Below are 50,870 nucleotides of genomic sequence, written 5' to 3'. Positions count from 1 at the left end.
CCGCCCGCGGCGCCGGCGCCGGGGAGATCGGCCCCGGGAACATCGACGCGGGGGAGAGCGGCGCCGGGGAGATCGGCCCCGCCGTTCCCGCCGGCGAGCAGCCGCGCCCACCGGGTGAGCCCGGCTTCCAGCGCCGCGACCTCGCCCGGGCCCGCACCCTTCTGCGGGCCGTAGACCGCGGCGGCGCCGTGCGGACCCAGGAGCGGGTTGTCGACGTCGCAGGCCAGCACGAGCTCGACCGACCGGAGCCGCGGGTCCAGCCCGGTCAGGTCGACGCGCGCGGCCCGGGCCAGTGCGCCGCCGCCGTCGGCCACCGGGGCGCCGGCGACGTCGAGGAACCGGGCGCCGAGGGCGGCGAGCAGGCCCGCCCCGCCGTCCGTGCAGGCGCTGCCGCCGATGCCGAGGACGACGGTCCGGGCGCCGGCGTCCAGCGCGGCCGCGACCAGCTCGCCGGTCCCGCGGCTGCTCGCGCCCGACGGGTCCGGCCCGTCCGGGAGCAGGGCGAGGCCCGAAGCCGCGGCCAGCTCGACGACCGCGACCCCGTCCCGCACCGCGATGGCGGAGTCCACCGGCTTTCCGGTCGGTCCGGACACGGTGACCGGGACGCGGGCGAACCCGGCGGCGAGGGCGGCCGCCAGGGTGCCCTCGCCGCCGTCGGCGACCGGCAGCTCGCGGGCCTCGCGGCCGGCCGCGCGGAGACCGGCGGCCAGGTGGGCCGCGGCCTCCGCCGCCGTGAGCGAGCCCTTGAACTTGTCCGGCGCGACCAGCACGAACCCGCTCACGGGAGCGGGATGGTCGCCGTCGGGGCGTGCTCGCGGGTGGTGGCGAGCTCCTCGAACTCGGTGATCGCGTCGAGGTCCTGCCCCATCGCGATGTTCGTGACCCGCTCCAGCACGACCTCGACGACCACCGGCACGCGGTGCAGCCGGGCCAGCTCCTGCGCGCGGGCGAACGCGCCGGGAAGGTCGGCCGGGTCCGTCACGCGGATCGCGTTGCAGCCCAGGCCCTCCGCGACCTTGACGTGGTCGACGCCGTACTTGTCCAGCTCCGGCGAGTGGATGTTGTCGAAGCCGAGCTGCACGCAGTAGTCCATGTCGAACCCGCGCTGCGCCTGTCGGATCAGCCCGAGGTAGGAGTTGTTCACGACGACGTGCACGTACGGCAGGCCGAACTGCGCGCCGACCGCCAGCTCCTCGATCATGAACTGGAAGTCGTAGTCGCCCGAGAGCGCGACCACCGGGGCGTCCGGGTCCGCGACCCGCACGCCGAGCGCCGCCGGGACGGTCCACCCGAGCGGCCCCGCCTGCCCGCAGTTGATCCAGTGCCGCGGCCGCTGGACGTGCAGGAACTGTGCACCCGCGATCTGACTGAGCCCGATCGTGCTGACGTAGCGGGTGTCCGGGCCGAACGCCTTGTTCATCTCCTCGTACACCCGGTGCGGCTTGATCGGGATGTCGTCGAAGTGGGTGCGGCGCTGGAGGGTCCCCTTGCGCTCCACGCACTCCCGCACCCACTCGGCGCGGCCGGGCAGCGTCCGCTCCCGGGCGGCCTCGAGCATCCGGCGCAGGAACGCGCCGGCGTCGGACACCACGCCGTAGTCCGGGGCGAAGACCCGCCCGATCTGGGTGGGCTCGACGTCGACGTGCACGAAGCGCCGCCCGCGCCGATACACCTCCAGCCCGCCGGTGTGCCGGTTGGCCCACCGGTTCCCGATGCCCAGCACGAGGTCCGAGGCGAGCAGGGTCGCGTTGCCGTAGCGGTGCGAGGTCTGCAGCCCGGCCATGCCGGCCATCAGCGGATGGTCGTCCGGGATCGCACCCCAGCCCATCAGCGTGGGGATGACCGGGACGTCGAGCAGCTCGGCCAGCTCGACGAGCTCGGCGCAGGCGTCGGCGTTGACGATCCCGCCGCCGGCCACGATCACCGGCCGTTCGGCGGCCGCGAGCAGGTCCAGGACCTTGTCCGCCTGCGCGCGCGTCGCCTCCGGCTTGTGCACCGGCAGCGGGGCGTAGGTGTCCGGGTCGAACTCGATCTCGCCCTGCTGCACGTCGATCGGCAGGTCCAGCAGCACCGGCCCGGGCCGCCCGGAGCGCATGAGGTGGAAGGCCTGTGCCAGGGCGCCGGGCACCTGGGCGGGCTCGCGGACGGTCATCGCCAGCTTGGTGACGGGCGCGGCGACGGCGGCGATGTCGACGGCCTGGAAGTCCTCCTTGTGCAGCTTCGCGACCGGTGCCTGCCCGGTGATCGCGAGGATCGGGATCGAGTCGGCCATCGCCGAGTACAGTCCCGTGATCATGTCGGTGCCCGCGGGACCGGAGGTGCCCACGCAGACACCGATGTTGCCGGCCTTCGCCCGGGTGTAGCCCTCGGCCATGTGCGAGGCGCCCTCGACGTGCCGCGCGAGGACGTGGGTGAGCGTCCCGTCCTTGCGCACGGCGTCGTAGAACGGGTTGATCGCGGCACCGGGCAGGCCGAACAGGTGCGAGACGCCCTCCGCCCGCAGGATCGCGACGGCGGCGTCGACGGCACGCATCCTCATCGGGTCCTCCCGGAGAGCTGCTCGACCTGCAGCAGCAGCGCGCTGTGGTCGAGCCCGCCGTGCCCCTGAGCCCGCAGCGACCCGACGAGCTGGGCGAGGTGCGCGCCGAGCGGGATCGCGACGCCAGCCTCCCGCGCCGAGGCGGTGACGATGCCGAGGTCCTTGTGGTGCAGGTCGATCCGGAAGCCGGGCGCGAACGTGCGGGCGCGCATCGTGGCGCCCTTCCGCTCGAGCACCGTGCTGCCGGCGAGGCCGCCGCCGAGCACCGCGAGCGCGGACTCGGTGTCGACCCCGTGCGCCTCCAGGAACACGAGCGCCTCGGCGACGAGCTGGATGTTCCCCGCGACGATCAGCTGGTTCGCGGCCTTCACCGTCTGCCCCGCACCCGACGGGCCGACGTGCACCACCGTCCTCCCGACGACGTCGAGGAACGGGCGGGCCGCGGCCACGTCGTCGGGCTCCCCACCGACCATGATCGACAGGGTGCCCTCGACCGCGGCGGGCTCGCCGCCGCTGACCGGTGCGTCGACCGGGCGGATGCCGCGCTCGCGCTCGGCGTCGGCGATCCGGCGGGCGACGTCCGGGCGGATCGTGGAGCAGTCGAGGTGCAGGGTGCCCGGCTTGGCGTGCGCGAGGATGCCCTCCTCGCCGAACACGAGGCCCTCGACGTCCGGGCTGTCGGGGACCATCGTGATCACGACGTCGGCCTCGCGGACCGCGTCGGCGGTGTCGGTGGCGGCGCGCCCGCCGCGTTCGACGAGGACGTCGACGGCCAGCCGGGACAGGTTGTGGCCGACGACGTCGTGCCCGGCCCGCACGAGGTGCGCGGCCATGGGGCCGCCCATGATGCCGAGGCCGATGAAGGCGATCGTGGTCCTCTGGGCGGTCTTCTGCGTGTTCTGCGTCGTCTGCCGTGTCGTCTGCCGTGTCGTCTGCTGTGTCGTCTTGCGGGGCGCGGTCATGCGTCTTCCTCTCCGAGCCACGCGAAGTCCGGTCGCGTGGGGACGTACTCGAGCGCGGTCCGGCCGCGGTAGCCGGCGGTGTGCAGCGCGGTGAGCAGGTGGGCGAAGTCCAGCTCGCCGGTACCGGGCTCGTGGCGGCCCGGTGCGTCGGCCAGCTGGACGTGGGCGATGCGGTCGGCGTGGCGGGCGATCACGGCGTCGAGGTCCTCGCCGTTGACCGCGAGGTGATAGAGATCGGCGAGCAGGCCGAGGTTGGGCGCGCCGACCCGGTCGAGGACCTCGACGGCCTGCGCGGCGGTGCGGATCGGGTAGCGGTCCGCCCCGCTCAGCGGCTCGACCACCACGGTCGCGCCGATCCGCTCGGCCTCCTTCGCGGCGTGCGCGAGGTTCTGGTCGGCGAGCTCGTCCTGCCCGGAGCTGCCGTCGATCCGGTTGCCGTACAGGGCGTTGAAGATCCGGGTGCCGAGCCGCTCGCCCAGCCCGACGGCCACGGCGACGGAGTCGCGGAACTCCTGCTCCCGGCCGGGCCAGGAGGCGAGCCCGCGGTCGCCGGCGGGCATGTCGCCGGCCGCGACGTTGAGCCCGACGAGCTGCACGCCGGCCTCCTCGACCGCCCGGGCGAAGCGGTCCACCTCGGCGTCCGAGGGCGCGGCGGTGGGGAAGGGCCACCAGAACTCGACGGCGTCGAACCCCGCCTCGGCGGCGGCCCGCGGCCGCTCGAGCAGGGGCAGGTGGGTGAGCACGATCGAACAGTTGAGGGCATGACGAAACGTCACGAGAATTCCTCCGGGACGTTCGCACTATGGAACCATAATGCGATTTCGAGGGTGGTTTGAGCGCGTCAGGGAACCACAATGCGCTCCGGAGCCGGTCTGGAAGCGTTATGGAACCATAACGCGATTCGAGGGCAGGCTCAGAAGCGTCATGGAACCATGATGCGAGTCGAGGACGGGTCCGGAAGCGTTATGGAGCCACGACGCCTTCTACTGCGCGGAATCCCAGCGGGCCCGCAGGTCGGCGCGGCCGCGCTCGGTGGGGGTCCCCCACAGCCGTACTCGCGAGAGGCCGCCGTCCGGGAAGATGTCGAGCCGTACCTCCGTGACGGCCGGCCGGTCGACGAGCACGAACCGGTGCCGGGTGTCGGGCTGCAGCGGGGTGTCCAGCAGGTCCTGCCAGGCGCCCTCCCCGCTGCGGCCGCGCAGGACGGCCGAGCCGGGCGCGTTGTGGAGGAAGTACGAGGTGTCGATCTCGGCCAGGGCGATCCGGCCCTCGGTGCCCAGGCCGATCTCGACCCAGTCGTGGCCGGCGTCGCGGCGCCGGGCGGTCTCCCAGCCCTCGCCCATCGAACGGGCGGGCCCGGGCAGCAGCAGGTTGTGCGGACTGCTGTAGAAGCGGTTGGACACGTCGCGCACGTGCCCGCCGTTCTCGATCGCGGCAAGGTCCACGGTGCCGAGCACGTCGAGCAGCGCCGGCTCCGGCAGGGCCTCGCCGTGCACGCGCAGCCGGGCCACACCGCCGTCGGGCACGATCCGCAGCCGCACGTGGGTCACGCGGCGGTCGCAGCGGACCTCGAAGGCGTTCTCCGAGTCCCCCTTCAGCGGCGAGAGCGGCACGAGCTCGAACCAGGTGCTCCCGTCGGCGGAGCCGTCCACCGCGCCCTCCGGCGGGTAGTTGCCGGTGAACCAGGTCGTGTCGATCACGACCCGCCGCACGACTCCGGGCGCGCCGAGCCGGACCACGGCCTCGTCGTGCCCGGGCGATCGGCGCCGGCGGGTCTCCCAGCCGTCGTAGACCTTGCCGCGGTGCCCGAAGGTGCTCGGGTCGAAGGTCGGTGGGCCGGGGACGATCAGGTTCTCCTTGGCGGCGAAGGACTCGTCGGTCGCGGACACCACGCTGCCGCCGAGCGTGCGCAGCGCGAGGTCGGGGTGCATCAGGCGTCTCCTCTGCCGATCAGCCGGCCCCGGGGCGGGCCGGGCCGGTCGTGGTCCACCCGCTCGCCGCGCAACCAGGTGCCGCGGACCACGCCGTGCAGGGTGCGCCCGGCGTACGGGGTGGTGGGGTGGCGGTGAGCGAGCGGGCCCACCGTGAACGTCTCGTCGGGGGCGACCACCGCGAGGTCGGCCGCGGCGCCCGGGGCGATGCGGCCCTTGTGGCGCAGGCCGACCAGGTCGGCCGGTGCCGTCGCCATCCGCGTGACGACGTCGGCGAGCGACCAGCCGCGCCGGCGCGCCTCGGTCCACACCACCGCCAGCCCGATCTGCAGCGACGCGATGCCGCCCCAGGCCGACCCGAAGTCGCCGGTGCCCTTGAGCTCGGGCGTGGCGGGCGAGTGGTCGCTGACCACCAGGTCGATCACCCCGTCGGCCAGCCCCTGCCACAGGGCGTCGCGGTTGGCCTCCTCGCGCACGGGCGGGCAGCACTTGAACCGGGTGTCGCCGTCGGGCACCTCCTCGGCGGTGAGCGCGAGGTAGTGCGGGCAGGTCTCCACGGTGACCCGCACGCCGTCCGCGCGGGCCTCGGCCAGCAGCGGCAGCGCGTCCGCCGAGGACAGGTGCACCACGTGCACCCGGGCGCCGGTCTCGCGGGCCGCGCGGAGCAGTCCGGCGATCGCCGAGTCCTCCGCGGCGCGGGGCCGGGAGGCGAGGAAGTCCCGGTAGCGGCGGCCGTGGGCCTCGCCGACCAGGGCACCGTCCTCGGCGTGGGCGAGCAGCAGGCCGTCGAACACGGCCAGCTCCCGCATCGCCCCCCGCGGGTCCGGCAGCGCCGGGAACTCGGGGACGCCGCTGTCGAGCAGGAAGCACTTCACCCCGAACACGCCGGCCTCGTGCAGCGCCCGCAGCTCCGGCTCGTTGCCCGGGATCGCGCCGCCCCAGAACCCCACGTCGACGACGCACTGCCCGTCGGCCGCCTTGCGCTTGACCTCCAGCGCCGGCACGTCGACGGTCGGGGGCAGGGCGTTGAGGGGCATGTCGACCAGCGTCGTGACGCCGCCTGCCGCGGCCGCCCGGGTGGCGGAGGCGAATCCTTCCCACTCGGTCCGGCCGGGCTCGTTGACGTGCACGTGGGTGTCGACCAGGCCGGGGACCAGGACCTCGTCCGCGGCGAGCCGGACCTCGGGGGCGTCGACCGGAGCGTCCGGGGGGAGGATGGCCTCGATCCGGCCGTCGTCGACCAGGACGGCGGCGGGCCGCTCGGCCCCGTCGACGACCGCGCGGGGCGCGCGGAAGACCGTCCTCACGACCGCCCCCGGTAGGCCCGCCAGCTCGCCAGCTCCGAGATGTCGGTGCGGGGCGCCGGATGCCCGGCGCGCAGCACCATCGCGAGCGACCCGGAGCCGTCGGCCAGCTCGACCACGCCGAGCTCCAGCCCGTCGGGTTCGCCGGGCAGCAGCACCTCGCGGAGCTGCGCGTACGTCATCTCGTAGACCTCGCCCTCGACGGCGGCGCTCCCGCCCTCCTCGAGGGCCGGGTACCGGCCGTCGACCGCGTGGAAGCGGTAGCGCGGCGCGGTCCGGGTGCGGGCGACCAACGTCGCGTCGCCCACGAGGTGGTGGTCGGCGCCGCCGGACATGGCGGTGCCGTTGAGGAACATGCGGGGCATTGCGCACCTCCGGTGCCCGTGGGCGGCGAGTGGTGCCGGAGCACCCCTCGCCGCGCACGGCTGTGCTAGAGGGTGATGTGCTCCGGGCGGATGGGGACGCGGCGCAGGGCCCTGCCGGTCGCGGCCCGCACGGCCGCCGCCACGGCGGGGCCGGACGAGATCGTGGGCGGCTCGCCCACCCCGCGGACGCCGTAGGGCGCGTGCGGGTCGGCGTACTCCAGCACCTTCACCTGCATCGGCGGCATGTCCAGGATGGTGGGGATCAGGTAGTCGGTGAACGACGGGTTCTTCACGTACCCGTCCGTCACCACGACCTCCTCCATCAGCGCCAGGCCCATGCCCTGCGCGCTGCCGCCCTGGATCTGCCCGACGACGGCATCGGGGTTGAGCGCCCGCCCGACGTCCTGCGCGGTGTCCAGCGCGACCACCTTGACCAGCCCGAGCTCGGTGTCGACGTCGACCACGGCGCGGTGCGCGGAGAAGGCGTACTGGACGTGCGCGTTGCCCTGCCCGGTCTCCGGGTCGATCGGGAAGGTCGGCCGGTGCCGCCACTCGACGGTCTCCTCGACCGGCTCGTCGAGCACCTCGACCAGGCCGGCGACGACCTCGCCGGACCCCGCGACGATCTTGTCGCCCTCGAGCCGGAGGTCGCCGCGCCGCAACGACTCCGCGGCCCGCCGCAGCACCGAGGCGCGCACCGCCTCGCAGGCCGCCTTGACGGCCCCGCCGGTGACGTAGGTCTGGCGGGAGGCCGAGGTCGAGCCGCCGGAGCCGACCGAGGTGTCCTTGGGGTGCACCACGACCTGCTCCACACCCAGCTCGGTGCGGCAGATCTGCTGCTCGATCGTGATCAGGCCCTGCCCGACCTCGGCCGCCGCGGTGTGCACCGTGGCGACGGGCTCACCGGCGACCACCTCGAGCCGCACGCGGGCGGTCGAGTAGTCGTCGAACCCCTCGGAGAACCCGACGTTCTTGTAGGTCACCGCGTACCCGACCCCGCGCACGACCCCCTCGCCGTGCGTGGTGTTCGAGACCCCGCCGGGCAGCTCGCGGATGTCCGGGTCCGCCGGCCGCTCGGGCGGCAGCGGCAGGTCCCGCACCGTCCGGATCAGCTCGGCCACCGGCGCCGCGGAGTCGATCACCTGGCCGGTGATGTTGCGGTCGCCCTCGCGCATCCCGTTGCGCGCCCGGATCTCCACCCGGTCGACGCCGACGCGGTCGGCGAGCTCGTCCATCAGCGCCTCGTGGGCGAACGCGGCCTGCACGCACCCGAAGCCGCGCATCGCGCCGCAGGGCGGGTTGTTCGTGTAGACCCCCCGGGCGTCGACGTGCACGTTCGGGATGCGGTAGGGGCCCAGCCCCAGCGTGCCGCCGTTGCCGACGACCGCGCCGGTCGAGGAGGCGTAGGCGCCGCCGTCGAACAGGATGTCGGCCTTGGCGTAGATCAGCTCGCCCTCCTCGGACGCGCCGAACTCGTAGCGCAGCCAGGCCGGGTGCCGGTGGACGTGCCCGAAGAAGGACTCGTCCCGGGCGTAGCTCATCTTCACCGGCTTGCCGGTGCGCAGCGCGAGCAGGCAGGCGTGGACGTGCATCGACAGGTCCTCGCGGCCGCCGAACGCGCCGCCCACGCCGGCGAGGGTGAGCCGGACCCGCTCGGGCGGCAGGCCGAGGACGCGGCAGACCTGGCCCTGGTCCACGTGCAGCCACTGGGTGGCGACGTAGAGGTCGACGCCGCCCTCGCCGTCGGGCACCGCGAGCCCGGACTCCGGCCCGAGGAAGGCCTGGTCCTGCATGCCGACCTCGAAGTCCAGCGCCACCACGACGGGGGCGGTGGGGGCGGGGTCGCCGCGCCGGATCGTCATGGCCCGCACCAGGTTGTCCTCGCGGGAGGCGTGCACGAGCGGGGCGTCGGCGTCGAGCGCGCGGCGCGGGTCGGTGACGGCCGGCAGCACCTCGTAGTCCACGACGATCCGCTTCGCGGCCCGCCGCGCGGTCTCGGGGTGGTCCGCGGCGACCAGCGCCACGGGTTCGCCCTGGTAGCGGACCACGCCGTCGGCCAGGGCCGGGGTGTCGAGGTGCTCGAGACCCACGGCGTTCTCACCGGGCACGTCCGCCGCGGTCAGCACCGCGGACACGCCCGGGACGCGCAGCGCGTCGGTGACGTCGATCGAGCGGATCCGGGCGTGCGGGTGCGGGCTGCGCAGCGTGACGCCCCAGACCATGTCGTCGTGCCACAGGTCGGAGGAGTAGGCGAACTCGCCGGTGACCTTGAGCGTGCCGTCCGGGCGCAGCGGGGAGTCGCCCAGCCGTCCGGCGCCGGTCGTGGTGGTGCTGCGGCTCTCGGTGGAGGTCATGACGCCTTCTCCAGCAGGGTGCGGTGGACGCGGGCGCACTCGCGCGCCACGGCGTCCGTGTCGACGGTGACCACCCGGTCGTGCTCGACGACCGGGCGGCCGTTCACCAACAGCAGGTCCAGGGGTGGCGGCGAGCCGAGTACGAGCGCCGCGACGGGGTCGGCGACGTCGGCGTGGCCCAGCCCGTCGAGCCCCCAGAGGGCAAGGTCGGCGAGCTTGCCGGCCTCGATCGAGCCGATCTCGTCCTCCCGGCCCAGGACGCGGGCGCCGCCGAGCGTGGCAAGCTCCAGGGCGTCCCGGACGGTCAGCGCGGTGGGGCCGCCGACGGCGCGGGCGAACAGCACCGCGTGCCGGACCTCCTCGAGCAGGCTGCCGGCCTCGTTGCTCGCGGCGCCGTCGACGCCGAGGCCGACGCGGGCTCCCGCATCGCGCAGGTCGCGGGTGCGGGCGATGCCCGCGCCCAGCCGGGCGTTCGACGACGGGCAGTGCGCGACCCCGGTCCGGGTCGCGCCGACCCGCTTGACCGCGGCGTCGTCGAGGTGGACGGCGTGGGCGAACCACACGTCGTCGCCGGTCCACCCCAGGCCCTCGACGTACTCCAGCGGCGAGCAGCCGAACCGCTCGCGGCAGAAGTCCTCCTCGTCCAGGGTCTCGGCGAGGTGGGTGTGCAGCCGGACGCCGCGCCGCCGGGCCAGCCCGGCGGACTCGCGCATGAGGTCGCCGGTCACCGAGAAGGGCGAGCACGGGGCCAGCGCGACCTGCCGCATCGAGCCCGGCGAGGCGTCGTGCCAGCGGTCGATCGCGGCCTCCGACGCGGCCAGCACGGCGTCCCGGTCCTCGACGACGTGGTCCGGGGGCAGCCCGCCGTCCTTGCGGCCCAGGTCCATCGACCCGCGGCACGGGTGGAAGCGCAGGCCCACCTCGGCGGCCGCACGGATCTCGGCGGCGAACACGTCGCCGCCCTCGCGCGGGAAGACGTAGTGGTGGTCGGTGCTGGTGGTGCACCCGGTGAGCGCCAGCTGGGCCAGCGCGCCGGTGGCACCGGTGTGCACGGCGTGCTCGTCGATGCCCGCCCACACCGGGTAGAGCGTGGTGAGCCACTCGAAGAGCGTCGCGTCGACCGCCAGGCCACGGGTGACCCACTGGTAGAGGTGGTTGTGCGTGTTGACGAAGCCGGGCGTGAGCAGGCCGCCGCGGGCGTCGACCACCCGGTGGCCCTCGCGGTCCGGCGCGGGACCGGGCCCGACGCCGGTGATCCGGTTTCCCTCGACGACGACGTGCCCGCCGGCGATCTCCGCGCCGGTCACGGTCACGACGTGGGCGTTCTCGATGATCACCGGGCACGCTCCGCGGCGGCCGCGCGGACCGCGTCGAGGATCTTCTCGTAGCCGGTGCAGCGGCACAGGTTCCCGGCCAGCGCCTCGCGGATCTCCGGGTCGCTGGGCGTCGGGTTGCGGTCCAGCAGGTCCTTCGTCGACATCAGGAAGCCGGGGGTGCAGAACCCGCACTGCACGGCGCCCTTCTCCACGAACGCCCGCTGCACGGGGCCCAGCTCGTCCCCGTCGCGCAGCCCCTCGACCGTGGTGACCTCGCGGCCCTGCGCCTGGCCCGCGGCGACCAGGCACGAGCAGACCGGGACACCGTCCAGGTAGACCGTGCAGGAGCCGCACTCGCCCTGCTCGCAGGCGTTCTTCGAACCGGGCAGGCCGAGCCGCTCGCGCAGCGCGTAGAGCAGGCTCTCGCCCTCCCAGACGTCGTCGGCCTCGCGGCGGGTGCCGTTGACCGTCAGCTCGATCCTCATGCGGCGCTCCGGTTCTCGTCGCGGTAGGAGTCCCAGGCCCAGGTCGCGGCGCGGCGCGCCATGACCGACAGGGCGTGGAGGCGGTACGCGGCGCTGCCGCGCACGTCGTCGATGGGGGCCGCGGCGTCGCGGACGCGGCGGCCGAACTCGGTGGCGAGCCCCTCGGGCAGCGGGCCGCGGGAGTCCCACAGCCCGGCGGCCTCGAGCTCGCCGGCCAGGAACGCGGCGGCCTCGGGGGCCGGGCGCGGGGTGGGGGCGGCCGACCCGATCCCGGTGCCGACCTCGCGGCGGTCCGGGTGCAGCGCGAACCCGAAAGCGGACACCGCGATCACCATGGCGTTGCGGGTGCCGATCTTGCAGAACTGCTGCGGCCCGGCGGGCGGGGTGATCCGTACGGCGGCGATGAGCTCGTCGGGCTCCAGCACGCTGCGCTTCACACCGGTGAAGAACTCGGCGACCGGCACGATCCGGGTGCCGCGCACGGAGGCGATCTCCACCTCGGCGAACGCGGCGAGCAGCGCCGGGTGCGAGTCGCCGGCGGGCGAGGCCGCGCCGAGGTTCCCGCCGACGGTGCCGCGGTTGCGGATCTGCGGTGACCCGACGGTGCGCGCGGCCATCGCCAGGCCGGGCAGCGTGCCGCCGAGCTCGTCGATGACCCGGCTGTAGGTGACGCCGGCCCCGAGCCGGATGCGGCCCCCGTCGGGCGACCACTCCTGCAGCTCGGGTACCCGGGTGAGGTCGAGCAGGGCGGCCGGGCGCCGGTGGTCGAAGTTGAGCTCGACCATGACGTCCGTGCCGCCCGCGACGGGCAGGGCGTCGGGGTGTGCCGCCTTGGTCTCGAGGGCCTCCGCCCAGGAGGTCGGCGCCAGGAAGTCCATGGCAGGAAGTACACCGTCGGCGGCCCGCCGTCAGTAGTCGCCGCCGCGACGAACCCGTGGCGGTCCCGGGCGGCGCGGTTGTACGTTCCTCCAATGCTGCTGCGTGACCTGGTCGGACGGCCCGACCTGAAGCTGCGGCTGCTGCACGGCGACGAGGCGGCACTCGGGCGCCCGGTGCGCTGGGTCTACACCACCGACCTGCCCGATCCCGGGCGCTACCTCTCCGGCGGCGAGCTGGTGATCAGCGGGCTGGTGTGGCGGACGAGCGGGGCGGACACCGAGCGGTTCGTCGGCGCGCTGGCGCGGGCGAAGGTGGCGGCGCTGGCCGCCGGGGCGGCGGTGTTCCACGGGATCCCGGACGACGTCGTCGAGGCCTGCCGCCGGCACGACGTCCCGCTGCTCGAGGTGCCCGAGGAGATCTCGTTCGCGGCGGTGACGGAGTACGTCGTCGGCTCGGTCACCGCGGCGCGCGGCGACCGGCTCGCGGTCACGGTGGGCCGGCAACGCCAGCTGCTGGCCGCGGTGGCGAGCGGGCTGGGGCTCGACGAGCTGACCGCGCAGGTGGGGGCCGGGATCGGGTTGACCTGCCGGGTGTTCACCGCGACCGGGCGGGCGCTCGCGGCCGGCCCGGAGCCGCTGCCCCCGGCCGAGCTCGACGCCGCCGTCCGGACCTTCCTCACCGCGGACCGGCTGCCCGCGGTCACGCCGGGCCCGCCGCGGACGGTGTTCCCGGTGGGACCGTCGTCGGAGCTGCGGACGACGTCGTGGTTCGTGGCGGTCGACGGCGCGCGGCCGGACTGGGACCAGGAGACCGTCGAGGCGGTCGGCGAGCTGGTCGCGATCGCCGCGCTGGACCGGGCCCGGCGCAGCGAGGGCCTGCGGGTCGCGCGGGACATCGCCGACGACGCGATCGCGCTGGTCGCGGAGGGGGCGGGGGAACGGCCGGAGCTGCCGGTGCGGCTGCGGCAGGCCGGGCTCGACCCGTCGCTGCCGCTCGCCGTCGCCGTGGCGGGGTTCAGCGGGCCGGGGCGGGTGGAGACCGCACGCTCGGTCCTGGTCGACGCGGCCGCGCACCTCGGGCCGCCGGTCGTCGGCACCCACGAGGGGCTGGCCGTCGCCCTGGTGCCCGGGGACACGGCGGTGCTCGACGCCGCGCTGGCCCGCCTCGAACCCGGCCTCGGGGCGGAGAAGCTCGCCGTCGGGGTGAGCCGGCCCGCCGCGCTCGCCGCCCTGACCGGGGCGCTGCAGGAGGCCGTGCACGCGCGGACGCTCGCCCAGCAGCGCCCGGGTGCGGTTGCCGTGGTCACGGCGGCGGAGGTGACCTCGCACGTCGCCCTGCTCGCCGCCGTGCCCGACGACGTCCGCCGCACCTTCGCCGACCGCGTCCTCCGCCCGGTCCTGGCCTACGACGAGCGCAACGCGGCCGGCCTGCTGGAGACGCTCGAGGCGTTCCTGGACTGCTCGGGCTCGTGGAGCCGGGCCGCGGAGCGCCTGCACCTGCACGTCAACACGGTGCGCTACCGGATCGGGCGGGTGGAGGAGCTCACGGGCCGCAGCCTCGCCGACTTCCCCGACCGGGTCGACCTCTTCCTCGCCCTGCGCTCCCGCTGACGCAGTAGGGAACCTCAGTGCTCGAATCGCGCCGGCATGTTCGCGTTATGGAACCAGAGTGCGGAAATCGGGCCCGGATGCGCGCGTCCTGGTTCCCTGATGCAGGTCGGTCAGGGCAGCACGACGACGCGCTGCGGCTCGCCCAGCTTCTGGTGCAGCGTCTGGAGCGCCTTGTCCGCCTCCTCGAGCGGGAAGCGGTGGGTGATCGAGCGGCTCAGGTCGAGCCGGCCCGCGGTGATCAGGCCGAGCACCGAGCGGATGGACGCGGTGGTGAATCCGTAGCTGCCGAGCACCTGCAGCTCGCGGCGGACGAACACGCTCGGCGGCGGCAGGACGATCGATTCCGGTCCGATCCCGCAGACCACGAGACGCCCGCCCGGCCGGAGCAGCTCCGCGGCCGCCGCGATGCTGTCGGCCCGGCCGACGAACTCCGCGGCGACGTCCACCCCGGTCCCACCGGTCGCCGCCAGCACGGCCTCCGCGGCCTCGGCCCCGGGCTCGAGCACGAGATCGGCGCCGGCCTCGGCCGCCCGGGTGCGCTGCGACGCCCGCGGGTCGACGGCGATCACCGGCGAGGCCCCCTGCAACCGGGCGATCTGCACCGCGTGCAGGCCGAGCCCGCCCGCCCCGACGATCGCGACCGCCTCGCCCGCGCGGACGCGGGCGACGTCGGTCAGCGCGTGGAACGGGGTGGCGACGGCGTCGGTGACGATGGCGCCGACCTCGAACGGGATTTCGTCGGGCAGGGGCAGCAGGGCATCCGCCGGGACCGCGACGAACTCGGCGAGCCCACCGTCGCGATGCACCCCGACCAAGCTGCGGCTCGCGCAGATCGACGCGCGGCCGGCCAGGCACTGCGGGCAGGTGCCGTCGGTGAGCAGGGCGTTGACGACCACCCGTTCGCCCACGCGCGGGCCCGGCACGTCCGGCCCGGGCTCCGCGACGGTGCCCGCGATCTCGTGTCCGAGGGTGATGGGCAGCAGCCCGACCGGGCTGCCCTCGATCGCGAAGTGCACGTCCGAGCCGCAGACCCCCGCGGCCCGGACCTGGACGAGCACCTCGCCGGGCCCGGGCTCGGGCCGCGGCACGGCTTGGGGGGCCAACGGCCGATCCGCTCCGTGGAACCGCGCCGCGCGCATCGTCCCGGGCATGGGTCACCTCCGCGTCGAGCCGCCGTGGCGCGGAGATGGTCGCCCGTGGCGGAGATGAGGGCCAGTACGCAGTTCTGCCACTTGCGCCCGGCCGACCGCCTGCATCATGTGAACCATAGTGCGCGAAATCCGGGCCTGAATTCGCACTGTGGGACCATAACGCGCACGATCCGGGCCTGAATTCGCGTCATGGTTCCACGATGCCCGGTCAGTCGCGGGTGACCGTGGCCTGGATGAGGCCGTAGGGGCGGTCGGCGGCGTAGAAGACCTCGTTGTCGTTGGACAGGCCGAAGGGGGCGAGGTCGACGGCGAAGTGGTGCTTGTTGGGCGCGGAGAGGGAGATCTCGGTGATCTCCGGGTGCGACTCCAGCACCGCCTTCCCCATCTCCCACAGGGTCTGCTGCAGGGCGAGGGAGTGCACCGTGGCGAAACGCTCGAGGAGGATCCGCCGCACGTCGGCCCAGGTCTTGTCCCAGTCCACGGACCAGTCCGGGCCCGTCCCCACGTAGGTCCACTCCGCGACGAGCGAGGTGGACATGATCCGGTCGTGGGTCTCCTCGAGGGTCGTGTACGGGTCGGTGAGGAAGCCGGCGAACTCCGAACCGGTGGACTTGAGCAGCACCAGGTCCCGCAGGCCCGACACCACCCGCTCGCCCTCGGCGGAGACCTCCACGACCGTCGTCCGGATCTCCGACTCGCGGCGCACCCAGGTGTGGTCGTGCCCGCGCCCGTCGACCGGCACCCGCTCCCAGGTGTGCTCGTCGACCGCGATCCGCGCCCCCTCGACCGGCTCGACGTCGACGACGAAGTGCCGGGCCAGCGTGAGCGCGTAGTCCTCGATCTCGCGCAGGCCCTTCTGCTTGGCGTAGGCGTAGCAGGTGTTCTTCTGCGTGTCGGTCGGCAGCACCCGGGACTGGTCGCCCGCCAGGTGCGCCGCGGCGAAGTCGCCGCGCAGCGCGGTCGTCACGGTGACGTCGCGGATCTCGTGCCGCGCCGTGTCCCGGTAGATCCGCACCACGCGGTTCTCCGCCTTGCCGTAGTCGTTGGCGCCCAGCCTGATTCCCATGTCTAGCTCCCGCGGTAGGTCGAGTAGGCGAACGGGGACAGCAGCAGCGGTACGTGGTGGTGCCGCCCCGGGTCGGTCACGGTGAAGGTCACCGTGACCTCGGGGTAGAAGGCGGACCAGTCGCCGGTGGCGAAGGTCAGCGTGTGGACGCCGGCGCCGGGCTCGGTGAAGCGGCCCCGGCCGTCGGCGTCCGTGGTCAGCCGGTCCCGCTCGCGGCCGCCGGTGCGCAGCACGACGGTCATCCCGGCGGCGGGCGCGCCCGTCGTCGCGTCGAGGACGTGGGTGGAGAGACTCATGCGCCGAACACCCGCCCCAGCCGCAGCCGGTTGATCGCGGCCAGCTCGGCGAGGGCGACCCGGCGCTCGGTCGCGGGGTCGTTGCCGAGCCGGGCGCGCAGGGTGGCGAGCAGGTCCTCCGCGCTCCGACCGCTGGCGCAGACCAGGTAGACGTGCCCGAAGCGCTCCTCGTAGGCCCGGTTGCCCGCGGCCAGCGCGTCCAGGACCTGCGCCGGTGCGCCCGCCACCGCGCCCTGCTCGCGCCGGGCGGTGCCCGTGGCGGACCGGTCCCCGATCCGCGGGTGACCGGCCAGGGCTGCGTCGAGGTCCTCCTCCGCGAGTTCGCCCTCGGCCGCCGCCTGCAGGATGGTGAGGCTGCCGTAGGGGCGGCCGGCCGCCACCTCCCGCGCCCAGCGCGGCGCGGAGCAGACCTCGCGGAGCAGCTCCTCGGCGCGGGCGGCGGGCAGCGCGTCGAAGGCCCCGACGGTGAGCGGCTCGACGGCGGTCATCGGGCGCCCGTCCCGAAGGCACCGGCCCGTGCGGTGGTGATGGGGTTGGCCTCGGCGACCAGGTCCTCGAAGCGCCGGTTGGCCACCTTGGCGATCTCGATCAGCGCCGCCGCGTGCTCCTGGGCGGGGGAGTTGCCCAGCCGGCGCCGGCCCTCGCGCAGGATCGCGGCGCGGGCCGGGTGCTCGCGCACGCAGACGATCAGCGGGATCCCGAAGCGCTCGCGGTAGGCGGCGGCCAGTTCGGCGAACTCGCTGCGGTCGTCGTCGGAGAGCCGGGTCAGCCCGGCCGCGGCCTGGTCCTCGCGGGAGTCCTCGCCCTCGTCGCCGTCGGCCACGCGGTCGCCGCCGAGGTCGGGGTAGGCGGCCATCAGCGCGCGCTGCTCCTCGCGCGGCGCCGCGAACAGGGCCTCCTGGAAGGCGGTGCGCAGGGCCGTCGTGTCGGCGAACGGCTTGCGGTCGTACGCCCGGGCGACGACGTCCGTCGGGCCCTGGAACAGCCGGCCGAAGGCGGCGACGAACTCGTCCCTGCTCATCCGGTTGACCTGGTCGAGCCGGATCGTCGGGGTGCCCGGCGCGCCGGCGACGGCGGGGCCGAAGTCCTTGCCGACGTGGTGGAACACCAGGTTGAGCACGATCGCGGTGATGCTGCCGAGGGTGATCCCGGAGCCGAACACGATCTGCGCCCACGGGGGCAGGGCCCTCGCGACGTCGGGCTGCGCGGTCACGAACATCGCCAGCCCCAGGCTCGTCCCGACGATCACGACGTTGCGGTGGTCGTGGAAGTCGACGCGGGACAGCGTCTGGATGCCGACGACGGCCACGGTCGCGAACATCGCCAGGGCCGCGCCGCCCAGCACCGGGTGCGGGATGCCCGCGACGACCGCGCCGGCCTTGGGCACCAGCCCGATCAGGATCATGAACACGCCCGCGGCGGCGACGACGTACCGGCTCTTGACGCGGGTCAGCCGGACCAGTCCGACGTTCTCGGCGAAGCAGGTGTAGGGGAAGGAGTTGAGGACGCCGCCGATCGTGGTGGCCAGGCCGTCGGCCCGCAGCGCCCGGGCGATGTCCTCCCGGCCGACCCGCTTGTCCACGATCTCGCCGGTGGCGAAGACGTCGCCGGTGGTCTCGACCGCGGTGATCAGCATGACGACGATCATCGAGACGATCGCGGCGCCGGCGAACTTCGGCCAGCCGAAGTAGAAGGGCGTGGTGACGCCGAACCAGGAGGACTCCCCGACGGCGGCGAACGACGCGTCGCCCAGCAGCCAGGCCACGCCCGTGCCCAGGACCAGCCCGATCAGCACGGCCACGGTGGCGGTGAAGCCACGGAACACGCGCTGGATGACGACGATGACGGCCAGGGTGCCGAGGGCGTAGGCGAGGTTGCGGGCGCTGGTGGGATCGGGCGCGGAGCCGCCGCCGACGGCGTCCTGCGCGGCGACCGGCAGCAGGGCCAGGCCGATGATCGTGATGACCGTGCCCGTGACGACCGGCGGGAAGAACCGGATCAGATTGCTGAACCAGGGGGCGATGAGGAAGGTGAACAGGCCGGCGACGATCACGGCGCCGTAGATCACCAGCAGGCCCTCGGTCCCGCCGCCCGCCGCGAGCCCGATCGCGATCATGGGCGAGACCGCGGTGAACGTGACGCCCTGCAGCAGCGGCAGCCGCACGCCGACCTTCCAGAACCCGACGGACTGGATGATCGACGCGATGCCGCAGGTGAACAGGTCGGCGTTGATCAGGTGGATCAGCTCGCGCTCCGACAGGCCGATCGCGCCGGCCAGCAGGATCGGCACGATGACCGCGCCGGCGTAGAAGGCGAGCACGTGCTGGACGCCGTAGACGGCCAGCTTGCCGGCGGGCAGCACCTCGTCGACCGGGTGCGGCCTGCGGCCGGGGCTGCGCGGACGGGATCGGGCGGTAGCGCGCACGGGCACCTCGCAGGGGGTGTTGTGGGACGCGTCATACCTTCCGTGGCCGGTCCCGCTGCCGGCAGGCACCGGGAGCACGAACCCGGCGCGTGCCCGTGCACCGCGCTTTGTGCGATCCGACAGGGCCTAGCTGCACACCTAGCGGCGCAGGGCCCGGCGCGCCAGCCAGTTCCCGAGCAGCTGTGCGGCCTGCACGATCACGATGATGATCAGGACCGTGACGAGCGTGACGGTCCAGTCGAACTGCTGGTAGCCGTAGCTGATGGCGAAGTTGCCCAGCCCTCCGCCGCCGACGTAGCCGGCCATCGCGGACATGTCGACGACCGCCACGAAGATGAACGTGTACCCGAGGATCAGCGGGCCGAGCGCCTCGGGCACGAGGACGCTCCAGATGATCCGCAGGCGGCTGGCGCCCATCGCCCGGGCGGCCTCGACCACCCCGGGATCCACGGCGACGAGGTTCTGCTCGACGATCCGGCCGATGACGAACGTGGCCATGCCGGCCATCGGGAACAGCACGGACCGGGTGCCGATGGTCGTGCCCATCACGAGCAGCGTCAGCGGCCCGATCGCGGTGATGAAGATGATGAACGGGATCGGCCGGATGATGTTGACCAGCACGTTGAGCAGGTGGAAGACGGGCCCGTTCTGCAGCAGCCCGCCGCGGCGGGTGGTGTAGAGCGCCACGCCGAGCAGGAGCCCCAGCAGCCCGGCCACCAGCATCGTCCAGAACACCATGTAGACGGTCTGCTGGAAGGACAGCCACAGGATCGGCGCGAGCGTTCCCCAGTCGGTCATCCGGCCTCCTCGGTCGGGTCGCCGCGGTCGGCGGCCTCCTCCACCGGGGTGTGCCGGCGCAGGTCGGCGACGAGCGCGTCGACCGCGTCGTCGGGGCCGGCGAGCTCGAAGGTGATGCTGCCCAGGGGTTTGTCGGCGAGCTCGCGGATGCCGCCGTAGACGATGGTGCTGCGGACCCCGCGCTCGGTGGCGTGGGCGGTGAGGACGTCGGAGAGCGCCGAGCGGGTGCCCGGATCGGCCCGCACCCGCACGGTCACGATGCGGCCCGGGAAGTGTTCCCGCAGGCGGGCCAGGGTCTCCGCGGACGGTCGGTCCCGCAGGACGCTGTGCACGAACCGGCGGGTGGCGGGCTCCCGCGGGTCGGCGAACACGTCGTAGACCGGGCCGTGCTCGATGACCCGGCCCTGCTCCATGACCGCGACCGTGTCGCAGATCGAGCTGACCACCTCCATCTCGTGGGTGATCACCACGATGGTCGTGCCGAGCTCGGCGTTCACCCGCCGGAGCAGGGCGAGGACGTCCTGGGTCGTCTCGGGGTCCAGCGCGCTGGTGGCCTCGTCCGCGAGCAGGATCCCGGGCGAGGTCGCCAGCGCGCGGGCGATCCCGACGCGTTGTTTCTGCCCGCCGGAGAGCTGCGCCGGGAACTGGCGGGCCTTGTCCGCGATCCCGACGAACCTCAGCAGCTCGGCCACCCGGGCCTTGCGCCGCTCCCGTGACCAGCCCGCGATGCGCAGCGGGTAGCCGACGTTCCCGGCGACGGTGCGGGAGGAGAACAGGTTGAACTGCTGGAAGATCATCCCGACGTCGGCGCGCAGTGCGCGCAGCCCGCGCTCGCCGAGCGCCCCGGTCTCCCGGCCGGCCACCGTCACCGTGCCGGCGGTGGGCAGCTCGAGGGCGTTGATCATGCGCACGAGCGTGCTCTTGCCCGCTCCGGAGTAGCCGATCACGCCGGTGATCTCCCCGGCCCGGACGTCGAGGTCGACGTCGTCGACGGCCCGGACCCCGCCGCGCGGGCCGGCGAAGACCTTGGTGGCCCCGCGGAAGGAGATGACCGGCGCGGCGCCGGGTCCTGCACCGGGCCCGGTGTCGGGCCCGGTGTCGGGCCCGGTGTCGGGCTCGGCGTCGGGTGCGGCGGCCATCGGGGTCAGCCGCCCGCCTTCCGGATGGTGTCCTCGATCTGCGCCGTGGTGGCCTGCAGGTCCGCGGCGTCGTTGGTCTTGAGGACGCCGGAGGTGCCGAGGTCCTTGCGGACGGCGTCGACGACCTCGGGGTCGTGGTAGAGCTGCGCGAGCTTCAGGTAGGTCGGGTTGTCCTTGTCGGCGGACCGGGCGACGAAGGCGTTGATGTAGGGCTTGGCCGCCTCGCTGTTCGGGTCCTCGGCGAAGAGGATCTTGTCGTCGCCGAGGTTGGCCGCGGTGGCGAAGTTGTTGTTCACGACGGCCGCGTCGACGCCGGCCAGGTTCGCCGCGGTCTGGGCGGCGTCGACCGGCAGCACGGTGACCTTCGACGCCGCGGTGTCGATGTCGTTCGGGGTGGAGAGCGAGTTGCCGCCGCCCTTGAGCGAGATCAGCTTCGCCGCCTGCAGCACCAGCAGCGCCCGGGCCTGGTTGGTGGGGTCGTTGGGGATCGCGACCCGTCCGCCCTGCGGGATCTGGTCCAGCGAGGTGTGCGTGGTCGAGTACAGCGGCAGCGGGTAGACCGCGGTCGCGCCGATCGGCACGAGGGTGTCGTGGTTCTTGACGTTGTAGTTGGCCAGGTAGAGCAGGTGCTGGAACTCGTTGAGCTGCAGCTGGCCCTGGGACAGCGCCGGGTTGGGCTGGTTGTAGTCGGTGAAGTTGACCAGGTTCACCGTGATGCCCTGGGCGGCGGCCTTGGTCCTGTAGACGTTCCAGTAGTTCTCGCTGGCGTCGGCGACCCCGATCGAGACGGTCCGGCCGCCCCCGCTCCCGCCCCCGGAGTCGCCCGAGGGGGCCGAGCCCGGCGCGGAGCAGGCCGCGCCGGCCAGGGCGGCGAGCAGGAGGGCGGGCACGAGCAGGAGCAGCGCGCGCGGGGGGCGCGGAAGGCGCGGCATGGCGAACTCATCCTCTCGGGAAGCGACCGGCGGCACGGGCCGCACGGCGCGTCGCGCCCCACGGGTGCGCAGCAGGTCTCGGTGCGACGCCCACCCCAGTACCCGGCCCGTCCGGATCCACGCCTCCCGCCGCCGGTGGACCCGGCCGCCGCAGTGCCGTGGTCCGAACGCGTGATGGGGCCGGACCCGCGCACCCGGCATGCTCGGGGGCTCCGGACGGAAGGGGTGGGCGATGGCCGTGATCTCGCGGGGGTTCCACGGACGGGGGCGACGCGACGGGCGGCTGCCTCCCGGCCAGCGCGACATCGGCGACGGGTTCCCGGTGCTCACCGCGGGGCCGACACCGCACACCCCGCTCGGCGAGTGGGACTTCGTGGTGCAGGGGCAGGTCGACGGCCTGCACCGGTGGACGTGGGAGGAGTTCCGGGCCCTCCCGCACGAGCCGGTCACCGTGGACATCCACTGCGTGACCAGCTGGTCGAAGTTCGACACCCACTGGTCCGGGGTGTCGGTCGACACCCTGCTCGCGGACGTGGAGACGGCCGCGGAGTACGTCGTCGCCTTCTCCGACGGCGGCTACACCACGAACCTCCCGGTCGAGGACCTGACCGGTGGGCAGGCGTGGGTGGTCGACACCTACGAGGACGAGCCGCTCGCGCCCGAGCACGGCGGACCGGCGCGGCTGCTCGTGCCGCACCTGTACTTCTGGAAGTCGGCGAAGTGGGTACGCGGGCTGGCGCTCACGCTGCTCGACGAGCCGGGGTTCTGGGAGACCTTCGGCTACCACGACTACGGCGATCCGTGGCGCGAGCAGCGCTACGCGGGGGACTGAGGGATGGCGACCACGCTCGACGACCTGCGCGGCCTCTTCGCGCTCGACCTCACCGGTGCCGTCCTCACCTGCGGGGGCTGCGGCGCGAACACCGAACTGCGCGCCCACGACCTGTACCCGGACGCCCCGGCGCTCGTCGTGCGGTGCCCCACCTGCGCGGCCGTCGTGCTGCGGTTCGGGACCGGCGGCGGGCGGATCCGGCTCGACCTCTCCGGGACCCGCCTGCTCACGGTCACCGCACCGGACCCTGCCGGGGGCTGATCGGGCGCGTCAGTCGTCCTCGACGCCCTGGAGAACCTTGATCTCCCGGGTGGCGGCGTCGCCGAGCACCCGCAACGCCTCCTGGTAGGCCTCGGACTCGTAGGCGGCCCGGGCGGCGGCCGGATCCGGGAACTCGATGATCGTCGTGCGGAGGGCCGAGTCGCCCTCCAGCACGTCGACGGGGTTGCCCCGGGCGAGGAACCGGCCGCCCGCCGCCCGCATGGCGGGGCCCGCGAGCTCGGCGTAGCGCCGGAGCCGCTCCTCGTCGTGGATGGCGGTGAACGTGTTGACCCAGTACGCCGTCACGACGCCGATCCTGCCCTGAGTGCCGGTGTGACGGCAGGCTCAGGTGTCGGCCCGCTCGGCGGCCGGCATCTCGGTGGCGGACCCGTTCCCGGGCTGCGCGGCGGGCGCCTTCGCGAGGGCCGCGACGACCGCGGAACCGAGCAGCCCCGCCGCGAGCTGCGCGGCGGCGACGCCGGCGCCCTTGCGCTCGATGCCCAGCAGGTGGTCGAGCGAGAGCGCGCCGGGCCCGGTCGCGGCGAGCCCGAAGACCGCGGCGAGGACCACCGCGTTGTACTCCCAGCCGCCCTGCGTCGCCCAGGGGCCCTTCGGCCCGTGGACGTGGTAGACCGCGGAGCCCATCGTCCCCGTGATCACGCTCGTGGCGAGGGGGGTGGCCAGCCCGGCGGTGAGCAGCGCCCCGCCGGCCGCCTCCGAGACGCCCGCGGCCAGCGCGTTCCGCTTCCCGGGCCGCAGCCCCATGCTCTCGAAGCCCGCGGCGGTCTGCTCCAGACCGTGCCCGCCGAACCTCTCCGTCAGCTTCTGGAGCCCGTGCCCCAGGAACAGCAGCCCGATCACGGCCCGCAGGACGGCGATCCCGATCGACATTCCGACTCCTCCCGGTCGTCCGGTCGAGGGCCGCAGGTTCCCGCTCAGGCGCGCCCCAACCCTGCCGGACGCGGTGGACGCGGTGGGTCAGCTCGCCCGGGTGCCGTGGGCGAGGGCCTCGTCGAGGTCGCGGCACAGCTCGAGGAAGTCGGTGACGCCGGTGAGGTGCAGCGGACGGAGCACGCGCGGGTTCTCACCGACGACGACGCGCAGGGCCGTGCCGGTCGCGGCGGCCGTGCGCCGGGCGAGCAGCAGGTCGGCGATACCGTCCGAGGCGAGCAGGGTGACCTCGGTGAGGTCGACGACGAGCGTCGGGACCCCGGCGGCGAACGCGCCGGAGAAGGCGGCCCGGACCTCACCGCCGGTCTCGTCGTCGACCTCGCCCGCGACCCGGACGACCACGGCCGACTGCCCGCCGTGATCGTGACGCCGGACCGCCACCCGGACCTGCGGTCCTCTCGACGGTCGGGACGCCATGGGTGAGCACGATACAACCCTGCGTAATCAGTACGCAGCCGGTCCCGGGTGCCGCGGGTTCCGGCCGCGTGCCGTCGTGGTCAGCCGGCGATCCTGGTGGGCCCCGAGGCCCGGCGACGCCGGACCGCGACGACCGGGCGCGGCGTCCACCCGGGCGTGCACGACCCTCGGCGACGGGCCCTTCGGCCCCTTCCTCGCGGCACCGGTGTCGCTAGCCTGGCCGGCTCACGGCCGTGCCTGCTCACGACCCGATCGCGTCCGCGATCGGCACGCCAACGACCGCCCGCCGCGGCGGCCGGGTTGAGAGGTGCGCCATGACCGTCACGCTGACGCGGGCCGACGGGTCCCGCGAGCACCTGTCCGACGACGTCCTCGGAGAGCTGGACGCCGCCCTGCGCGGGCCGCTGGTGGCCGGCGACTCCACCGGGACGCCCGAGCCGTGCCAGGAGTGGAACGCGATGTACGCCGACCGGGCGGCGTTGACGGCGCGGTGCAGCGGGACGGCGGACGTCGTCGAGGCCGTGCGCTTCGCGCGCTCGCGCGGGTTGCTGGTCGGGGTGCGCGGCGGCGGCCACTCCGTCGCCGGCCTGTCCAGCATCCCCGACGGCCTGCTGATCGACCTCTCGGCCATGCGCGGGGTGCTGGTCGACCCGGAGCGCAGGCTGGCCCGGGTGCAGGGCGGGGCGCTGCTCGGCGACGTGGACCGGGAGACCCAGGCGTTCGGCCTGGCGACCCCGCTGGGGCGGGTGTCGGAGACCGGGGTCGCCGGGCTGACGCTGGGCGGCGGCTACGGACACCTCAACGCGAAGTACGGGTTGTCCTGCGACAACCTCGTCGAGGCGCAGGTCGTGTGCGCCGACGGCACCGTGCGGACCGCGTCGGAGACCGACGACCCCGACCTGCTCTGGGCGCTCCGGGGAGGGGGCGGCAACTTCGGCGTCGTCACCTCCTTCACCTTCCGGCTGCACCCCGTCGGCCCTCTCGTCGCGTTCGCCGGCGTGATGTACCCGCTGGAGGACCTGGGGGCCGTCGAGCGCGGGTGGCGGGAGTACGCCGCCGCAGCGCCGGACGAGGTCACCACCGTGGTCGTGACGATGACGTTCCCGGCCGCCCCGGGGATGCCCGAGGTCATCCACGACCGGCCCGTCGCGATCGCCGCCGCGGTGCACTGCGGACCCGACCCGGACGAGGGGATGCGGGTGCTTCAGCCGCTGCGCGAGCTGGGCACTCCCGTGTTCGACATGTCGCAGCCGATGCCCTACGCGGCGGTCCAGGCCTCCCTCGACCCCTTGTTCCCGAGGGGCCGGCTCCGGGCCTACTGGAAGTCCCAGTACCTCGACGAGCTCACCGACGACGCGATCGACGCCCTCGTCCGCCGGGCGCTGGACCGGCCGGCTCCGAACACGCTGGTGAACACCTTCCGCCTGGGCGGCGCCGTGCACGCCGTGGATCCGGAGGCGACCGCGTTCGCCGAGCGGACCTCGCCCTACATGGTCTCGTTCGACACCACGTGGACCGATCCGGGCCAGGACGAGGCCGCGATCGCCTGGTGCCGCTCGGCCTGGGAGGAGATGGCGAAGTACGGCAACGGCCGGGTGTTCCTGAACTTCACCGGCCTGCAGGACGAGCCCCTGCAGGCCGGCACGGACACCGCCTTCGGCCGCAACCTGCACCGCCTCGGCCGGATCAAGGCCGCCCTCGACCCGGACAACTTCTTCCAGCTGAACAACAACATCGTCCCCACTCCGGGCTGACTCCGTCCGGCGCTACCCGGGAGCGGGCGGGAGGAGCACGGTGGTCGGCGTCCCGTACCGGCGCGTGTGCGCCGACCCCGGAGAGGAGCATCGGATGACCCAACCGCAGGAGCCCGTCACGCCACTCGGTGAGTCCCCGGCGAGCGCCACGGGACCGCTCCCGCAGACGGGTCCCCTCGACGACGAGACCCTGGCCCGGCTGCTGCACGACCTCGACGTCGCCAACGACTGGCACCCCGGTCCCTGACGGGAGCCGCCGGCGGGCCGCGCGCGGTTCTGCCTCCGCGGGATGCGGCGCGGACTCAGCCGTGCACGGTCGGCCGGTAGACGAGCTCCTGGATGTGCCCGTCGAGCGTACGGCTCTCGAGCAGCTCGAGGTCGAAGTCGGCCGCGCCCCGGAAGATCGGGTCCAGCCCGGTCCGGCCCGTGATCACGGGGAAGAGCGTCACCTGGACCCGGTCGACCAGCCCGGCGGCCATCAGCGCCCGGTTCATCGACAGGCTGCCGTGCGAGCGCAACGGCACCTCGGACTCCTCCTTGAGCCGGGCGACGACGTCGACGGCGTCGCTGCGCACGACGGTCGCGTCGGGCCAGTCGAGGGGTTCCTCCAGCGTGGTCGACACCACTGTCGCCGGCAGGCCCCTCATCCGGGTGACCCAGGGGTCACGCACCTCGGACCCCTCGGTGCTCGAGGCCAGCATCTGCGCGAACGCGCGGTACGTGGTGGCCCCGAAGACCATCCGCTGCTCGCCGTCGTAGAGGCCGAGGCGGTGGGCGAGCAGCTCGGGGCCCTGCTTGCCCCAGTAGCCGGTCCAGTCGCCGCCGGCGGCGCCGAAGCCGTCGAGGCTGGAGAAGACGTCGAAGGTGTAGGTCGCGGTCATGGTGTTCTCCCGGGTACCGGTCGATCGGGTGTGAGGAGGCAGACCGGGAACCGGGGCGGGACTCATCGCGGCCGGTGAGGGTGCCTCGGCGGCCGACCCCTCCTCCGCAGGGCGGAGCCTGCCGGTCGCCGAGGCACGGGCGATGGATGCGCGTGCAATCAGTGACGGAAACTCGGCCGTCCGGGTGTCCTGTGCCCCCTCGGGGCGGCGCCCCCGTCACCGGGCCTGGTGAACGGCCCGCACAGCCAGGAACCGGGACAACCGGTTCGTGATCACCGCGTCCACGCCGATGCCGAGCAGCTGCGCCATGGTCGGCGGGTGGTCCACGGTCCAGGTCGACACCCGCAGCCCCCGCTCGTGCATGTCGTCGATCACGGGCCGGCTCAGCAACGGCCAGTGCGGGTTGTAGAACTCCGGGCGCAGGACCTCCAACAGGCCCGGTGAGGGCCGCTGCGGCACGTACCAGGACAGCGCGATCCGGGCCTGCCGCCAGCGCCGCCGCACCGCCAGCAGGCTGCCCAGGTCCCCGGCGAACACCGTCCGGTCGAACTCGCCGTGCTTCTCCACGATCTCCCCGGCCGCCTCGGCGGCCGCGGGTGCTCTCACGTCGACCATCAGCCCCGTTCCGCTTCCCGCCAGCAGGCGCAGGACCTGGTCGAACTCGGGGATCTCGTACCGGCCGCAGCCGGACCGGACCGCCCGGATCTCGGTGATGTCGGTGTCGGCGACCGCCAGGGCGCGACCCCACAACCGGGTCAACGTCTCGTCGTGCAGCAGCACGGCGGTTCCGTCGCGGGTCAGCGCGAGGTCGATCTCGACCAGATCGGCGCCCTGGTCGAGGGCCGCGAGCACGGCCGGGACGGTGTTCTCCCGGTGTCCGTGCGGGTCTCCGCGGTGCGCGATGGCCAGGGGCGTGCCGGCGTTCGGGGCCACCTCCGCACGCTCGCGGGGGAGGGTGAGGCACGTGCGTGCGCCGGAGGGACGGCAGGTGACGGCCTGGTGACGATCACGGGCGGCCGTCGGTGAGGAGGTCCGCGGCGGACGGCAGGAGGGCGGTGTGGCGGCCGGGATCAGCCGGGGGGCTGCTCGGTGGCGAGGAGATCGTCGAGCTCGGCGAGCGCCTCGCGGAGGCGGGCGGCGAAGAGGTGCATCCGGTCGGCGACGGGGCGGGGGGTCGTCAGGTAGACGTCGAGGCGGTCGTGCTGCAGGCCGTAGCCGACACCGATGCAGTTCGGGCTGGTCGAGCCGAAGCCGAAGTACTGGATGCGGGGTGACGGCACGGCGCTGGTGGACAGGTGGTCGTCGCGCAGGATCGTCCAGCCGGGGCAGTCGAAGAAGGGCAGGTCCGGGCCGCCGCGACGGCGCTGGATCCACTGCAGCTCCCACAGGTGCTGTTCGGGGGCGTCGCCGGCCCGGCACTGCGTGGCGCGGCGCACGTGGGCGTCGGCGGCGGCGCGGAAGGCGGCGCGCCGCTCGTCGTCGCCGACGGCAGGATCGGTCATCGCGTCGACGAACACGACGATCTCGGGGGTGACCACGCGCATGGCCTCGGTGCGGCCGTGACGGAAGTGGCGGGTGGCGATCGACTCGTAGGTGGCGCCGGTGATGCCCTTCGCGCGGCGGTGGGCGAGCTGGAAGGCCAGCTGGGCGAACGCGTCGGGGGAGCAGCGGAGCTGCTTGGCGCGGGCGCTGGTGACGCTCGTGATGCTGAGCGTGGCGGTGGCGCAGGCGGCGGCGTGGTCGGCGAACTCGCTGCCGGCCCGGGCGATGTCGGCGTGCAGGGCGTCGTCGAGGTGCCAGCGGAGGGGGGTGACGGCGGCGGGACCCGCGCCGGGGAGGTCCGGGGTCGGTGCGCCGAGGACCGCGTCGACGTAGCCGATGACGGTGGTGCCGTCGAGCTCGCAGTGCTCGCCGTTGAGCCCGGCGGTGCCGTCGCCGAGCACGACGAGCGTGAGCGACTTGTCGAACCAGCGGTTGCCCGAGTCGCCGTGCAGGAGGACGTCGCAGGCCTCGCGCGGCTCCTTCGGGACGGTGTCCTCCAGGGCCACGCAGAACAGCGCGGTCTCGATCGTCTCGAGGGCCGCCGCATTGTGCTCGCGCAGCGCCTCGCGGCTCTCCGCCCAGGCCGCGCGGGCCATGGTCGTGAGGTGCCCGACGGCGTCGCCGCGGCCGGCCGTCGCCGCGACCACGGCGCGGAGCCCGTCGGCGATCTCGGCGGCCGAGTGCGGTGTCCCGTCCGGCGCGATCACGTCGAGCCGGACGGCGTGGCCGTGGTGGAATACCACGACGTGCCGCTCGGTCGACGGTCCCGGCCACGCGTCGGTGTACGGGGTGCGGCTCGTGTCGATCTCGCGGCCCGGGATGCGGCAGGCCGAGAACAGGTACTTGAACTGCTCCATCGACAGCGGCTCGCCCCGCCGCGTCGCCGGTGGCACCGCCTGCGCGTCTATCGCCAGCTTGTAGGCGACCGTGGCGGCGGTCAGCCCGGCGGCCCGCTCGACACGCCCGAGGCCGGGGGCGTCCTGGAAGAGGAAGAAGAAGTTGGCGTTGAGCGCGATGCGGTCGCGTCGGCCGAGGTAGCGGGAGCGCCAGAAGGCGTCCAGCCAGCTGTGCACGCCGGGGGCGGCGTCGTAGGCGCGCAGGGCGGCGTCGAGCTCGGGGCCCTCGCCGGTGAGGAACTCGTCGAGCGCCTTCTCGGTCCGGGCGCGCTCGTCGTCGGTCAGCAGCGGCGCGCACCACTCCAGGAACCGCCGACCGGTGACCTCGAGGGACGGCAGGGGCACCCGGGGCAGCGCGTCCTCGTTGCCGAAGGTCAGGGGGGAGAGGGGCATCGTGGGCCGCCTCAGATCAGGAGCCCGTCGACGCGTGGGGGGCCGGCAGGAGCGGCGTGGACGTCGGCGACCCGACCGAAGAGTTGCCGGGTCCGCGCCGCGGTGCCGACGACACCGGGGCGAGCGCTGTAGGCGAGGATCGCGGTGTGCCGTTCGCGGGCTCCCTCGACCGGGCTGACCCGGTGCAACGAGTACCGCCCCGCGAAGAGCTGCAGGTCGCCCGGCCGCAGCTCCAGCGTGCGCACGCCACGGTGGTCGCCGTCGAGCACCGCGGAGACCGCGTCGAGGTTCTCGTCCTGCGGCGACCGGATGCCGGGGTAGTACTGGAACAGGCCCCCGACCTCGGCGGTCTGGGTCAGCAGACTGACCGTGAACTCGTTGGTGTCGAAATGCCACGGATGCTCCCGACCGGGGGCGACGACGTTGAGCACCAGCCCCGACAGGGGATCCGCCAGCTCGAACACCTCGGTCAGCCCGAACGCCGCCGCGAGGAACCCCTTCACGGACGGATCGGTATAGAGCCGCTGCAGCAGTGCGTCGCGCGGGATGCGGTCGCGGGCGACGAACGCGTTGCCGCGGACCATCCGGCGACGACCCGGATGGTCCGCGGGGAGATCGGCGTCCGGCTCGGTGTTGTAGACGTTGACGATCTCGACCTCGTGATGCGCCAGCGGGGCCAGTGACCGCCCCTCCTGCCGCAGCGCCTCGAGCCGGTCCTCCTTGACGAACCCGGGTAGCACGCAGCATCCCGAGGCACGGAGCTCGGCGCGCACCGTCGCGGCGAGCTCCCCACCGTCCAGCGGATAGCGAACGGTGTCCACGATCGTCGGGCCCATCGGTACCCGCCCCCCTCACCTCGCCGCCGCGGCCTCGCGGTCTCGGCCACGGGCCGCGGGCGGGACGCTAACGGCTCACGGCCCGGACCGGTACCGCCCGGAAGGCCCCCTTGCGGCGGCTTCAGCCCGGCATCACCTCACGGATCTCCTCGCGCAGCGCGTCGAGTGCCCGCTCCGGAACCAGCGGCAGGGCCCGGCGGACCGCTGCGAGCCCCACCGCGGCGAGCACTGCGGCGGCGGCGGCGAAGAGGATCATCGCGATCGCGGCCGCGACCGTCGGGGGGAGCGCCTTCTCCAGCAACCGCAGGATCAGCACGGTGGAGGTGCCGGCCGCCATGGCGCCGAGCACCACGGCGACACCGAGCAACAGCACCCCCTCGGAGGCGGCCCGGGCCTTGCCGGCCAGCTCCTCCTGCGCGGTGCGCAGCTCCTGCTGGAGCAGCTCGCGCAGGTCGTCGACGAAGCCGCGGATCGCCTCGCTGCCGGAGCTGGCCGCGCGCAGCTCCTGCTGGAACAGCTCGCGCACGTCGTCGAGGACGCCGCGGATCACCTCGCCGCCGGAGCCCTCGGTCCCGGGGCTCGTGGGCCGATCAGGACCTCCGGCGGGGCTCCCCGCCGATCCGGACGATCGGGCCGTCGGCATGACAATCTCCTCGGTCAGTGTGTCGGCGGATCGCTCCGGCCGGAGCGTGCACGGGTACCCGCCTCGGCCGCCGACGAACCGGGCCGTACCGCTCCCACGGCTCCTGTCGACGGCTCGGGCGGACGCCGATTCCAGGTGGTGGACCGGCCGGACCCTCCGCAGTAGCTTTGCTGCGCGACTCGCGTCGCACCGTCCGGAACCAGGTAGCGCCACGAGCCGCCCCCTCAACAGGACGGAGGTCCGTCATGCGCATGTTGCTCGTAGCCCAGCCCAACGTCGACAAGGGAAGCGAGGCGATCGCCAGTGGCGACATGGCCAAGACCATCCAGGCGACGGTCGAGCTGATCAAGCCGGAGGCCACCTACTTCGCGCCCGTGCGAGGTCAGCGGACCATGATCGCGGTCTTCGACCTGGACGACCCGGCACAGCTCCCGAGGATCAGCGAACCGCTGTTCAGGATGGGGGCCGTCGTCGAGATCGTGCCCGCGATGAACCTGGAGGATCTCCAGCGCGGGCTCTCCGCGATCGGCGGCTGAACCTGACCGTGTGACCCGGCACTGCGAGAGCCTGCCGTCGGCCACGACGGCAGGCCCTCTCCTTCTGGGGCTTGATTCCGCCACAGGTGCGGCTCCGATCCCAGTCGTGCTAGCCCGCGGTGGCGCGGCGGGCGGTGCCGAAGCGGCGCTGGTAGGCCGCGGGGCTGAGGGAGAGCTTCCTCGCGAACACCCGGCGCATGCTTTCGTAGCTGGGGAACCCGGCGAGAGTGGCCGCCTGTGTCGCGGTGTGCCCGTGGTCGAGCAGCGCCCTGGACATGTCGAAGCGGATGTTCTCCACGTACCGGGCCGGGGTGGTGGACAGTTCGTCGTGGAAGAGCCGGGTGAGGTGCCGGGTGCTGACGTTGAGGTGTTTTGCGAGTTCGGCCAGCGAGTGGTTCCCCCGGGGGTCCGCCGTGACGAGGTCGGTGATCTTCCGCAGGGCGGGGGAGCGGGGCGGCGGTCCCTGCAGCGGGGCGGAGAACTGCGACTGGCCACCCGAACGCTGCATGTAGACGACGAGCGCCCGTGCGACGTCGCGGGTCAAGGCCGATCCGTGGTCCTCCTCGACGAGCGCGAGCGCCAGATCGATCCCGGCGGTCACCCCTGCCGAGGTGTACGTGCTGCCGTCGCGGACGTAGATGGCGTCCGGCTCGACGCGGCACGTCGGACAGCGGGCCGCGAGCTCGTGGGTGACCTGCCAGTGCGTGGTCGCACGCTTGCCGTCGAGGAGACCGGCGGCGGCCAGGATGAACGCGCCCGTACAGATCGACGCGACGCGGCGCGCGCCGGCCGCCGGCACCCGTGCGGCGTCCGCCAGATCCGCGGGCACGCGCGTGCGCGGGTAGCGGTCCGAGCCGGGCACCAGATAGGTGTCGGCGGGAGGTTCGGCGGTGACGGCGTCGTCGACGGTGACCCCGAACCCGAGGTTGGACGTGACGTCGTCACCGGTCGGCGACAGCAGCACGATGCGGTAGTCGGCGCCGAACCGGTTCGCCTCCTTGAACACCTCCGCCGGGCCCGCCACGTCGAGGAGGGTCACGCCGTCGTACACGAGGAACGCGACGCGGTGCGGCGCAGGATCCGCACCGCGGGGCCTCTCCCGCTCGAGCTCGTCCGACCGCCGAGGAGGTCGGTGCGCCCCGGAAGGCCGAGCGGCCGCGGCGGCGGTGGACGAGGACACAGCCCGTTCGTAGCACACCGGAGGCCTGGTACCGCCGGCTTCTCCCGACGGGTACGCCCCGTTGCCGGACCGCGTCCCGCCCGCGATGTTCGCCACGGCAAGGAGGGCAGCTCGCCGGCCGATCGAGCGTCCTGATGTCAGGGGTTCCCGGCCGGATGAAGGCGGCGTCGAACACCTGGTGGTCGGCACCCTGAGGTCGGACACGGAACCGGCAACCAGCAGTGGAGGGCGAGTACCCATGTCGAAGGCCATCGCGGGCGTGGAGGTCCCGGAGACGGCGGCGACCGCCGAAGCCTCCCGCCTCATCCGGGAGACGACCGGCCCGCTCCTCTACCACCATTCCCGCCGTGTGTTCTTCTTCGGTCGGATCCACGCCCGCCGACTCGGCGTGACACCGGATCCCGAACTGCTCTACCTGGCTGCCATGTTCCACGACACGGGCCTCGTGACACCTTTCTCGGACGTGGAGCAGCGGTTCGAGGTCGACGGGGCCGACCACGGGCGCAGGTTCCTGCTCGAACACGGCTTCTCCACCGCGGCCGCGGACACCGTGTGGACGGCGATCGCGCTTCACACGACGCCGGGGATCCCCGATCGCATGGGGCCGGAGATCGCCACGACCTATCTCGGCGTGCTGACCGACGTGCTCGGTTTCGGCCTGGACGAACTGCCGTCGGCTCACGTGGAGGAGATCCTCGCCATCCACCCGCGGGGCGACTTCAAGAACGACTTCCTCCGCGCGTACCTCGAGGGCTTGAAGAACCGTCCGGAGACCACCAACGGAACCGTGAACTCCGACGTTCTCGAGCACTTCCTCCCCGGCTTCCGGCGCACGACCACCGTCGAGCGCATCCTCGGCTCCGCCTGGCCGAGCTGACCCGAACAGGATCGGGACACCCGACATGCACGCCATCACCGTTCGAGACCGGGCCGCCGGCATCGGTGGGCTCACGCTCACCGACCTGCCCTACCCCCACGCCGCCGAGAACGACGTCGTCGTCCGGGTCCACGCCGCCGGCTTCACCCGCGGCGAGCTCGACTGGCCGGCCACCTGGACCGACCGGGCCGGTCGCGACCGCACGCCCAGCGTGCCCCGGCACGAGCTGTCCGGGGTCGTCGTCGAGCTGGGCTACGGCACCACCGGCCTCACCGTCGGGCAACGGTCTTCGGCCTGGCCGACTGGGCCCGCAACGGCTCGCTCGCCGAGTACACCGCTGTGGAGGCCCGCAACCTCGCCCCCCTCGCCGCCGACATCGACCACACCCTGGCGGCCGCGCTGCCGATCTCGGGCCTGACCGCGTGGCAGGGACTGTTCGACCAGGCGCAGCTCACGACCGGGCAGACCGTGCTGATCCACGGCGCCGCCGGCGGCGTCGGGTCGATCGCCGTCCAGCTCGCCCGGGAGGTGGGAGCCCAGGTGATCGGCACCGGGCGGGCCGACGACCGCGACGTCGTGCTCGACCTCGGCGCGCAGACGTTCCTGGACCTGGAGGCCGACGCACTCGGCGACGTCGGCCAGGTCGACGTGGTCCTCGACGTGATCGGTGGCGAGGTCCTCGAGCGGTCGTCCGCCCTGGTGCGTCCCGGAGGCACCCTCGTGACCATCGCCGAGCCGTCCGCCGTGCAGCCCGACGACGGCCGCGCCGTCTTCTTCGTCGTCGAACCCGACCGGACGTGGGTGCCTGTCGCCCGCGGCCTGCTGGTCCCCGTCGGCCCTGTCGCGCGAGCTCGGGCCGGCATCGTCAGGGAGCAGAGTCGGACCACGCGATCGCCGGCCACAGGACGGCCACGACCTCCTCGGCGAGTCCACCCCGGCGGTGCTCACCACGGAGGAAGGCCGAGTAGTACGCGCCGAAGCACAAGGTGGCGACGGTGTGTCGATCCAGGTCCCGGCGCACCTCACCGCGGTCCTGGAGCCCCGCGAGGACCTGCTCGACCAGCCGGACCCGGGGTTCCACGGCGCGCTCCTTGAGGTGGTCGAGCAGCTCAGGGGTGCGGAGGGCCTCTCCCATGAAGTTGCCCATGAGGACCATCGCGTCCGGATTGAAGTAGGAGGGGTCGACGCGCCGGACGGCCTCGGTGAAGGCCTCCCTCGCGGGCATGTCCTCGAAGGGGGCCGGGGGGTAGGAGTCCTGTTGGCGGCGGAAGCCCCAGTCGAGGGCGTCGATGGTCAGCTCGAGCTTGTTGGCCCAGCGCCGGTAGATCGTCGGGCGCGAGACGCCCGCATCGGCCGCGATGTCGCCCAACGACATCGCCGAGTAGCCGTCGAGCACCAGTCTCCGCCGCGTCGCCTTGATGATCGATTCGTCGAGTGCGGGATCGCGGGGCCGGCCGCCCCGCGACGCGCCGGATCGCGCCTGCTCGGAGGCGTCGACCCGGACACCCGATACATCGCTCATGGATCCCATTCTTCCTCGCGGCCGGGCCGGGGCCGAACGTCCTGCCACGGACCGTCCTCCGCTCGCGTGCTCGGCGCGACGACCGGCGGAGTTAAGTTACAAGTCTTGCATGTAACCTAACATCGCCCTATGGTTCCCGAGCAGAGCAGGCGGCTCACGGAGCACAAGGAGGAGCCGAGATGGGATACACGGCCGAGGACCTGATCGAGCGCAGCATCCCGTTCGTGAAGCAGGTCAAGAACCGCACCGCCGGCACATCGCTGGAGGCCTGGCTCAACGAGCATCACGGGCCGGGCACCCCCGTCTACGACGATCTCGCCGCGATGGTCGAGGAGGGCGTGCGGACCGGGTGGGCCGCCGACATCGAGGTGGAGGGCCGCCGGTACCGGCGCAGCAGGATCGCCGAACCGCAGGAACGGCTCGAATGGTTCAGCATCACCGCGGTCTACATGGACAGCGAGGAGGTCTTCCGCGGGCAGTACCACCAGCATCCTTACGGGGAGCTGAACATGGTCGTACCGCTGGTCCCCGGGGCGCTCCTGCGGGGCCCGAACGGCTGGTGCGGAGCCGGGTGGACGGCTCCGGCCCCGGGGAGCCACCACTACCCGGAATCGAAGGGCGGCCCGGTGATCGCGCTGTTCTTCCTGCCGGCCGGGCGGATCTCCTACGACATCGTGCCGCCCGTCGAGCGGCATCAGGTCCCGGCGCTGTGAGCAGGGGCTCTCCGGATCCGGTCGGGCCGGTCGCCGGATCCGTCGCCGCGTCCTCGGTCGCTGTGGAGATCTCCACCGACGACCGATGGGGAGCGGGAGTGCCCGGCAACTCGATGTCCGTCGCGGACGCAGTCGCCACACGGCGAAGTGTGCGCGCCTACCTGAGCCGCCCGGTACCGCGCCGCGAGGTCGAGGAGATCCTCGCGCTGGCGTCCCGGACGGCGAGCAACTCCAACACCCAGCCCTGGCACGTCCATGTCGTGACCGGGCGAACCAAGCGCAGGCTGGCCGAGTCCATCTGCCGGGCCCTCGACGCCGGGGGCGGGGTCGCACCGGAGTACCCCTACCAGCCCGGCGAGTGGTGCGAGCCGTTGCGCGGGCGCCGCAGGAGCTTCGGCGACCGCCTCTACCGCAGCGTCCTCGGCGTCGCCCCCGACGATCACGGGGGCAGGCTCGCCCACCACCGCCGCAACTACGACTTCTTCGGGGCACCCGTCGGGCTGATCCTCACGACCGCCCGGCGCGCCCTGGCCGGCGGTCTCCTCGACGCCGGTGCCTTCCTCCAGGCGATCATGCTGCTCGCCCGCGAACGCGGGCTGGACTCCTGCCCGCAGGCGTCGTTCCTCGACTTCCACCCGATCCTCCGCCGCCAGCTGCGGATACCCGATCACCAGATCGTCGTCTGCGGGCTCGCCCTGGGCTTCGCCGACCGGACCCACCGCCTCGACCGGCTCCGGACCGAACGTGAGCCGTTCGACTCCTTCACGACCTTCCACGACTGATCGTCGAACGGCAGGCGCACCTGCCGGGACTCCGTCCTACGCACCATCCCGCAGGCAGCCCACCGGTCAGCCGTGCCACCGGCCGGCCCGAGGTCCTGCCAGTACAGAAGGACCTGCTCGTGTCACCCGTTGACTCCTCACCTCCGATCGACCTGGAAGACCTGATCGACAACCGCACGGTCGGGCGGTTCCACGCCCTGGTCCTGGCGCTGACGGGGTCGGTGATGTTCCTCGACGGCCTCGACACCCAGGCCGTCAGCTACATCGCCCCGGTCCGGCACGGGAGTGGGGTCTGCCGGTCGCTGCGCTCGGCCCGATGTTCTCCGCGTCGATCCTCGGACCGATGATCGGTTACCTGCTGTTGTCCCCGCTGGCCACCAGGCTGGGCCACCGCTCGCTCGTGCTGCTCTCGAGCGCATTGTTCGGCGTGGCCACCGTGCTCTCTGCGCTCGCGGCCGGCGAGCTCCACCTGGTCCTGCTCCGTCTGGTCACCGGAGTCGGTCTCGGCGGTGCCACCCCCAGCGCGGTGGCGCTGGTGAGCGAGTTCGCTCCCCGGCGGCGCCGCTCCACCTGTGTCATGGGTATCTACTGCTGCTACGCGTTCGGCTTCGTCGTGGCCAGCCTCGTGTCCGGGCCGGTCATCCGCGACGTCGGCTGGCGAGGCCTGTTCGTGCTCTGCGGGGTCCTTCCGCTGGTCCTGCTGGTCGCCCTGGTCCTGCTGCTCCCGGACTCGCCGGGTCGGCTGCTCCGGAACCAGAAGACTGCGGTGAGGGGCCGGCAGGTGCTGCAACGGCTCGCACCCGGCACCGACGTCAGCCGGATCGCCCGGCAGGCCTCCGCGCCGCGTCGGACCCGCAGCCCGCTCGCTCCGTGCTGCAGGATCCGGTCCGCCGCGCCTGGCTGCCACGAACGCTGCTCCTCCGGCTTGCCTTCGTGATCAACCTCGGGGTCTTCTACGCGGCCCAGAGCTGGCTACCGACCATCGCCCAGCAGAACGGCGCCACCGCCGGCACCGCCGCGACGGCCACCGCGGCCATGATGGTCGGAGGCATTCTCGCCGCCGGTCTGATCGGGCCCGCCATGGACCGCCGAGGTCCCTTCGCCGTCCTCACGGTCGTCTACCTCGTCGCGGCGGTCTTCCTCCTCGGCATGGGGTTGTCGTTCTCGGGGCCGCCCGTCGCGCTGCTCGGCGCCGCCTTCCTCGCCGGTACCTGCGTCGTGGGCGGGCAGATGAGCGTGATCGCCCTGGCGACCGTGCTGTACCCCACCACGATCCGCCCGACCGGCGTCGGCTGGGCCCTCGGCGTCGGCCGGGTCGGCGGCATCGTCGCTCCCCTGATCGTCGGCTACGCCCTCGGCAGCGGTGGCGATGTGGAGACGGTGTTCGCGATCATGGGCTCGGCCATGCTCCTGGCGAGCATCGCGGTACTCCTGCTGGCGCGGTCGAACCGTCGTGCCGGTTTCTCCGGCTCGCCCCGTGCCGGCGTGGACCCGGGCGGAGTCTGGTCCGTGGAGGCGGCCTGATGCACTCGACACCGACCGGCCCTGCCGCCCCGATCCGGCGGCGCACATCCCCGCGACACGGGCCGCCGCCCAGGCCGACCAGCGGGAATCGACGCGGGCGGACCCGCATGTCGTTCACCTCGGCGAGTACGTGGTCCGTTGTCCGTCCGTGCTCCCACGAGCGGGACGGAGTGCGACCGCGACGCGCGGAGGGGACGGCTCCGGTGAGCCCCGGCACGACCCCGACGCCCGACGACCGGGACACCGTCCGGCGTCTCGTCCACGTCTGCGCCTTCATGCTCGACCAGGGTGACTCGCTGCTCGGCGCTGTCGGCGAGGAGCGGCTGGACTGGCAGGAAGTCGACCCGGAACAGCGCGTCCTCCGCGTCACCGAGCCGGGGCCCACCTTCTACGCGGACCTCCCGACAGGGCTCGCCGCCGTCTAATCCGGACGCCTGACGACGCAGACCGTCGCGTCCTTCGCCCAGCCCCTCTCCGGGGCGGCGTGGAAGACGATCGACAGCACCTACCTGGTCTGCAACCAGGACCGGGCGATCCCGCCCGCCTTCCAGCGGATCATGGCGGAACGCGCGACACACCGGCGCGAGATCGACAGCAGTCACACCCCGATGACCTCCAGACCCCCAGGTCGCCGTGCGAGGACTGTGGGTGAGGGCGGCTGGTGCCCGAGCTGGGTCAGCATGCCCAGGTCGTCGCGCACCGCGGTGTCCTCGGCATGCAGGCCGTCGCGGCGCCGCCGGCTGTGTCCGGCGCACGGAGAACTCCCGGCCGGTGGGTCGGCACGTGCCCCTCGCGGGCCGACCCACCACCGGAGCTGGGCGTTCCTGACGTTCTCTCCGCCGGATCGACGATCTGCTGCGGACGGCCGACCTCGCTCGACGGGCAGACCGTCAGGATGTGTGTGTGCTGGGACTGGAGATGGCGGTCGTCCTCGGTGTCGCCCTGGTCGTGTGCGGGGCGCTGGCGCGTCGCTACCCGATCGCACCGGCGATCCTGCTGGTGCTCGTGGGTGTGCTCCTGGGTTTCGCGCCGCACCTGCGCGAGGCGCAGCTGCCGCCGGAGGTCGTGCTGCTGGTGTTCCTGCCGGTGCTGCTGTACTGGGAGAGCCTGACCACCTCGCTGCGGGAGATCCGCAGCAACCTGCGCGTGGTGGTCCTGTCCAGCACGGTGCTGGTCTTCGCCACCGCCGCGGCGGTGGCGGCCGTGGCCCATGCGATCGGCCTGGCGTGGGGGCCGGCGTGGGTGCTCGGTGCCGCGCTCGCGCCGACGGATGCGACCGCGGTCGGGGTCCTGGCCCGGAGGCTGCCGCGTCGGACCGTGACCGTGCTGCGCGCGGAGAGCCTGGTCAACGACGGCACCGCGTTGGTGATCTACGGTCTCGCGGTCGGGGTCACCGTCGGCGAGGAGTACCTGACGCCGCTGCACGTGAGCGGGCTGCTGGTGCTGGCCTACGGCGGGGGCGTGCTCGCCGGCGCGGTGACGGGGCTGGTGAGCTGGCAGCTGCGGCGTCGGATGGACGATCCGATGCTGGAGAACATCGCGATGCTGGTGACGCCGTTCGCGGCGTTCCTGCTGGCCGAGTCGGTCCACGCCTCCGGGGTGTTGGCGGTCGTCGTGTGCGGGCTGTTCCTCAGCCAGGTGACCCCGCGGATCACCGGCGCGGCCACCAGGCAGACCTCGGTCCCGTTCTGGACGGTCTCGACGACGGTGCTCAGCAGCGCGCTGTTCGTGCTCGTCGGTCTGCAGGCCCACACCGCGGTCCGTGGTCTGTCCAGCGTGTCGCCGCTTCGCGCGCTGGTCGACGTCCTGCTGGTCACCGCGGTGGTGATCGGGGTGCGCTGGGCGTGGGTCTACACCACCCCGTACATCATCCGCGCGCTCGACCGGCGGCCTGCGCAGCGGCTGCGCCGGATCGGGGCCCGGCAGCGCTCGGTCAGCGCCGTGGCCGGGTTCCGTGGTGCGGTCTCGCTCGCCGCGGTGCTCGCCGTGCCGCAGACCCTCGACTCCGGTGCGCCCTTCCCCGACCGCGACCTGATCGTCGTGATCACCTCCGGAGTGATCGTGTTGACCTTGCTGCAGGCGCTGCTGCTGCCGCGTGTGGTGCGGTTCGCCCGGCTGCCGGCCGACAACTCCGTGGCGGAGGAACGGCAGTACGCCGAGGTCTTCACCACCGACGCGGCGATCGACTCGATCGACGCCACCGCGGCCGAGCTGGGCACGGACGAGCGCGTGGTCGCGCGGGTGCGCACCGAGATCGAGAAGCGGCGCAAGGTGCTGGCGGCCGACGGCGCCGAGGACGACCCGGTGCTGCGGCACGACGACCAGTACGCCAGCCTCTGGCTCGCACTCATCGCCCGCAAGCGCGAGGCGCTGCTCGAGCTGCGCGACGAGCAGCGGATCGACGACATCGTGCTGCGCCAGGTCCAGGCCCGGCTGGACATCGAAGAGGTCCGGTTCTCCCGAGCCGACCCCGTCGACTGAGGCCCACCGAAAGACCGGCCGAAGTGGGCAGATGCACTGCCGTCGTGTGGTGGATGCCTGTCGACTTTCCCGTGCGCTAACCCCTTCCTGTCCGTGCGCGTACCGGGCGTCGCCTAGCGTCGGATGTGGAATGCCAGGGGGCCTGGGAGGACGGCGTGAGGGAACGGGCGGCGGTCGTGGTGGTGCCGCATGTTCCGGATGTGGAGGCAGCGGCGCCGCCGCCGGGTCCTTTCGCGCGGTTCGTCCGACGGGCACCGCTGACCGTGCTCCTGGTGGTCGTGATCTGGGTACTCGGTGCTCTCACGGGCAGCGTCGTGCATGGCCCGTCCCCGGCACTCGCCGCGACGGTGGGAGCGGGTCTGGGGCCGATCCGGGCCGGTGCCTGGTGGGGTTTGGCGACGTCGGCGTTGTGGTGCCGCGGACCGGCGTCCTACGTCCTGTCGACCACCTTGATCATCGCTCTCCTGCCCGTGGCGGAGCGCCGCCTCGGAAGTCTGCGGGCCGGGGGGCTCACGCTGGCGCTGCAGGTGGTCGGCTCGCTGATCGGGCTGGCATGGGTGTGGCTGCTGGACCGCTATCTGGACGGCCGGTGGGCCGACGAGCTGGCGGAGTCGGTCGCGGTGGGGCCGGGTACGGCGGTGGTGGGGGTGGCGCTGGCGGCGAGCGCGTGCCTGGCCGCGCTCTGGCGCCGTCGTCTGCGGTTGGTGCTGGTCATCGCCCTGGTGATGCTGGCGCTCTACTCCGGGTTGATCGGCGACCTGTTGCGGTTGAGCACCGGCCTGCTGGGACTGGCCGTCGGCGCCGTGCTCTTCGGCAGAGTCCGCCGGCACGAGGCCCGAGTCGCCCGACCATCGCGACCGGAGCGGCGCGTCCTCGTCGCGCTCGTGGTCGCGGCGTCGGCGTTGGGGCCTCTGATCGCGGCGTGGGCCCAGTCCCGGGTCGGCCCACTGTCGGTGCTGCGCTTCGTGTTCGCCCCGCCCGCACCGGATGCGACCACGATCCAACAGACCTGCGCGGGCGCCGTCGATCCACGGGACGTCCGGGAATGCGCGGAGCTGCAGGCCCGGCTGCGGTTCTCCGGGCTCGGACCGGCCCTGCTGTCGATCATGCCGGTGGTGCTCCTGCTGGTCGCGGCCGAGGGCCTGCGTCGGGGACGCCGCGCGGCGTGGGGCCTGGCCGTCGGGCTGAACGTCGGGCTCGCCGCGCTCGCAGTGGTGCTGATGTCGAACCACGCCCAGCAGCGGATCGTGCTCGGGGCGGGCACCCATCCACGGGCCTGGATCTCGATCGCCCTACCGCTCGTGCAACCGCTCCTCGTCGTGGTCCTGCTGGTGCTCACCCGCGCGCGGTTCGACGTTCGGGCGCCGCTGGGCACCTATCGGGCCTGGACCCGCTCGGTGCTGGGGACGCTCGTGCTGGCGGCAGGGATCTACATGGGAGTGGGTCTGGTGCTGCGCGGAGAGTTCACCCCGGCGCCCGGGCTCGCCGACCTGCTCGGGGACCTGCCGCTGCGGTTCGTCCCGCCCGGGTACCTCGTCGGCGTGGCGCCCCGGTTCCTGCCCGCCGACTGGGCCGCCACGGCGCTCTACGAGTGGGTCGGGCCCGCGGTGTGGCTCGTGCTCGCGGCTGCGGCGCTACGGACCTTCCTGCACAGCCGCCCGGACGTCGCCGAGTCCGATCTCGCCCGGGTTCGTGCGCTCGTCGGGGAGGGGGCGGGTGGCTCGCTGCAGTACATGGCGACCTGGCCGGGCCACGCCTACTGGTTCACCCCCGACGGCACCGCGGCCGTGGCATACCGGGTGATCGGCGGGGTGGCGGTGACGACCGGCGGGCCCGTCGGGCGACCGGAGAAGGTGCCCGAGGCGGTCGCCGGCTTCGCGGGGCACTGCCGGGAGCAGGGGTGGACACCCTGCTTCTACAGCGTCGATGCCGAGGTCGAAGCGGTTGCGCGGGGCTTGGGCTGGAGCACGGTGCCGGTGGCCGAGGAGACCGTGTTGCCCCTGCGCGACCTGGCCTTCACGGGGCGGAGGTGGCAGGACGTGCGCACCGCGCTGAACCGGGCGGCCAGGGCGGGGATCGTCGCAGAGTGGACGACCTTCCACGGCGCGCCGGTCGCGATCACCGACCAGGTCCGGGCGATCAGTGAGGAGTGGGTTGCCGACAAGGGGCTGCCCGAGATGGGCTTCACGCTCGGCGGCCTCGACGAGCTCGCCGACGACGAGGTGCGGTTGCTCGTGGCCGTCGACGCAGACAGCTCGGTGCACGGTGTGACGAGCTGGCTGCCGGTCCGGCGCCAGGGCGAGATCGTCGGGTGGACCCTCGACTTCATGCGTCGCCGTTCCGACGACCGGGCGTTCCGCGGTGTCATGGAGTTCTTGATCGCCTCCGCTGCGACCAGCCTGAAGGAGGAGGGCGCGGAATACCTGTCGCTGTCCGGTGCCCCGCTCGCCCGCCTCGACCGCGGCGAGCCCGTCGCCGGGCTGCAGAAGCTCCTCGATGCGATCGGCGAGCGGCTGGAACCCGTCTACGGTTTCCGCTCGCTGCTGGCGTTCAAGGCGAAGTTCCAGCCCGACTACCGCCCGCTGCACCTCGCCTATCCCGACGCCGCCGCACTCCCGGCGATCGGCAATGCGATCGGCCGGGCCTACCTGCCCGATCTGCGCGCCACCCAGGTCGCGGCCCTCGCGCGGGCCGTCCTGGCCCGCTGAGCAGCGCTCACGTGCCCAGACAGAGCCACTTGTGCGGCACCGGCACCACCGGCGCCATTCGTCCGCGCCGGGGCCGGGTACAGCAGGGCGACCGTGCGGTCGCGGTTCATGAGGGTGGGGGTGCGGGGAGGAGGACTGCGAGGCGGCCGGCGAGCCAGGGAAGTGCCTTCTCCAGCGCCTGGGTCGCGAGGGTCCAGCTGTGGCCGGCGGGAAGCTCGACGAGCGCGATCGTGGCTCCGGCGGCCCGGGCCGCCGTGGTGACCTGCTCGGCCTGCGGGCGGTAGGTGTCGTCGTCCCGACCCACGACCAGCGTTCCGTGCAGGTCCGGATAGGCGCGGCGGCGTAGCTCGGACAGCGGGGCGACCTCGTCGAAGGCGTTCTCGTCGCCGCCGAACGCCGCGGCGACCGTCGACGCCCGGTCCCCGAGGGTGGGTTCGGCCTGCCCGGAGACGTCGAGGAAGGTCGGGAACGTCTCGGGGTGCCGGAGGGCGAGCTGCAGGGCGCAGGTCCCGCCGAAGGAGAACCCGCCGACGGCCATCGGCTCCGGGACGACCTGAAGGGTCGCCGCGACCCAGGCCGGGACGTCGCGGGCGAGATAGGTCTCCGCCGCGCCGAGCTGCGAGTTCAGGCACATCGTGTTGGCGAGGTCGGACCCGGTGGCGTCGGGCACGACCACGACCGGGGCGAGTCCCTGGTGCGCGGCGGCGAACGAGTCCATCGCGTCGGCCAGCCGGCCGGCCAGCAGCCAGTCCTCCGGACCTCCCGGCTGTCCGGCGATCAGTTCCAGCACGGGCAGCCGCGGCCGCGGCGAGGTCAGGTAGGCGGGCGGCAGGTAGACCCAGGCGGCCCGGGCGGCGAAGCCCGACACCGTGCCCGGCACCGCGACCTCGCTGATCTTCCCCCGGTGCGGCATGTCCGCAGGAGGTGTCCAGGACGCGGAGACGGGGCGGTCCCGTGGCGCGGGAAGGAGCGGGGCGGCCGGGACGTCGGCCAGGTCGATCTGGTTGCTGAAGGGGCGACCGAGTGCGGCGCCCAGCGTCGGCCGGTAGCCGTAGACCGCGTTCACCTTGATCGCTCCGGTCGCCAGCACCAGGAGGGCCGCGACCACGGCGACGACGCCCTGCCACCACCCGCGCCGGATCGTGTGGCCCGCCAGGACGAACGCCGCCACGACCACACCGATCCACAGCAGGACCCGCGGCGGCAGCGGATCGGGGAAGGGTCGGAACACGGCCACGGCCAGCAGGACGATGCCGACCGCCGCCACCCCTGCCACAGCGGCGAGCGGCACGGTGCGTAGCCACCAGCGCCTGGTCCGACCGACCAGGAGCACCACCCCCGCGAGCATGCCGAGCACGGTGACGGTCGTCGGCAGCGCTCCGGCGATCAGCGGGGCATCCAGCAGGCGAGGAAGATCCATCGGGGAGCGCTACCGGCCGATGCCCGGGTGGCCGAGCGAGTAGCGGCCGGGTTGGGGCCACACGGACAGCCCGTGCGGGCCGTTGCCGACGTCGATCGTGCGGATGGGGCTGACGTCGGTAGTGGAGAGGACGTTGACGGCCCGGTCGGAGCGGCCCGACAGCCACAGCTGGGACCCGTCGGCGGAGACGTCGCCCCTGTCCGGGCTGCTCCCGCCCGGGATCCTCCACTTCGTGCTCGACACGCCCGTGTAGGCGTCGAGCACGCCGACCGAGCCCGCCGGGGGCAGGACCACGGCCGCCCACAGCACCGCGCGCCGGCGCAACGCGGCGTCGTCGAGGCGCTCAGAACTCGTTGCTCGACGCCCGGCAGGCGCCCGGTCGTTCGCCGCCCGGTGGGCATCGGCTCGCACGGCACGACCGTAGGGTGCGGGCGGCAAGACGCCGGTTAACCGCTCCGGAGCGGGCGAGGAGCGGGCTCGCCCGGGCGGAGGAGAAGGGTGAAGGTCGTGGGAGACGCCGGGGTGAGGACGAGCCGCCCGCCCTCGGCTTCGGCGAGACTGCGCGCAAGGGCGAGTCCGATGCCGTGTCCGTCGGCGCGGCGTGCGCGGCGGTCGAACAGCCCGGGCGACCTACCGGGCAGGATCTCGCCTTCGTCGGCGACGTCGACACCGGGGACGCCGGCGGGGTCGCGGGCCCGGACGGTGATCCGGCTGCGGCGACGAGCACGCCGCCGGCTTCCCAACGGCGGTGCCGTAGCCACAGCACGAGCGCGACCAGCGCGGCAAGTACCGCCATGCCCGCGGTACCGCCGACCGTGGTCACGGCCATCGCCACTGCGGTCGCCGCAGGCGAGCGGTGAGCGACCAGCCAGTGGAGAAACGGGGTGTCGAGGGCGGCGACACCGGTCGGATCGGCGACCGCGTCCACCACCGTCGCCTGTAGCGTGAACAGCCCCGCGGCCACGCCTGTCCCGATCAGCGTCGCCGGGGACAGCCGCTTCACGCGTGGCAGGCTCCCGCTGCTGACAGACCGGCGGCGAGCAGCCACAAGGCCACCAACACCACGCCCAGCCACTGCTCGGTGTCTGCCCATTTCATCGGTACTCCCGCCTCCGGGCGTCAACCGTCTCCTTGCCCCGTGCGCACGCCGAAGCCACGGCCGAGAACGCCAGCACCACCGTGACGTCAGGACCCGTTGTCACTGCGAACCCCCAGCGGAGAGCTGGGTGCGGGCGATATGTCCGCCAGTCCTGTCACGGCGAAGAAGTCCCGCTGGTCGGGCACCAGGTAGCGGGAGCGAGTTCCGGGCATCGACGGCAGCAGCGGCACGCCTCCGACCCCGGCATCGACGCCGCGGGGGTAACTGAACAGATCGACCATCGCGCTGTGCACGTCCAGCTGCATGCCGCGGATCGCGCCGGCGTCGCGAAGGGCCTGGGCGAGCGTGTGGAGGCTCATCCTGTCCCCGCCGACGTAGAGCAGGTCACCGCTGGCATCGACGCCGACACCCGACCGCCATGTGTACTGCGGCTGGCTGCCGTCGGCGCCCCAGCTACCAGCAAGATCGGTGTCGAGTTCCCACACCAACGCGCGCGTTCCCGCGCCCAGCAGTCGTCCCGGCTGCCACTGGCCCTCACCCGGGAGAGGCGCGAATCCCGGCAGGGGCGCAAGCGGTGCAGGAGCGCTGACCCCCGCCGGCAGTGCTGCGCGGGGCTGGGTCGAGGGCAGGTCCGCCGGACCCGGTGCGGCACCCGACGGGGTGAGAAGCTGGAAGCACACGTTCTCGAGCAGGTCGACGAGCGGGCCCCGCCGTGGTCACGGATCCACTCGACAGTCCGTGCAGCGAAGGCGGAGGACCCGGGCGCCGACGGAACGCGGCCGTACGGGAGTCCCACCAGGGCGGTGGCCGCCATCATCAGAACGACGACGAGTCCTACCGACCGTCGTGGAGACACCGACCTGGAGGCGGCCTCGGGTCCGCTCGCCTGCTGTGCGCGCCTCGGCAGGCCCGAGCTCAGGTGGCGATGATGTCGGGAGGGGAGGCCATCGTCGCTCCCGGGCGCCATGGTCCCACGCGAGGAACTCCCGAGTGCACAGTCGGCCAGTCGACGGTTGGCGACAGGTAATCCGAGCTGCCGCCGGATGAATCGGATGCCGCGGGGAGACCACGGCCTGATCGACCTCGGCGGTGAGGCGGCAGTTCCGCTCGTTCACCGGGCCGGCCCCCGCGCTCCGGAGACCGGCGAGACCGACCGCAAGGGCCAGCACCTGTCCAGGGTCGGCCCCCGCTGCTGCTCTGTCGAATGCCGCAACCCTCCGACCTGGTGCCCCCGGCAGGATTCGAACCTGCGACCCAGAGATTAGAAGGCTCTTGCTCTGTCCAGCTGAGCTACGAGGGCGCGGGGCCCGGAGGCCGCCGCCGACGAGGGTAACGGCTCCGGTGCCGGGGGCTACCCGGCGCCGCCCGACCGTGCGACGCCGGGCGGCCCGATCGACCGGTTCCCCGACGTCACCCGTCCGTTTCGCGGTGTCCGCCCTCACGCGTCGGGGGTGCGAGATCCATACTGAGCGCATGGCACTGGGACTGCGCTCCGCGATCGGCTCGGACGTCGGCCGCCGGCGCACCGCGAACGAGGACTCCGGCGCGGCCGGGGATCGGCTGCTCGTCGTCGCCGACGGCATGGGCGGACACGCGCACGGGGAGCTCGCGAGTGCGCTCACGGTGGCGGCGATGCTGGAGCTGGACGAGCGCCTGCCCCAGGACCTCTCGCAGGTGGATCTGCTCGGCGAGCTCGCCTCCGCCGTCGACGAGGCGTCGGAGCGGCTGGCCGAGCACGCGCGCAAGGAGCCGGACACGCAGGGGATGGGCACCACCGTCGTCGCCCTGGTGTTCGACGGGAGCCGGCTCGCCCTCGCGCACGTCGGCGACTCCCGGATCTACCGCTGCCGCGCGGGTGAGCTGCACCAGCTCACCCGCGACCACACCATGGTCCAGCAGCTCGTCGACGAGGGACAGATCACGCCGGAGGAGGCCCTCGTCCACCCCCGTCGCTCCGTCCTCATGCGCGCGCTCAGCACCGAGCACCCGGTCGAGGCCGACCTCGAGGTCCTCGAGCCGCAGGCGGGGGACCGGTACCTCCTCTGCTCGGACGGGGTCACCGCGGTGCTGCCGGACAAGGCGATCGAGGACCTGATGGCCGCGCCGACCGGGCCCGAGGTCGTCGTCGAGCAGCTGATCACGCTGGCCAACCAGGGCGGGGGACCGGACAACATCACCTGCATCGTGGCCGACGTCGTCGACGTCGTCGACGCCGCCGAGGCCCCGGCACAGGGGGTGCGGGTCGTGGGCGCGGCGTCCGATTTGCGCTGAGCCACCGCATCGACGACCGGGAGAGCCTTCGGCGAGGCCCGCGTCCCCGGCGACACGCACCGTGCCGCCCAGGTCCGATCCGATCGTCATCCGGTGGCCCGCTCGCGGCAGGGCGGCGCCGACCCGCTCGGCCAGCCCCGGGATCTCGGTCACGAGGGGCAGTCCGGCAGCGGGGTACGACGGAAACCGTCGTCGTGCGGGCATAGCCTGGTCGCATGGCGCAGACGACCGCCGACCCCACCCCGACGACGCCGATCCGCCGGCCGCCCTCGGGCGTCGGCGGCCTGGTGGGGCTCGGCATGGCCGTGGCGGTGCTCGTCGCGGCGGGGCTCACCGCCCTCACTGGATCCCGGCCCGTCGAGAACCTGGGGCTGCCGGACCCGGGCACGCTCACCACGATCGGGCTGCCCGCCTTCCGGGCGGCGGCCGAGGTGTGCGCGGTGCTCGCGATCGGGTTCCTGCTCCTGGCGGCCTTCTTCGTGGCCCCCCAGCGGAGCGGCTACCTCGACGTGGCCGGGTACCGCGCGGTGCGCGCTGCGTCCTACGCGGCCGCCGGATGGGCCGTCTGCGCCCTGCTGCTGGTCCCGCTGAGCGCGGCCGACGCGTTGGGCAGACCGGTGGTCGACGTGCTCGATCCGGGCCTGCTCATCTCGGTCATCCCCAAGCTCGCGGACGCGATGTCATGGCTGTTGACTGCGATCGTCGCGTTGCTGTTGCTGGTCGCCTGCCGGCTCGTCCTCTCCTGGGGTTGGACGGTGGTGGCCTTCGGGCTCGCCCTGCTCGGCCCGCTGCCGGTGGCCCTCACCGGGCACTCCGCGGCGGGCGGCTCGCACGACGTCGCGACGAACAGCCTCGTCCTGCACGTCCTGGCCGCAGCGCTGTGGGTCGGTGGGCTGGTGGCGGTGCTGTCCCTCGCGGCGGCCCGCGCGGAGGGAGACGCGGTCACGCTGGGCGTCGCGGTACGCCGCTTCTCCCGGGTGGCGTTCTGGTGCTGGCTGGTGCTCGCGGCCACGGGGGTGCTCAACGCCCTGGTCCGGCTCTCGCCCGCGGACCTGTTCGGGTCCACCTACGGCACCCTCCTGCTCGGGAAGACGCTCGCGCTGCTGGCGCTCGGTGGGCTCGGTCTCCTCCACCGCAGACACACCGTGGAGGCGGCCGGGCGCGGCGAACGCGCGGCGCTCCTGCGGCTCGGCGGCGTCGAGGTGCTCCTGATGCTGGCCACCATCGGGCTCGCGGTGGCACTGGGGCGGAGCGCGCCGCCGACGGCGGACGCCGCTCCACCGTCGCGGACCGAGGTCGTGCTCGGCTACGACCTCGCCGGCCCGCCGACCCTGGCCCGCCTCGCCTTCGACTGGCGGTTCGATCTGTTCTTCGGCACGGCCGCCGTGATCATGGCCGTGCTCTACCTCCTGGGCGTGCGGCGGCTACGGGTCCGGGGGGACCGGTGGGGCACCGGGCGGACGGCGGCCTGGCTCTGCGGCTGTGCGGTACTCCTCCTCGCGACGAGCTCCGGGCTCGGCAGGTATGCGCCGGCGATGTTCAGCGTGCACATGGGCACGCACATGATGCTGTCGATGCTCACGCCGATCCTGCTCGTGCTGGGAGCACCCGTCACGTTGATGCTGCGGGCACTGCCGGTCGCGGGCCGGGGCAACCCGCCGGGGCCGCGGGAGTGGTTGCTCGCCGCCGTGCACTCGCCGGTCGCGAGGTTCGTGACCCACCCGCTGTTCTCGCTGCCCGTCTTCGTCGGCTCGTACTACGCGCTCTACTTCTCGAACCTGTTCGCGTGGGCGCTCGACGAGCACTGGGCGCACGTCGCCATGAACCTGCACTTCCTGCTCGCCGGCCTGATCTTCTTCTGGCCCGTGATCGGCGTCGACCCCTCGCCGCGCCGGCTACCGCCGGTCGCGCGGCTGGCGATCGTGTTCATCTCCGTGCCCTTCCACGCCTTCTTCGGCGTGGCGTTGATGGGCGCGGACACGGTGATCGGCGAGGCCTTCTACCGGTCGCTGGCCCTGCCGTGGGTCACCGATCCGCTGGTGGACCAGAAGCTGGGGGGCGGTCTCGCCTGGGCCTCCGGTGAGGTCCCGCTCCTCCTGGTCATCGTCGCGCTGCTCATCCAGTGGTCGCGGCACGACGAGCGGTCGGCCCGCCGCGATGATCGCCGGGCCGACGCGGACGGGGACGCAGAGCTCAAGGCCTACAACGCGATGTTGCACCGCTTGGCTCGTGGCGGGGCGCCGTCGGGCGCGTCCGAGAAATTTCCGGACGAGCAGAAGGACGATGCGCCGCACGACGAACGACGGTCGGAGAGCCCGTCCGCAGGCCACCCGCCGGCCGAAGCGTCGGGCATCGGCGCAGGTGAGCAGCGCCGGGCCGCGCCGCCGACGGGCTGACCGTTCGTCGCACGCCGCCTCGGGGTCGATCTCGGCCAGGGACGGCGTTTGCGCAGGTCAACACGCAGATGGGGGGCCGATTTGACCACCCCCGGAGGTCCTGGTGTAACTTTCTCCTCGTCGCCGCGGCGAGCGGAAGGACGGATCGGGCCGGGTCTCCGGGCCGGGTCGGGCTCGCCAGAGGGAGACAGCCTCCGCGGAAGCGATACCTCCGGGTAGCGTGGCAGGGGCGCGTCGGACGGACGTTGGGGCTTGCCTCGGCGGCACGGACGACCTAACATATGAGAGTTGCCTCCGATCCGATCGGATCTGGTAGGCTCTCGAACAGAGCGACAACGCCCCGGACGATCCCGCAAGGGTTCCCGATGGTGTGCGGGTGTCTTTTGAGAACTCAACAGTGTGT

At 73.4% G+C, this 50,870-nt stretch carries 49 protein-coding genes, 1 tRNA gene and 1 pseudogene; 18 read left to right on the top strand and 33 right to left on the bottom strand.

Features of this window, described 5'->3' with window-relative positions; translation table 11 throughout:
* The 11 genes from ACFQH9_RS20450 to ACFQH9_RS20400 all read right to left on the bottom strand — a co-directional run.
* Positions 1–782: glycerate kinase (locus tag ACFQH9_RS20450; protein ID WP_379567839.1), on the bottom strand; the 782-nt coding region annotated here is incomplete at its 3' end.
* Positions 779–2,539 (bottom strand): glyoxylate carboligase, encoded by a 1,761-nt coding sequence (gene gcl, locus ACFQH9_RS20445; protein ID WP_379567837.1) that lies wholly within the window; start codon positions 2,537–2,539, stop codon positions 779–781. The genes gcl and ACFQH9_RS20450, both read right to left, overlap by 4 nt.
* Complete coding sequence (locus ACFQH9_RS20440; protein WP_379567835.1) at positions 2,536–3,501, bottom strand: 2-hydroxy-3-oxopropionate reductase; 966 nt, start codon at positions 3,499–3,501, stop codon at positions 2,536–2,538. The genes gcl and ACFQH9_RS20440 overlap by 4 nt, the downstream gene beginning before the upstream one ends.
* A complete protein-coding gene (locus tag ACFQH9_RS20435; protein ID WP_379567833.1) occupies positions 3,498–4,277 on the bottom strand; it encodes a hydroxypyruvate isomerase family protein in 780 nt (259 codons plus the stop codon). The genes ACFQH9_RS20440 and ACFQH9_RS20435 overlap by 4 nt, the downstream gene beginning before the upstream one ends.
* Before the next feature lie 207 nt (positions 4,278–4,484).
* Positions 4,485–5,432, bottom strand: a complete 948-nt coding sequence (gene alc / locus ACFQH9_RS20430) for an allantoicase (protein WP_379567831.1) — start codon at positions 5,430–5,432, stop codon at positions 4,485–4,487.
* Positions 5,432–6,739, bottom strand: a complete 1,308-nt coding sequence (gene allB, locus ACFQH9_RS20425) for an allantoinase AllB (RefSeq protein WP_379567829.1) — start codon at positions 6,737–6,739, stop codon at positions 5,432–5,434. Before allB ends, alc begins: the two co-directional genes overlap by 1 nt.
* Complete coding sequence (locus tag ACFQH9_RS20420) at positions 6,736–7,101, bottom strand: allophanate hydrolase-related protein (protein ID WP_379567827.1); 366 nt, start codon at positions 7,099–7,101, stop codon at positions 6,736–6,738. The genes allB and ACFQH9_RS20420 overlap by 4 nt, the downstream gene beginning before the upstream one ends.
* Before the next feature lie 65 nt (positions 7,102–7,166).
* A complete protein-coding gene (gene pucD / locus ACFQH9_RS20415; RefSeq protein WP_379567825.1) occupies positions 7,167–9,455 on the bottom strand; it encodes a xanthine dehydrogenase subunit D in 2,289 nt (762 codons plus the stop codon).
* Complete coding sequence (locus ACFQH9_RS20410; protein ID WP_379567823.1) at positions 9,452–10,792, bottom strand: 8-oxoguanine deaminase; 1,341 nt, start codon at positions 10,790–10,792, stop codon at positions 9,452–9,454. The genes pucD and ACFQH9_RS20410 overlap by 4 nt, the downstream gene beginning before the upstream one ends.
* On the bottom strand, positions 10,789–11,256 hold the full coding sequence (locus ACFQH9_RS20405; RefSeq protein ID WP_379567821.1) for a (2Fe-2S)-binding protein: 468 nt from the start codon (positions 11,254–11,256) through the stop codon (positions 10,789–10,791). Before ACFQH9_RS20405 ends, ACFQH9_RS20410 begins: the two co-directional genes overlap by 4 nt.
* Positions 11,253–12,134 carry an FAD binding domain-containing protein gene (locus ACFQH9_RS20400; RefSeq protein ID WP_379567819.1) on the bottom strand — a complete coding sequence of 294 codons (882 nt, stop codon included), beginning with the start codon at positions 12,132–12,134 and terminating at the stop codon, positions 11,253–11,255. Before ACFQH9_RS20400 ends, ACFQH9_RS20405 begins: the two co-directional genes overlap by 4 nt.
* Positions 12,135–12,227: 93 nt before the next feature.
* Between ACFQH9_RS20400 and ACFQH9_RS20395 the strand changes: the two genes are divergently transcribed.
* A complete protein-coding gene (locus ACFQH9_RS20395; protein ID WP_379567817.1) occupies positions 12,228–13,745 on the top strand; it encodes a PucR family transcriptional regulator in 1,518 nt (505 codons plus the stop codon).
* Between the two features lie 110 nt (positions 13,746–13,855).
* Here ACFQH9_RS20395 and ACFQH9_RS20390 read toward each other — a convergent pair whose 3' ends face one another.
* The 8 genes from ACFQH9_RS20390 to ACFQH9_RS20355 form a co-directional block, all read right to left on the bottom strand.
* Positions 13,856–14,848 (bottom strand): zinc-binding dehydrogenase, encoded by a 993-nt coding sequence (locus ACFQH9_RS20390; protein ID WP_379567815.1) that lies wholly within the window; start codon positions 14,846–14,848, stop codon positions 13,856–13,858.
* 256 nt (positions 14,849–15,104) lie between these two features.
* Complete coding sequence (gene pucL / locus ACFQH9_RS20385) at positions 15,105–15,962, bottom strand: factor-independent urate hydroxylase (RefSeq protein ID WP_379567813.1); 858 nt, start codon at positions 15,960–15,962, stop codon at positions 15,105–15,107.
* A 2-nt stretch (positions 15,963–15,964) separates the two neighbouring features.
* Complete coding sequence (locus tag ACFQH9_RS20380) at positions 15,965–16,258, bottom strand: hydroxyisourate hydrolase (RefSeq protein WP_379567811.1); 294 nt, start codon at positions 16,256–16,258, stop codon at positions 15,965–15,967.
* Positions 16,255–16,746, bottom strand: coding sequence for a 2-oxo-4-hydroxy-4-carboxy-5-ureidoimidazoline decarboxylase (gene uraD, locus ACFQH9_RS20375; RefSeq protein ID WP_379567809.1), 492 nt, complete (start codon positions 16,744–16,746; stop codon positions 16,255–16,257). The genes ACFQH9_RS20380 and uraD (ACFQH9_RS20375) overlap by 4 nt, the downstream gene beginning before the upstream one ends.
* Positions 16,743–18,683, bottom strand: coding sequence for a 2-oxo-4-hydroxy-4-carboxy-5-ureidoimidazoline decarboxylase (gene uraD / locus ACFQH9_RS20370; protein ID WP_379567807.1), 1,941 nt, complete (start codon positions 18,681–18,683; stop codon positions 16,743–16,745). The genes uraD (ACFQH9_RS20375) and uraD (ACFQH9_RS20370) overlap by 4 nt, the downstream gene beginning before the upstream one ends.
* A gap of 138 nt (positions 18,684–18,821) precedes the next feature.
* Positions 18,822–19,481: a methionine ABC transporter permease gene (locus ACFQH9_RS20365; RefSeq protein ID WP_379567804.1), complete on the bottom strand. Its 660-nt coding sequence runs from the start codon at positions 19,479–19,481 to the stop codon at positions 18,822–18,824.
* On the bottom strand, positions 19,478–20,620 hold the full coding sequence (locus tag ACFQH9_RS20360) for a methionine ABC transporter ATP-binding protein (RefSeq protein WP_379567802.1): 1,143 nt from the start codon (positions 20,618–20,620) through the stop codon (positions 19,478–19,480). The genes ACFQH9_RS20365 and ACFQH9_RS20360 overlap by 4 nt, the downstream gene beginning before the upstream one ends.
* A 5-nt stretch (positions 20,621–20,625) precedes the next feature.
* On the bottom strand, positions 20,626–21,552 hold the full coding sequence (locus tag ACFQH9_RS20355) for a MetQ/NlpA family ABC transporter substrate-binding protein (protein ID WP_379567800.1): 927 nt from the start codon (positions 21,550–21,552) through the stop codon (positions 20,626–20,628).
* 232 nt (positions 21,553–21,784) lie between these two features.
* Between ACFQH9_RS20355 and ACFQH9_RS20350 the strand changes: the two genes are divergently transcribed.
* Together ACFQH9_RS20350 and ACFQH9_RS20345 are read left to right on the top strand one after the other, a co-directional pair.
* Positions 21,785–22,384, top strand: a complete 600-nt coding sequence (locus ACFQH9_RS20350; protein WP_379567798.1) for a molybdopterin-dependent oxidoreductase — start codon at positions 21,785–21,787, stop codon at positions 22,382–22,384.
* Between the two features lie 3 nt (positions 22,385–22,387).
* Positions 22,388–22,645, top strand: coding sequence for a DUF6510 family protein (locus tag ACFQH9_RS20345; RefSeq protein ID WP_379567796.1), 258 nt, complete (start codon positions 22,388–22,390; stop codon positions 22,643–22,645).
* A 9-nt stretch (positions 22,646–22,654) separates the two neighbouring features.
* On the opposite strand, the gene ACFQH9_RS20340 is transcribed toward ACFQH9_RS20345, so the two are convergent.
* From ACFQH9_RS20340 to ACFQH9_RS20330, 3 genes are all read right to left on the bottom strand, one after another.
* The gene (locus ACFQH9_RS20340; RefSeq protein ID WP_379567794.1) at positions 22,655–22,951 is read right to left on the bottom strand and encodes a DUF1330 domain-containing protein; all 297 of its coding nucleotides are present in this window, start codon (positions 22,949–22,951) and stop codon (positions 22,655–22,657) included.
* 39 nt (positions 22,952–22,990) lie between these two features.
* Positions 22,991–23,536, bottom strand: coding sequence for a DoxX family protein (locus tag ACFQH9_RS20335; RefSeq protein ID WP_379567792.1), 546 nt, complete (start codon positions 23,534–23,536; stop codon positions 22,991–22,993).
* Between the two features lie 87 nt (positions 23,537–23,623).
* Complete coding sequence (locus ACFQH9_RS20330) at positions 23,624–24,013, bottom strand: STAS domain-containing protein (RefSeq protein WP_379567790.1); 390 nt, start codon at positions 24,011–24,013, stop codon at positions 23,624–23,626.
* 314 nt (positions 24,014–24,327) lie between these two features.
* Here ACFQH9_RS20330 and ACFQH9_RS20325 point away from each other — a divergent pair, with 314 nt between their 5' ends.
* Together ACFQH9_RS20325 and ACFQH9_RS20320 are read left to right on the top strand one after the other, a co-directional pair.
* Positions 24,328–25,767 (top strand): FAD-binding oxidoreductase, encoded by a 1,440-nt coding sequence (locus tag ACFQH9_RS20325; RefSeq protein WP_379567788.1) that lies wholly within the window; start codon positions 24,328–24,330, stop codon positions 25,765–25,767.
* Between the two features lie 94 nt (positions 25,768–25,861).
* Entirely contained in the window at positions 25,862–26,014 is a 153-nt protein-coding gene (locus ACFQH9_RS20320; RefSeq protein ID WP_379567786.1) for a hypothetical protein, read from the top strand.
* Between the two features lie 55 nt (positions 26,015–26,069).
* On the opposite strand, the gene ACFQH9_RS20315 is transcribed toward ACFQH9_RS20320, so the two are convergent.
* The 5 genes from ACFQH9_RS20315 to ACFQH9_RS20295 all read right to left on the bottom strand — a co-directional run bounded on the left by ACFQH9_RS20315 (position 26,070) and on the right by ACFQH9_RS20295 (position 30,958).
* Positions 26,070–26,648, bottom strand: coding sequence for a dihydrofolate reductase family protein (locus tag ACFQH9_RS20315; RefSeq protein WP_379567784.1), 579 nt, complete (start codon positions 26,646–26,648; stop codon positions 26,070–26,072).
* A gap of 216 nt (positions 26,649–26,864) precedes the next feature.
* On the bottom strand, positions 26,865–27,581 hold the full coding sequence (locus tag ACFQH9_RS20310) for a glycerophosphodiester phosphodiesterase (protein ID WP_379567782.1): 717 nt from the start codon (positions 27,579–27,581) through the stop codon (positions 26,865–26,867).
* A 137-nt stretch (positions 27,582–27,718) separates the two neighbouring features.
* Positions 27,719–29,479, bottom strand: a complete 1,761-nt coding sequence (locus ACFQH9_RS20305) for a choline/carnitine O-acyltransferase (protein ID WP_379567780.1) — start codon at positions 29,477–29,479, stop codon at positions 27,719–27,721.
* An 11-nt stretch (positions 29,480–29,490) separates the two neighbouring features.
* Positions 29,491–30,315, bottom strand: coding sequence for a HalD/BesD family halogenase (locus tag ACFQH9_RS20300; RefSeq protein ID WP_379567778.1), 825 nt, complete (start codon positions 30,313–30,315; stop codon positions 29,491–29,493).
* Between the two features lie 121 nt (positions 30,316–30,436).
* The gene (locus tag ACFQH9_RS20295) at positions 30,437–30,958 is read right to left on the bottom strand and encodes a phage holin family protein (protein ID WP_379567776.1); all 522 of its coding nucleotides are present in this window, start codon (positions 30,956–30,958) and stop codon (positions 30,437–30,439) included.
* A gap of 251 nt (positions 30,959–31,209) precedes the next feature.
* On the opposite strand from ACFQH9_RS20295, the gene ACFQH9_RS20290 reads away from it, so the two are divergent.
* The gene (locus ACFQH9_RS20290) at positions 31,210–31,494 is read left to right on the top strand and encodes a hypothetical protein (RefSeq protein ID WP_379567774.1); all 285 of its coding nucleotides are present in this window, start codon (positions 31,210–31,212) and stop codon (positions 31,492–31,494) included.
* Positions 31,495–31,603: 109 nt separating this feature from the next.
* Here ACFQH9_RS20290 and ACFQH9_RS20285 read toward each other — a convergent pair whose 3' ends face one another.
* On the bottom strand, positions 31,604–32,674 hold the full coding sequence (locus tag ACFQH9_RS20285; protein WP_379567772.1) for a GlxA family transcriptional regulator: 1,071 nt from the start codon (positions 32,672–32,674) through the stop codon (positions 31,604–31,606).
* Positions 32,675–32,759: 85 nt separating this feature from the next.
* Between ACFQH9_RS20285 and ACFQH9_RS20280 the strand changes: the two genes are divergently transcribed.
* Both ACFQH9_RS20280 and ACFQH9_RS20275 read left to right on the top strand, forming a co-directional pair.
* Positions 32,760–33,551, top strand: a complete 792-nt coding sequence (locus ACFQH9_RS20280) for an HD domain-containing protein (protein WP_379567770.1) — start codon at positions 32,760–32,762, stop codon at positions 33,549–33,551.
* Between the two features lie 25 nt (positions 33,552–33,576).
* Positions 33,577–34,346 (top strand): annotated as a pseudogene (locus ACFQH9_RS20275) (NADP-dependent oxidoreductase); the annotation flags it as partial.
* A 70-nt stretch (positions 34,347–34,416) separates the two neighbouring features.
* Here the strand turns inward: ACFQH9_RS20275 and ACFQH9_RS20270 are convergent.
* Complete coding sequence (locus ACFQH9_RS20270; protein ID WP_379567768.1) at positions 34,417–35,073, bottom strand: TetR/AcrR family transcriptional regulator; 657 nt, start codon at positions 35,071–35,073, stop codon at positions 34,417–34,419.
* A gap of 179 nt (positions 35,074–35,252) precedes the next feature.
* On the opposite strand from ACFQH9_RS20270, the gene ACFQH9_RS20265 reads away from it, so the two are divergent.
* The 8 genes from ACFQH9_RS20265 to ACFQH9_RS20230 all read left to right on the top strand — a co-directional run bounded on the left by ACFQH9_RS20265 (position 35,253) and on the right by ACFQH9_RS20230 (position 43,281).
* On the top strand, positions 35,253–35,786 hold the full coding sequence (locus ACFQH9_RS20265) for a 4-hydroxylaminobenzoate lyase (protein ID WP_379567766.1): 534 nt from the start codon (positions 35,253–35,255) through the stop codon (positions 35,784–35,786).
* A gap of 113 nt (positions 35,787–35,899) precedes the next feature.
* Positions 35,900–36,568 (top strand): nitroreductase, encoded by a 669-nt coding sequence (locus ACFQH9_RS20260; RefSeq protein ID WP_379568038.1) that lies wholly within the window; start codon positions 35,900–35,902, stop codon positions 36,566–36,568.
* A 119-nt stretch (positions 36,569–36,687) separates the two neighbouring features.
* Positions 36,688–36,915, top strand: coding sequence for a hypothetical protein (locus tag ACFQH9_RS20255; RefSeq protein ID WP_379567764.1), 228 nt, complete (start codon positions 36,688–36,690; stop codon positions 36,913–36,915).
* Positions 36,885–37,505, top strand: coding sequence for an MFS transporter (locus ACFQH9_RS20250; RefSeq protein ID WP_379567762.1), 621 nt, complete (start codon positions 36,885–36,887; stop codon positions 37,503–37,505). The genes ACFQH9_RS20255 and ACFQH9_RS20250 overlap by 31 nt, the downstream gene beginning before the upstream one ends.
* Positions 37,439–38,092, top strand: coding sequence for an MFS transporter (locus ACFQH9_RS20245; protein ID WP_379567760.1), 654 nt, complete (start codon positions 37,439–37,441; stop codon positions 38,090–38,092). Before ACFQH9_RS20250 ends, ACFQH9_RS20245 begins: the two co-directional genes overlap by 67 nt.
* A 203-nt stretch (positions 38,093–38,295) precedes the next feature.
* Positions 38,296–38,517, top strand: coding sequence for a hypothetical protein (locus ACFQH9_RS20240; RefSeq protein ID WP_379567758.1), 222 nt, complete (start codon positions 38,296–38,298; stop codon positions 38,515–38,517).
* A 478-nt stretch (positions 38,518–38,995) separates the two neighbouring features.
* Positions 38,996–40,573, top strand: coding sequence for a Na+/H+ antiporter (locus ACFQH9_RS20235; RefSeq protein ID WP_379567756.1), 1,578 nt, complete (start codon positions 38,996–38,998; stop codon positions 40,571–40,573).
* Positions 40,574–41,022: 449 nt separating this feature from the next.
* Positions 41,023–43,281 carry a bifunctional lysylphosphatidylglycerol flippase/synthetase MprF gene (locus ACFQH9_RS20230; protein WP_379567754.1) on the top strand — a complete coding sequence of 753 codons (2,259 nt, stop codon included), beginning with the start codon at positions 41,023–41,025 and terminating at the stop codon, positions 43,279–43,281.
* A 106-nt stretch (positions 43,282–43,387) separates the two neighbouring features.
* Here ACFQH9_RS20230 and ACFQH9_RS20225 read toward each other — a convergent pair whose 3' ends face one another.
* The 4 genes from ACFQH9_RS20225 to ACFQH9_RS20210 form a co-directional block, all read right to left on the bottom strand.
* The gene (locus ACFQH9_RS20225; protein ID WP_379567752.1) at positions 43,388–44,701 is read right to left on the bottom strand and encodes an alpha/beta hydrolase; all 1,314 of its coding nucleotides are present in this window, start codon (positions 44,699–44,701) and stop codon (positions 43,388–43,390) included.
* Positions 44,702–44,710: 9 nt separating this feature from the next.
* The gene (locus ACFQH9_RS20220) at positions 44,711–45,112 is read right to left on the bottom strand and encodes a YncE family protein (RefSeq protein ID WP_379567750.1); all 402 of its coding nucleotides are present in this window, start codon (positions 45,110–45,112) and stop codon (positions 44,711–44,713) included.
* 774 nt (positions 45,113–45,886) lie between these two features.
* On the bottom strand, positions 45,887–46,285 hold the full coding sequence (locus tag ACFQH9_RS20215; protein ID WP_379567748.1) for a hypothetical protein: 399 nt from the start codon (positions 46,283–46,285) through the stop codon (positions 45,887–45,889).
* Between the two features lie 738 nt (positions 46,286–47,023).
* Positions 47,024–47,100, bottom strand: a tRNA-Arg gene (locus tag ACFQH9_RS20210).
* 173 nt (positions 47,101–47,273) lie between these two features.
* On the opposite strand from ACFQH9_RS20210, the gene ACFQH9_RS20205 reads away from it, so the two are divergent.
* On the top strand, positions 47,274–48,071 hold the full coding sequence (locus tag ACFQH9_RS20205) for a PP2C family protein-serine/threonine phosphatase (RefSeq protein WP_379567746.1): 798 nt from the start codon (positions 47,274–47,276) through the stop codon (positions 48,069–48,071).
* Positions 48,072–48,286: 215 nt separating this feature from the next.
* Positions 48,287–50,467 (top strand): bifunctional copper resistance protein CopD/cytochrome c oxidase assembly protein, encoded by a 2,181-nt coding sequence (locus ACFQH9_RS20200; RefSeq protein ID WP_379567744.1) that lies wholly within the window; start codon positions 48,287–48,289, stop codon positions 50,465–50,467.
* Positions 50,468–50,870: the final 403 nt, after the last annotated feature.

It is taken from the genome of Pseudonocardia lutea, from assembly GCF_042658055.1.
Taxonomy (GTDB): domain Bacteria; phylum Actinomycetota; class Actinomycetes; order Mycobacteriales; family Pseudonocardiaceae; genus Pseudonocardia; species Pseudonocardia lutea.
The sequence above is the reverse complement of the archived record's forward strand: the minus strand, read 5'-3'. Positions and strand labels throughout refer to the sequence as shown.

Bases quoted from the DNA above. Each gene is read 5' to 3' on its own strand.
- pucL (WP_379567813.1), bottom strand. From the start codon at position 15,962: ATGGGAATCAGGCTGGGCGCCAACGACTACGGCAAGGCGGAGAACCGC.
- ACFQH9_RS20395 (WP_379567817.1), top strand. From the start codon at position 12,228: ATGCTGCTGCGTGACCTGGTCGGACGGCCCGACCTGAAGCTGCGGCTG.
- ACFQH9_RS20350 (WP_379567798.1), top strand. From the start codon at position 21,785: ATGGCCGTGATCTCGCGGGGGTTCCACGGACGGGGGCGACGCGACGGG.
- ACFQH9_RS20205 (WP_379567746.1), top strand. From the start codon at position 47,274: ATGGCACTGGGACTGCGCTCCGCGATCGGCTCGGACGTCGGCCGCCGG.
- ACFQH9_RS20360 (WP_379567802.1), bottom strand. From the start codon at position 20,620: ATGGCCGCCGCACCCGACGCCGAGCCCGACACCGGGCCCGACACCGGG.
- ACFQH9_RS20270 (WP_379567768.1), bottom strand. From the start codon at position 35,073: ATGAGCGATGTATCGGGTGTCCGGGTCGACGCCTCCGAGCAGGCGCGA.
- ACFQH9_RS20315 (WP_379567784.1), bottom strand. From the start codon at position 26,648: ATGACCGCGACCTACACCTTCGACGTCTTCTCCAGCCTCGACGGCTTC.
- ACFQH9_RS20365 (WP_379567804.1), bottom strand. From the start codon at position 19,481: ATGACCGACTGGGGAACGCTCGCGCCGATCCTGTGGCTGTCCTTCCAG.
- ACFQH9_RS20260 (WP_379568038.1), top strand. From the start codon at position 35,900: ATGTCCGTCGCGGACGCAGTCGCCACACGGCGAAGTGTGCGCGCCTAC.
- ACFQH9_RS20420 (WP_379567827.1), bottom strand. From the start codon at position 7,101: ATGCCCCGCATGTTCCTCAACGGCACCGCCATGTCCGGCGGCGCCGAC.
- ACFQH9_RS20440 (WP_379567835.1), bottom strand. From the start codon at position 3,501: ATGACCGCGCCCCGCAAGACGACACAGCAGACGACACGGCAGACGACA.
- ACFQH9_RS20280 (WP_379567770.1), top strand. From the start codon at position 32,760: ATGTTCGCCACGGCAAGGAGGGCAGCTCGCCGGCCGATCGAGCGTCCT.
- uraD (WP_379567809.1), bottom strand. From the start codon at position 16,746: ATGACCGCCGTCGAGCCGCTCACCGTCGGGGCCTTCGACGCGCTGCCC.
- ACFQH9_RS20335 (WP_379567792.1), bottom strand. From the start codon at position 23,536: ATGTCGATCGGGATCGCCGTCCTGCGGGCCGTGATCGGGCTGCTGTTC.
- ACFQH9_RS20295 (WP_379567776.1), bottom strand. From the start codon at position 30,958: ATGCCGACGGCCCGATCGTCCGGATCGGCGGGGAGCCCCGCCGGAGGT.
- ACFQH9_RS20405 (WP_379567821.1), bottom strand. From the start codon at position 11,256: ATGAGGATCGAGCTGACGGTCAACGGCACCCGCCGCGAGGCCGACGAC.
- ACFQH9_RS20355 (WP_379567800.1), bottom strand. From the start codon at position 21,552: ATGCCGCGCCTTCCGCGCCCCCCGCGCGCGCTGCTCCTGCTCGTGCCC.
- ACFQH9_RS20305 (WP_379567780.1), bottom strand. From the start codon at position 29,479: ATGCCCCTCTCCCCCCTGACCTTCGGCAACGAGGACGCGCTGCCCCGG.
- ACFQH9_RS20265 (WP_379567766.1), top strand. From the start codon at position 35,253: ATGGGATACACGGCCGAGGACCTGATCGAGCGCAGCATCCCGTTCGTG.
- ACFQH9_RS20250 (WP_379567762.1), top strand. From the start codon at position 36,885: ATGTTCTCCGCGTCGATCCTCGGACCGATGATCGGTTACCTGCTGTTG.
- pucD (WP_379567825.1), bottom strand. From the start codon at position 9,455: ATGACCTCCACCGAGAGCCGCAGCACCACCACGACCGGCGCCGGACGG.
- ACFQH9_RS20300 (WP_379567778.1), bottom strand. From the start codon at position 30,315: ATGGGCCCGACGATCGTGGACACCGTTCGCTATCCGCTGGACGGTGGG.
- ACFQH9_RS20325 (WP_379567788.1), top strand. From the start codon at position 24,328: ATGACCGTCACGCTGACGCGGGCCGACGGGTCCCGCGAGCACCTGTCC.
- alc (WP_379567831.1), bottom strand. From the start codon at position 5,432: ATGCACCCCGACCTCGCGCTGCGCACGCTCGGCGGCAGCGTGGTGTCC.
- ACFQH9_RS20290 (WP_379567774.1), top strand. From the start codon at position 31,210: ATGTTGCTCGTAGCCCAGCCCAACGTCGACAAGGGAAGCGAGGCGATC.
- ACFQH9_RS20200 (WP_379567744.1), top strand. From the start codon at position 48,287: ATGGCGCAGACGACCGCCGACCCCACCCCGACGACGCCGATCCGCCGG.
- ACFQH9_RS20330 (WP_379567790.1), bottom strand. From the start codon at position 24,013: ATGGCGTCCCGACCGTCGAGAGGACCGCAGGTCCGGGTGGCGGTCCGG.
- ACFQH9_RS20345 (WP_379567796.1), top strand. From the start codon at position 22,388: ATGGCGACCACGCTCGACGACCTGCGCGGCCTCTTCGCGCTCGACCTC.
- ACFQH9_RS20225 (WP_379567752.1), bottom strand. From the start codon at position 44,701: ATGGATCTTCCTCGCCTGCTGGATGCCCCGCTGATCGCCGGAGCGCTG.
- ACFQH9_RS20400 (WP_379567819.1), bottom strand. From the start codon at position 12,134: ATGGACTTCCTGGCGCCGACCTCCTGGGCGGAGGCCCTCGAGACCAAG.
- ACFQH9_RS20320 (WP_379567786.1), top strand. From the start codon at position 25,862: ATGACCCAACCGCAGGAGCCCGTCACGCCACTCGGTGAGTCCCCGGCG.
- gcl (WP_379567837.1), bottom strand. From the start codon at position 2,539: ATGAGGATGCGTGCCGTCGACGCCGCCGTCGCGATCCTGCGGGCGGAG.
- ACFQH9_RS20380 (WP_379567811.1), bottom strand. From the start codon at position 16,258: ATGAGTCTCTCCACCCACGTCCTCGACGCGACGACGGGCGCGCCCGCC.